Here is a 57671-nt window from a genome sequence, read left to right as displayed (position 1 = left end):
GCTTTTTCGCAAAGGCGATGGTGTCATCCATATAGGCGCGGATACCGGGGAAGCGCTCGAAATAGCGGTCGATGAAGCCCTGCGCCTCGCCGCGCGGGATGCGCAGGTTGCGCGCCAGCCCGAAGCCCGAAATCCCGTAGATCACCCCGAAATTGATCGCCTTGGCCTGACGGCGGATTTCCGGGGTCATCTGATCGAGCGGCACGTTGAACATCTCGGACGCGGTCATGGCGTGGATGTCATGGCCCTCGCGGAAGGCCGCCTTGAGCGCGTCAATCCCGGCCACATGCGCCAGGATGCGCAACTCGATCTGGCTGTAATCGAGGCTGACCAGCCGCTTGCCGGGTTCGGCCACGAAAGCGGTGCGGATGCGCCGGCCTTCCTCGCTGCGCACGGGAATGTTTTGCAGGTTCGGGTCGGTCGAGGCCAGCCGCCCGGTATTGGCCCCCGCGATCACATAGGATGTATGCACGCGGCCAGTCTCGGGGTTGATATGTTCCTGCAACGCGTCGGTGTAGGTGGATTTCAGCTTGGCAAGCTGGCGCCAGTCCAACACCCGTGCGGGCAGGTCATGGCCTTCGGCGGCCAGATCCTCCAGCACGTCGGCGCCAGTGGCATAGGCGCCGGTCTTGCCCTTCTTGCCGCCCGCGAGACTCATCTTGTCGAACAGGATCTCGCCCAGCTGCTTGGGGCTGCCCACGTTGAACTTTTCGCCCGCAAGCTCGTGAATCTCGGCCTCAAGGCCCGCCATCTTCTGGGCGAAGGCGTTCGACATGCGCGAAAGCGTATCGCGATCGACACGGATGCCCGCCATTTCCATCGCGGACAGCACCGGCACCAGCGGGCGCTCCATCGTCTCGTATACGGTGGTCACGCGCGCCGTGTGCAGCCGCGGCTTGAGCACCTGCCAAAGCCGCAGGGTTATGTCGGCATCCTCGGCGGCGTAGGGCGTGGCCTCGTCTATGGGCACCATGTCGAAGGTCCGTGCCGATTTGCCCGACCCCAGCAGCGGCTTGATCGGGATCGGCTCGTGGCCCAGATAACGTTCTGAAAGAGCGTCCATTCCGTGCCCGTGCAGCCCGGCATGGAGCGCGTAGGAGATCAGCATCGTGTCATCGAAGGGTGCTACGGTGATGCCATCCTCAAACCCCTTGCCGCGCTGGCGGGCGAAGATCTTGGCGTCATATTTCATGTTCTGCCCGATCTTCAGAACCGCAGGGTCTTCCAGCAGCGGTTTCAGCGCGGCGAGCACCTTTTCGCGGTCAAGCTGCCCTTCGGCCAGCGCTGCATCATCAAACAGCCCGCCCTGCTGCCCGTCGCCTTTGCGATGCGCCAGCGGAATGTAACAGGCCCGCCCCGGCGCCACTGCCAGCGAGATGCCGACAAGATCGGCGCGCATCTCGTCCAGGCCGGTGGTTTCGGTATCCACCGCGACAAGGCCGATGGCGTCGATTTCGTCGATCCAGCGCTCCAGCGCTGCCCAGTCGCGGATGCACTCATAGGCGGCTGTGTCGAAGGGCACTGCCTCGGGCGCGGCGGGTTGTGCGGCGGTGCCGCTACCACCGGCAGCCTTTGCAGCGACTTCGGGAATGACGGGCGCCTCGACCCCCATCTTGTCGGCGATGCGGCGCGAGAGGGTGCGAAACTCCATCTCGGCGAGAAACGCCATGAGCTTGTCGGGCTCGGGTTCCTTCACCTCCAGATCGTCCAGCCCGAAATCGAGCGGCGTTTCGCAATCAAGCGTTACCAGCCGCCTGGAGATGCGCACCTGTTCGGCATAATCGAGCAACGTCTGACGGCGCTTGGGTTGCTTGATCTCTCCGGCGCGCTCCAGCAGGGTTTCCAGATCGCCGTATTCGTTGATCAGGAGTGCCGCCGTCTTCACCCCGATCCCCGGCGCGCCGGGGATGTTGTCAACGCTGTCCCCGGCCAGCGCCTGCACATCGACCACCCGCTCGGGGCCGACGCCGAACTTGGCCTCCACTTCCTCGGGGCCGATGCGCTTGTCCTTCATGGCGTCGAGCATCTCGACCCCGTTGCCCACAAGCTGCATCAGATCCTTGTCGGAGGAAATGATCGTCACCGTGCCGCCGGCCTCGCGCGCCTGGCAGGCCAGCGTGGCGATGATGTCGTCGGCCTCGTAGTCCTCGACCTCGATGCAGGCGATGTTGAAGGCGCGCGTGGCGTCGCGGGTCAGCGGAAACTGCGGGCGCAGATCCTCGGGCGGCTCGGGGCGGTTGGCCTTGTACTCGGGGTAGATCTCGTTGCGGAAGGTCTTGGAGGAATAGTCGAAGATCACCGCCGCATGGGTGGGCGCCTCGGCGCCATTGTTGCCCTCGACATACTTGAACAGCATGTTGCAAAACCCCGCCACCGCCCCGATGGGCAGCCCGTCGGACTTGCGGGTCAGCGGCGGCAGGGCGTGGTAGGCCCGGAAGATGAAGCTGGACCCGTCGATCAGGTGCAGGTGGTGGCCTTTGCCGAATGTCATTTCGCGCGCCTCCGGGGCTGCCACATGTCAAGCCGACTCGATGCGCGCCCGGGCTGGGCGCTTGTGTGCCGTGTTCGGCGCTGCGTCCTGAAATGCCCGACCGGAACTTCGGCGGCAAGGCGGATTGGTATCAAGCCGCGCGCCCGGTGTCGCCGGCATGGTCCTCGTGGATGAATCGCTTGTCGCAATAGCCGCATTCCACCCAGCCCGTGTCATGCGGGATCGACAGCCAGACGCGCGGATGGCCAAGCGCGCCCTCGCCCCCGTCGCAGCACACGCGGTATCTGGAGACCACCTCGAATTCAGGGGCGTCATGGGCAGGGGTGCGGGTCATCGGCAGGGGCCTTCCTTGTCGCGGATCGAGAAACGGCTTAAGTGCTGCGCATGATACCGAAAGCGCAGGCATGGACAAGGGCCGGACGCGGCCCTGTTCGCCGCTCCGTTTCAGACAGGTGATACACGCATGACCGATTACGCGATCGAGATCGAGGGCCTGCGCAAGGTCTATGCCTCCGAAGGCGGGCAGCCGGCGAAGACTGCGCTGAATGATATCGACCTGCAGATCCCGGCAGGGTCGATCTTCGGGCTTTTGGGGCCGAACGGCGCGGGGAAGTCGACGCTCATCAACATTCTGGCCGGGTTGGTCATCAAGACCGCGGGCAAGGTGCGCATCTGGGGCTTTGACCAGGATGTGAATGCCCGCCAGAGCCGCGCCGCCATCGGTGTGATGCCGCAGGAGCCGAATATCGACCCGTTCCTGACGCCGCGCACCGCGCTTGAGGTGCAGGCGGGGCTTTACGGTGTGCCGCGCCGTGCCCGGCGCACCGACGAGATCCTGGAACTCATCGGCCTGACCGACAAGGCCGACGCCTATATGCGCAACCTCTCGGGCGGGATGCGGCGGCGGCTGCTCTTGGGCAAGGCGCTGGTGCACATGCCGCAGATCCTCGTTCTCGACGAGCCCACGGCGGGCGTGGATATCGAGTTGCGGCAGACCCTGTGGCAGAATGTGCGCCGCCTGAACCAGGGCGGCATGACGATCATCCTGACAACCCACTACCTGGAAGAGGCCGAAGAGATGTGCGACGAGATCGCCATCATCAACCACGGTGCGGTGGTCGCGCGCGACCGTACCTCGGCGCTGCTGGGGCGGCTGGATGCCAAAACGCTGGTGGTGCAGCCAGAGGGGGCGGTGCCGGCGGCGCTGTCGCTGCCCCAAGGCGTCAGCGTCGAGCGCCGTGCCGATGGTGCCCTGGTGCTGGGCTATTCGCGCAGCCGCATCACCGCGGGCAAGCTGCTCGAGGCGCTGGCCGACGCGGGCGTGCGGATCGCCGACCTGGCCACCGAGGAGCCGGATCTGGAAGATGTCTTCCTCGATCTGACCTCGGCGCGCGCGAGCGCGATCTGACGGCGCGCGCATCCTGCGCCGGTCTGTCCTTGCGCGGCGCGGCGCTGATTGCCGCCGCCGGATGCCTGTCAGTGAGGATATTTTCGCCACAGTGAAGGGTATTGTGCGCAGGGGCAACTTCTGTTCTGCCTGCAGGGGCAGGCGTGAGAACCTGCAAGCACGAAAGGGAACGCGGGGGGCGAACAGATGCAGGAGGCGCTGGAATTTCACACGCTCGACGTGTTCACCGACGAGCCGTATTCAGGTAATCCGCTGGCCGTGGTGCTGGGGGCGGATGCCCTGACGGATGCGCAGATGCAGGCGATCGCGCGCGAGTTCAATCTTTCCGAAACCGTGTTCGTGATGGCGCCGGCCCGGCCCGAGCATACGGCGCGGCTGCGCATTTTCCTGCCGCGCGCTGAAATCCCCTTTGCGGGGCACCCCACTATCGGCGCGGCGGTGCTGCTGTCGGGCCTGCTTGACGGGGCCGGGGAGGCGCACAGGCAGCTTGTGCTGGAGTTGGAGGCCGGGCTGGTGCCGGTGCGCGTGAGCCGGCAGGCCGGGCGCGTGCGCGCCGAGCTTACGGCGCCTGTATTGCCCCATGCCGTGCCGGTGCCTGCACCTTCGGCCGCGGCGGTGGCGCCGGCACTGGGGCTGGGTGAAGGGGACATGGGCTGCGGGCCGCATTTGGCGCCGGCGCTCTGGCAGGGTGGGCCGCGCTTTCTGTTCGTGCCGCTGCGCGACACTGCCGCGCTGGGCCGCGCCCGCCCGAGCGAGCCGCGCTGGTCGAGCATCATGGCCCAGGCCGGGACCGACAGCGCCTGGCTTTACACCCGGGTCGGGGCAGGGGCCTATCGGGCGCGGATGTTCTCGCCCGGCTCGGGCGTGGCCGAAGATCCGGGCACAGGTTCGGCCTGCGCGATCCTTGCGGTCGAATTGCAAGCCGCCGGGCTGCTGGAGAACGGCATCACCCGGCTGACCGTCACGCAGGGGGTCGAGATGGGCCGCCCCTCGCAGATAGCGGTTTCGATCAAGTGCGATGACGGGGCCTTGCGCTCGGTGCGGATTGCCGGCGGTGCAGCCCCGGTGAGCGAGGGCCGGATCATGCAGCCCTGAGCCTGGCCGCGCCGGCCCCGCAGGCGGACGCCTGGGATCAGTCGCTGACCAGTTTTGCGACGATCCGCCGGGTCAGCGGGGCCACGAACAGCACGGAGGGGAACGCCACAGCCCATGAAGACATCCAGCTCCAGAACCATATGGTGAAGAAGCCGGGCACGATGCCGAGCGCCATGAAATTGACGATGCCGGCGATCAGAAATGTCATCATGAATGTCAGGAAGAATCCGAAAACGACATGCTCGAAGCGCTTGGGAATCATGTGTGAGGGCCTCCGGTTGTTTGGTGGCGCGGCGACGGGCGCGCACGCGGCTTTTCCGCGGGCATCCTAGCGGCACATGGAGCGATGGAAAGGCCCCCTGGCGCCGATTTTCACGGCATGGTTCGTTCAGGGGTTCAGGGGTTCAGGGGTTCAGCGGCTCAGGGCGCCGCGGCACCTGCCGCCTGCCGGTGTGCCGCGCTGGCGTCCAGCGGAAACACCTTTGCCGGGTTGAGCAGCCACTCGGGGTCGAACACATCCTTGACGCGCATCTGCGCGCGCAGGTCGTCGGGGGTGAACTGCACCGCCATCAGATCACGCTTTTCGACGCCCACGCCATGCTCGCCGGTCAGGCAGCCGCCCATTTCGACGCAGAGTGTCAGGATGGCTGCGCCCAGGGCCTCGGCCCGCTCCAGCGCGCCGGGGGTGTTGGCGTCGTAGATGATGAGCGGGTGCAGGTTGCCATCGCCGGCGTGAAAGACATTGGCGACAGGCAGATCGAATTCCGCGCTCAACGCGGCGATCCGGTCGAGCACCTGCGGCAGGGCCGAGACCGGGATGGTGCCATCGAGGCAAATGTAATCGCCCAGTTGCCCCATCGCCCCGAAGGCCGATTTCCGGCCCAGCCAGATCAGCGCGCTTTCCGCCTCGCTGCGGCTTTCGCGCCAGGCCACAGGGTTGTGCTGGGCGGCAATCTCGCGGATCAGGGCAAGCTGATGGTCGATTTCCACGGGCGCGCCCTCGACCTCGATAATCAGCAGCGCCTCGCAGTCGGGGTAGTCGGCATGCGCGAAATCCTCGCAGGCGCGGATGCAGGGGCGGTCCATGAACTCGATCGCGACGGGCAGAAGCCCCGCACGAATGATATCGGCCACGCAGGCCCCGGCGGCTGCGTTGGTATCAAACCCCATCAGCACCGGCCGCGCGCCCTCGGGTCGGGGCAGGATGCGCAGACAGGCCTCGGTCACGACGCCAAGTTGCCCCTCCGAGCCGCAAAGCACCCCAAGCAGGTCAAGCCCCGGCGCGTCCAGGTGCGGGCCGCCCAGATCGATCACCGTGCCATCCATCAGCACCACCTTCGCCCCCAGCAGGTTATTGGTGGTGACGCCGTATTTCAGGCAATGCGCGCCGCCCGAGTTCATCGCGATATTGCCGGCAATGGCGCAGGCCAGCTGGCTTGACGGGTCGGGCGCATAGAAGAAACCATGTTCCGACACGGCCTCGCTGACCGACAGGTTGGTGCGCCCGGCCTCGACTCGGATGAAGCGGTTGGCGGTGTCGATTTCCAGAACGCGATCCATGCGCGACAGCCCCAGCACCACGGCATCGGCGGTGGGCAGCGCGCCGCCGGCCAGCCCGGTGCCTGCCCCGCGCGGCACGACCGGCACGCGCGCGGCATGGCACAGGCGCAGCACGGCGGCGACTTCGTCGGTGCTGCGGGGCAGGGTCACCGCAAGCGGCGGGCAGGCATAGGCCGAGAGCGCGTCGCATTCATAGGTGCGCAATCCGGCGGGGGAGTCGATCACGCCATCCGGGCCAAGCGCGCCGCGCAACTGCGCAAGGATGTCGTCGCGGCGTTCGAGGATGGCGGGGTTGGCGTGGGGCATCTGCATTGGCGTGGCTCGCAAAGGGGGAGTTGGAGTAGCGTGACGCGGATTGCGGGGGCTGGCAAGGGATCACTTGTTCTGTCCCGGGCGATTGCCGGGGAATATCTTGGCGCGTGCCCGCGTTGAACTGGACGCGTCCGTTTCCGACCAGAGGGCATGCGCCCGCCGTCGTGCCGCAGACACACCCATGGCATGAGGGGGGCGCCGGGCTGCGGCCTCGCTCACCCGCCGCCTACTGCCGCCCCTCGCGTAGCCAGGCCCCCAGCGCCAGCGCGGCGGCCAGCATCAGCCACAGCCAGGCCGGCAACAGCGGGGCAATGGACAGGTCGGTCGTAAGGTAGGCCTCGCGCGGGGTGAGGCCGATCCAGCCGCGCCCGCTGGCCGCGCGGCCCTCGCGCACCTGGCGCAGGTCGGGCAGGCCATCCTCGATGCGCAGCGCCGCGCCGCGGGTGGCCGAAATGTAAGGTTGCACAAGCCCGGTGGTGGCAATCGTGTTCTCGAATTCGCGCGGGGCCGAGGGGCCAAGCGCGACAACCGTGTCGAGATCGCCATCGCTCAGCCTGTAAAGCCCGATATCGGGGGCGTCCCACCGCGCGGTGAAGCGGCCTGGCTCAGACTCGGTCAGTTCCAGCGTCACGGACTCGCCCTCGGGGGTGGTGAGGGTGACCTCGCCGGCGCTGTCCTCCAGCGTTCGCCGGGTGACGGTGATGCGCTGTCCCTCGGCGGTGGCGGTCAGGGCCTCTTCCTCAAGCTCGGGTTCGCGCATCATCCAGTGCGCCAGCCGCCGCAGCAACTCAAGCTGCGGCCCGCCGCCTTCATAGCCGCGATCCCACAGCCAGGCGTGATCCGAGGCCAGCAGCGCAAGCCGTCCTTCTCCCACCCGGTCGAGCATCAGCAGCGGGCGGTCGCCGGGGCCGCTCATGACGGTCTGGCCCTGGCGGGCCTCCATCTCGATCAGGCGAAACCAGCGGCCCCAGCCAGGGCCGTCCATGTCGCCCTCGCCACCGGGTTGCAGGGCCGGAGCATGGGCCTCTAGCCCGGCGGTGACGGGGTGGCGGTTGCCCAGGTCGGTGATGCGGGGCGTGAACCCCTCTTCGAGGACGCGCGATGTCGGCCGCCCGGGAAAGATATCGCCCAGGGGCGAGCGCCAGATACTGTCAACGCTCGCCAGTTCCGGCCCGGCCGCCACCAGGATCGCGCCGCCCTGTTCGACATAGCGGCGCAGGTTCTCGAAATAGGCCATTGGCAGGATGCCGCGGCGGCGGTAGCGGTCAAAGATGATCAGATCGAATTCGTCGATCTTCTCGACGAAAAGCTCGTGCGTGGGAAAGGCGATCAGCGATAGCTCGGAAACCGGCGCGGCGTCCTGCTTGTCGGGCGGGCGCAGGATGGTGAAATGCACCAGATCGACGCCCGAGTCGGATTTCAGCAGGTTGCGCCAGGTGCGCTGCCCGGGGTGCGATTCGCCCGAGACCAGCAGCACCGAAAGCCGGTCGCGCACACCGTTGATCTGCACCACGGCGCTGTTGTTGCGGTCGGTCAACTCGCCCTCGCTATGGGCGATCTCGAATTGCAGCACGTTCATGCCGCCCCGTTCCAGCGTAACGGGCAGTTCGAGCGGTTGATCGGTGGGGACCGAGACCGTGCGCGCAGGCTCGCCGTTTAGCGAAAAGGAAAGCCGCGCCTGCCCGGCAAACTCGGGCGGCACCGGCCCCTGATCCTCGATCATCAGGGTCAGCGTGACCGGCTCGCCCAGGATCGCGAAGGCCGGCGCGTTGCGCACGATCAGGCGGCGGTCCCAGTCGCCGTCAACGCCCGTCACCAGTGCGTGCAGCGGCGCGGGCAGGTCGGGCGCAAGCTCAAGGTCATGGATCTGCCCGTCGGTGACCAGGATGGCGCCGGCGATGCGGTCGCGCGGCTCTTCCGACAGCGCGGCCTGCAACGCCCCCATCATCAGGGTGCCGCGATTGTCGGCGCCATCACCGAGCCGCACCACGCGCAATTCGGTGTTGGCCAGCGTCTCGACCCGTTCGCTGACATGCGCCACCGCGGCCTCGGTCTGTGCCGGGCGGTCGGAAATGCGGTTCGACGCGCTTTCATCGACCACCAGCAGCACGATGTCGGGCAGGCTGCTGCGCTCTTCGCTTTGCAGCGAGGGGTTCGCCAGTGCGGCCAGCAACACCAGCGCCGTCAGCCCGCGCAGCCACCAGCCGCCCAGCCGCCGCCACACCGCCACCATGAGCGCGCCCAGCGCCAGCGCCGAGGCCAGGTAGAGCACCGGCCAGGGCAGCAGCGGATCGAGTATGAGGCTTTCGCCCAGTATCATCGGCGCGTGTTCCTTGCGTTCATTGGCCCAGCCGCTCGAGCAGGGCAGGCACATGCACCTGATCGGATTTGTAGTTGCCGGTCAGTACATGCATGATCAGGTTCACCCCGAAACGGTTGGCGATTTCGCGCTGTCGCTCGCCCGCCTGACCGCGCCCGATGCTTATCATCGGCTGGCCGCGTTCGTTGGTCGCCCAGGCCGCGGCCCAGTCGTTGCCGCCGATCACCACCGGCGTCACCCCGTCATTGAGGCTGCGAAACGGCATCCCCTCGGCCTGTTCGGTGTCGGGCGGCGCAGCCTCGACCCAGACCTCGCCATCATGGCGGCCGGGGAACCGTTGGATCAGGTAGAAGGTGCGAGTCAGTACGTGATCCTCGGGCACGGTCTCAAGCGGCGGAATGTCGAGCGGCCGCGCCAGTTCCTGCAACCGCCGCCCAGTGGGCGAGGAAAAACCGAAACCCGCCATGTCGGCATCGCGGGTGTCGAACAGGATCATCCCGCCGGTGCGCAGATAGCGGTTGAGCCGGGCATAGGCCGCGTCCGAGGGCGTGGGCATCTCGGCGGTCACCGGCCAGTAGAGGAAGGGGAAGAAGGCCAGCTCGTCGTTTTCCAGGTTGATGCCGATGGGGTTGGCCGGCTCGACCGAGGTGCGCAGTGTCAGCGTGCGCGACAGCCCGCGAAGCCCAGCCTCGGCCACCTCATCGACGCGCGGATCGCCCGTCAGCACATGGGCCAGCACGACCTCGGATGTGGCGCGCAGGGCCAGCCGGTCGTCGGCGGGCGCGCCGTTGCCCGAGTTTTGCGCCAGCGCGGGCCCCGAGATCGGTGCCACCAACGCCAGCGCCAGTGCCAGCCCCGGCACCAGCAGCCAGCCCGACAGCGCCGCGCCGGCCCCCCTCCCGCTGCCGCCTTTTCGACTGGCGCGCCCCTGTCCGGGCAATTGCCCGGACAACCAGAGCGTGGCGAAAACGTCGATCAGCAGTGCGAGTAACCCGACCGAGAGGAAAGCCCCCTTGAGCGGGGTTTCCCGAACAAGCTGCACCCCTTCAACCCGGACATTCGCGGGCCAGGCAGTGCGGACAAGCGCGCGCTCGGGCGCGATGGCATTCAGCGCCAGCCGCCGCTCGCCCTCGGCATAGATGCCCGGGGGCAGATCGGCCGACACGGCGCCGTCGGCCAGGCGCGGCCCGTCGATCCCGGCCATGCTGCCCGCATCCCACACCGCGCCGAAGGCATCGAGCACCTGCCGTGGCACCCAGGTCGAGCCGGCAAGCTCGTCGGCGCCGGGCCGGCTGGGGCGGGTGGAGACGGCCAGACGTTCAAGCATCTGCACGAACAGCCCCGAGATCGGCAGCGTGGACCATTCGGCATTGGCGGTGACATGAAACAGCACCACCTGCCCCTGGCCCACATGGCGGCGTGTCACCAGCGGTGTGCCGTCGGCCAGCGTGGCGATGGCGCGCTCGGTCAAAGCAGGGTCGGGCTGGGCCAGAACCTGGGCGCTGACGGTGACATCCTCGGGCACTTCCAGCCCATGGAAGGGCGATTCCTCGTTGAACGGCCGCAGCGCGCGCGGCTCGCCCCAGCTCATCGCGCCGCCCACGGTGCGTCCGCCCGCGCGCAGCCGAACGGGCATCAGCGGGTCGATCTCGCCACGGCTGATGTCGCTTCCGGCGACGCGGGGGCCGGCAAAGCGCAGCAGGAGCCCGCCTGCCTCCATCCATTCCACCAGCATGTCGGCCTCGATGTCCGTGACGCGGGCGACATCGGCAAAGACGACCACATCGGGGTTGGCCAGCAGGATATCGTCAATCCCGCCGGTGATCAGGTCTGCCACCGGATCGAGCGCTTGGCGCAGGTAATAGAGCGGCGAAAGCAGTTCCAGCGCCTCGCGCCCTTCGCTGGGGGCCAGCAAGGCCACCTTGCGGCGTTGCAGCGCGTCATCGGTCAGGCTGGTCGCGCCGGCGCTGGGCTGGCTGGTGATCTGAAACCGGGTGATGCGGTTGCGCAACTCGGGCTGGAGCGACAAGGCAAGCTCCCCCTCGGTGGCGCCTGCGTCAAACGGAACCGTGCCGCGGGCCAACTCGCGCATGTTGCCCGCCGGATCGGGGCCGTGGGCGGTGATCTCGATCTCGGTTTCCGGGGCGGCGCCCTCGATAGCGGCGCGAAGGGCGGTGATCTTTATCAGCCCTTCCTCGAAACGGGCCGGTTGCAGCGCGTAGATCGGACGCGGACTTTCGAAAACGGTGACGGGGCCGCGCTGCTCCAGCGTGGCAAGCAGCGCCTCGCGCCCTTCGCGGGCCAGCCCGTCGGAAAGCCAGAAGGTTTCAAACCCGCCCTCGGGCAGGGCGGCGGCCAGGGCCTCGGCGGCGTCCGGCTCCCAGGGGTTGGGCTCCAGCCCGGCAAGGCGGCCGCGCCAGTGCTCGGCCGGACGTAGGGGCAGGGTGGTGTCGGCAGGCGGGTCGCTCAGCATGGCCAGCGCCACGGGGCGGGCATTGCGCGCGGCATCGGCCAGCAGGTCGTCAAGCCGCCGGGTGCTGCGCTGCCAGTCGGGGGCATTGGCCCAGCTGCCATCGACAATCACCAGCAGCGGGCCGCTGCCCGCTTCCTCGGCGCGCGGGTTCAGTACCGGGCCGGAAAAGGCGATGATGACCGCGGCAATCGCCACCAGCCTGAGCAGCAGAAGCCACCAGGGCGTGCGGTCGGCCTGCGTTTCCTCGTCGCGCAGGCCCAGCAAAAGCGCCACGCCGGGAAAGCGCCGCACCACCGGCGCGGGCGGCACCGCGCGCAAGAGCCACCACAGAAGCGGCAGCGCCAGCAGCCCCAGCAGCAGCGCCGGCGCCGTGAACCCCAGCGGCCCCAGCGTCAGCATCGCCGCCCCCTGCGTTCAAGCGCGTGATAAAGCGCCACCAGCGCACCCAGCGGCGGCTGGTCGGTATGGTGGCCCTGAAACAGCCAGCCGGTGCTGCGCGCCAGCGCCGCCAGCCGGTCTTTGCGTTCGGCCAGCCGCGCCAGATAGCGCGCACGCAGATCGCCCGCCTTGCGGGTCTCGTGGCGCAGGCTGCCGCCCATGCTCTCGAAGATGGTGCGCCCGTCGAAGGGAAAGCTTTCCTCGACCGGGTCTAGCACCTGCACCATGACGCCGCGCACACCGCGCTCGGCGGCGGCGGTGACGGCGCGCTCGATCGGGGCAGGATCGCCGAAGAAATCCGAAACCAGCACCGCACGCCCATGCGCGGGCAGGCCGCGCAGATCGGGCTGGCGGTATTCATTGCTGCTGCCCGCTGCGGCGGAGGCAGCCCCGGCCATCTCGACCAGCGCCAGCGCCAGGCGGTCACGCTGCACGGAGCCGCTGCGCGGCGGCAGGCCGGGGCCGCCGGAGGCGTCACAACTGCCGGCGGCCCCGGCCCCTTCTTCGGCAACCGAAAGCGCCCGCCCCCCGGCCAGCCCGACCCGTTCGCCCCCGCGCAAAAGCAAGATGGCCGCGGCCAGTGCCAGCAGCCGTGCCCGCGCGCCTTTCTCGGGGCGACTGGCCGCGCCGGCAAAACGCATCGAGGCCGCATCATCGACCCAGAACACCACCGACTGCGCCGCCTGCCATTCATGTTCGCGCACGAAATGGGCGTCCGACCGGGCCGAGCGGCGCCAGTCGATGCTGCGGGCGGCATCGAGGGCATGGGCCGGGCGGTATTGCCAGAATTCGTCGCCCGTGCCGGCGCGGCGGCGGCCGTGCTCGCCCAGCAGGATATTGGCCGCAAGATGCTCGGCCTCGGCCAGCAGGGGCGGCAGCCCGGCCGCCGCCGACTCGGCGCGGTGGCGCAGGGTGGCCGCAGCCTGACGCGGCAGCGTGGTATCTCGCGGCGCGCTCAAGCGGCGGCCTCGGCGCGGGTGACACGGTGCGCGACCTGTTCGATCAGCGCAGACAACGTGTCGCCCCGCGCCCGCGCGGCAAAGCTCAGTGCCATGCGGTGACTCAGCACCGGGCGGGCCAGTGCCATCACGTCCTCGGGCGCGGGGGCCAGCCGGCCGCCGATCAGCGCCCGCGCCCGCACCGCCAGCATCAGCGCCTGCGCCGCCCGCGGCCCCGGCCCCCAGCTTACGGATTCGTTCACGGCATCGTTGGCTTCGGCCTCGCCGGGGCGACAGGCGCGCACCAGGTCGAGAATCATCTCCATTACTGCCTCGCCCACCGGCATCCGGCGCAAAGTGGTCTGCGCGGCAAGCAACTCGACCGCGGTGAAGACGGCGCTGGCCTCCTCCTCCTCGGTGCCGGTGGTGGCCAGCAGGATGGCGCGTTCGGTGTCGCGGTCGGGGTATTCCACGTCGATCTGGAACAGGAAGCGGTCGAGCTGCGCCTCGGGCAGGGGATAGGTGCCTTCCTGTTCGATGGGGTTTTGCGTGGCCAGCACATGAAACGGCATGCCCAGCTTGCGATGCTGCCCGGCGATGGTCACCTCGCGCTCCTGCATCGCCTGCAGCAGCGCCGACTGCGTGCGTGGGCTGGCGCGGTTGATCTCGTCGGCCATCAGAAGCTGGCAGAAGATCGGCCCCTCGATGAAGCGAAAGGCGCGGCTGCCGTCAGTGGCGGTTTCCAGCACTTCGGAGCCGAGGATGTCGGCGGGCATCAGGTCGGGGGTGAACTGGATTCGGTTGCCGTTCAGCCCCATCACGGTGGACAGCGTATCGACCAGCCGCGTCTTGCCCAGCCCCGGAAGCCCGATCAGCAGCGCGTGCCCGCCGCACAGCATGGCCGAAAGGGTCAATTCCACAACCCGTTCCTGTCCGATGAAGCGGCGGTTGATGCTGTCGCGCGCGGTTTCCAGCCGCTCGCCGAGCTGTTCGATTTCCGCGACAAGGCGCGTCTGATCGTCCATTCTGTTTTCCCTCTCTGCGCGTGACGCCGGGGGGCGCTATGCTGTATGACGTTTGTAGCCGAACTATGCCACCGGGAGCGCCAGGCAAAAAGGATGAGCACACAAAAGATCGTGAAAGCCACGGCGGAAAGCGTGATGTCGGCGGCCAGCAGGGCGGCCAGCGGCGGGCGTGGCCTGCCGCCGGTGCACAAGTGGAACCCGCCGTTCTGCGGCGATCTCGACATGCGCATCGCCCGCGATGGCACCTGGTTCTACCAGGGCACCCCCATCGGGCGGCCTGCGATGGTGCGGCTGTTTTCCTCGATCCTGAAACGCGAGGGTGACAGGTATTTTCTTGTCACACCCGTCGAAAAGGTGGGAATCACCGTTGATGATGCGCCTTTCGTGGCGGTCGATTTCACCGCAGAAGGGCAGGGGCGCGATCAACGGCTGACCTTCACCACCCAGGTGGGCGACAGTGTGACTGCAGGCCCGGATCACCCGATCCGCGTCACCCGCGATCCGGAGAGCGGCGAGCCATCGCCCTATGTGATGGTGCGCGCGGGGCTCGAGGCGCTGATCGATCGCAAGAGCTTTTACCGCCTTGTCGATCTGGGCGCAGATGAGATGCACGAGGGTGCGCGCTGGTTTGGGCTTTGGTCAGGCGGGCGGTTCTTTCCGCTGATTCCCTCGGATGAACTGCCATGAGTGGAGGGGTAGCGGTGCACACACCTGCCGATGAGGCCGAGCTTGCCGAAATGTTGCGCGCGGCTTCCGGCCCGCTGGACATCATTGGCGGCGGCACCCGGATCGCCGTTGGGGGCGGGGCGGCGCTATCCACTGCCGCGCTGACGGGCATCACCGAGTACGATCCCGGTGCGTTGACAATGACCGCGCGTGCCGGCACCCCACTGGACGAGATCGAGGCGCGCCTTGCCACCGAGGGCCAGCGCCTCGCCTTCGAGCCGATGGACGCGCGCGCGCTGCTGGGCACCGGCGCGGCACCGCGCCCGGGCGGCACGGGCGCGCCCACGGTTGGCGGCATGGTGGCGGCCAATGCCTCGGGGCCGCGCCGCATTCAGGCTGGCGCGTGCCGCGATGCCCTGCTTGGCGTGCGGTTCATTGACGGGCAGGGCACGATCATTCGCAATGGCGGCCGGGTGATGAAGAACGTCACCGGCTATGACCTGGTGCGCCTGCTTGCGGGCAGCATGGGCACATTGGGCGCGCTGAGCGAGGTGACGCTGAAACTCGCGCCAAGGCCCGAGGCGCAGACAACACTTGCGCTGCGTGGGCTGGAGGATGTGCGCGCGGTGGCGGCGCTTGCCGCCGGGCTGAGCAGCCCCTGGGAGGTTTCGGGTGCCGCGCATTGGCCGGGGCAGGGCACCTTCCTGCGGATCGAGGGGTTCGCGCAGGCTGTCGAGCGCCGCGCCGGGCTGCTGGCTGATTGGCTGGCGCCTTTCGGCACGGCCGAGGTCATCGATGATGCCACCGAATCGGCCGCGCTGTGGTGCGATATCCGCGATGTCGCACCCTTTGCCGGGCGCGGCGGCGATGTCTGGCGCGTTTCGGTCAAGCCCTCGGACGGGCCTGAGGCCGCGTCCCGCGCCAGGGTTTCGCCAGAGGATGTGCTTTACGATTGGGGCGGTGGGCTGGTCTGGATGCTGTTTCCCGAAGGCACCGATCTGCGCGCCCGGTTGGGCGATCTTCCGGGCCATGCCACGCTGATGCGCGCCGCGCCCGATACCATCGCGCGGCTGGGCCGCCAGCAGCCCGAACCGCCCGCCATTGCGGCGCTTTCGGCCGGGTTGCGCCAACAGTTCGACCCGCGCGGGATCTTCGCCGCGCCGGGCGCAAGCGGCAGGGGATAGACGCCATGCAGACCCATTTCACCCCTGAACAGCTGGCTGATCCCGACACCGCGCGGTCGAACGAGGTGCTGCGCGCCTGCGTTCATTGCGGCTTTTGCACCGCGACCTGCCCGACCTATCGCCTGCTGGGGGATGAGCGCGACAGCCCGCGCGGGCGCATCTACATGATCAAGGAGATGCTGGAGAGCGGGCGCGCCGCCGATGCCGACACCGTGCGCCATGTGGATCGTTGCCTGTCGTGCCTCGGCTGCATGACAACCTGCCCATCGGGCGTGCATTACATGCACCTGGTCGATCATGCCCGCGCCCATATCGAGGCCACCTATCGCCGCCCCCCGGCCGAGCGTGCATTGCGCTGGCTGCTGGCGCGGGTGCTCCCGCGCCCCGGGCGGTTCCGGCTGGCGCTGGCGGGAGCCAAGCTGGCGCGGCCCTTTCGCCGGCTGATGCCCGATGCGCGCCTGCGCGCGATGCTCGACATGGCCGCTGCGCCGATCCCGCCGGTCAGCCGCAATGATGATCCCCAGGTCTTCGCGCCGCAGGGCGCACGGCGGATGCGCGTGGCGCTGATGACCGGATGCGCGCAACGCGCGCTCAACACCGATATCAACGATGCCACCATCCGGCTGCTCACGCGGCTGGGCTGCGAGGTGGTGATCGCGCGCGATGCGGGCTGTTGCGGGGCGCTGGCGCATCACATGGGCCGGCGCGACGATGCCCATACCGCAGCGGGCCGGCTGATCCGGGCATTGCACGCCGAACAGGGCGCCGGCGGGCTGGACGCAGTGGTGATCAACACTTCGGGCTGCGGCACAGTGATCAAGGATTACGGGCACATGTTCCGCAACGATCCGCTTGCCGCGCAGGCGGCGGATGTGGCTGCGCGGGCGCTCGACGTCACCGAACTTGTCGCCCGGCTGGGGCTGCCGGAGGGGGCGGGCACGGGCCTGCCGGCGCTGCGCGTGGCCTATCATTCGGCCTGTTCGCTGCGCCATGGCCAGAGGGTGACGGCCCTTCCCAAGGACTTGCTGGAAACGGCCGGCTTCACCGTGACCGAGCCGGCCGAGGCGCATATCTGCTGCGGCTCGGCGGGCACATACAACCTGTTGCAACCTGCCATCGCCGGACAGCTTGGCGCTCAGAAAGCCCGGCACCTGCGCGCAACCGGCGCCGATATGGTGGCGGCGGGCAATCTGGGCTGCATGATGCAGATCACCCATCACGGCGGTGGGCCGGTGGTGCATACGGTCGAACTTCTCGACTGGGCCACCGGCGGGCCGCGCCCCCGCGCGCTTGCCGCCGATATGCCCTGAATTTGCCGCATCCCTGCGTTACTGCCGGATCCTGCCGCCACCAACGGAGTGTCCATGCCCCGCCTGTTTCGCCGGATCGTTGCCGCCTTGGGCGCGGCGCTGCTGCCCGCCGCCGCAGCGATGGCGCAGGTGGGAGCGGATGGTGCGCGGATTCTGTCCACCACGGATGCGGGGCGCGGGTTCGAGGCGGTCGGACGGCTCGATCTGGGGCAGGGGAGCTTCTGCACCGGTGCGCTGATCGCCCCCGATCAGGTGCTGACAGCCGCGCATTGCCTGTTCGACCCCGCCAGTGGCGCGCGCATCGCGCCCGGCGACATCACCTTTCTGGCGGGGTGGCGCAACGGGCGCGCGGCGGCCTATCGCGGCGCGCGTCGGGTGGCGGTGCATCCCGCCTATGTGCCCGCGTCCGAGGATGCGCTGGCGCATGTGCCGCATGATCTGGCGGTGATCGAGCTTGACCGCCCGATCCGCCTGCCACAGATGCAGCCATTCGCGATTGCCCATGCCGCGCGGCCGGGCGAACGGGTGAGCATCGTTTCTTACGCGCGGGCGCAAGCCGAGGCCCCCGCCCTGCAAGAAATGTGCGACGTGCTCGACAATGATCGCCGGGTGCTGGTGTTGTCCTGCCCGGTGGATTTCGGGGCTTCCGGCGCGCCGGTTTTCGCAGCCGGCGCGGGCGGTGCGCCGCAGATTGTCTCGGTCGTGTCAGCCAAGGCCGAGCTGGAGCAGCGCGAAGTGGCCCTGGGCACCGCCCTGCGCGATGAGATTGCCACCCTGCACCAGGCGCTTGCGAATGGCCGCGTGCCGTCCTCCGGTCCGTCAGCCGCGGCCGGCGATACCCGCCCCGAAATTGGCGCACGATTCATCCGCCCCTGAACGCGCGGGCGTATTGCTCTCTCAAGGCCTGTGCATGTCACAGCCCCTTGCCAGACGGCCCGCCCGGCGGCATCGCCGGGCAGCGCCTCAACATACTGTAACGTAGATCCTTTGCTGAGCGCCGCGCCGGTGGTGCCGTCAGGCACAAGCGCCTGCCTGGGCAGGCGCTGCCCTCGGGTCTCCTCTCAAGTCGGGTTATTCAAGGCTCTTCCCTCTTGAATCGCTGCTGGCCGCTTCCCAGATTCCCCGATGTCCAGGCGCCGAAGCCGGGCCTGGGTGTACTGGCCCGTCCCATAAGGGAGGGCCGCGGTTCAAGACATCGCTCAAGCAAGGAGGATGACTGCCATGCGTCGTTTCGACCCTGATGCCCTTTACCGTGCGACCGTCGGGTTTGACCGGATCACCGATCTTCTGGATCGCGTCATGTCCAGCGAGGTCACGACCCCGACCTATCCGCCCTACAATATCGAAAAGACCGACGAGAACGCCTATCGCATCTCGATCGCGGTGGCCGGGTTTGCTGCCGACGAACTCAATGTCGAGGTGAAGGAGAGCGCGCTGATCGTTTCCGCCCGCAAGGCCGAGGACGAGGAAGATCGCACCTATCTGCACCGCGGCATCGCCACCCGCGCCTTCGAGCGGCGTTTTCACCTGGCCGATCATGTGCGCGTCGATGCGGCAACCCATGCCGACGGGATGCTGCATATCGACCTGGTGCGCGAGCTGCCCGAGGCGCTCAAGCCCCGCAGGATCGAGATCACCCAGGGCGGGGCCGCGCCGCAGCGCCGTGCGATCGGCCAGACGGTCGAGGCCGGGAAAGCCCAGGCGCGCGCGCCGGAAGCCGCCTGAGCACCGCGCGACCGGGATGGTCGCGCGCACCTGGTTGCAAGATGACGGGGGCAGGCCGCGTTGGCCTGCCTTCTTGCTTTTCGGCAAACCCGCCGGCCGCGTCCGCAAACCCTGCCAGAGAGGCGTTTTTCGCCTTGGCAACGGTTGACCGCCAGACCAGAGTTGGTATCGCGCGCAACCGCATTCACCGCGCCGGGGCCGGCCCGGCGCATTGATGGAGGCCACTGTGAAAGACGGAAGTAATACCGGCCTGGCCGCGCGCCGCTTCTTGCTTCGCGTGGCTGAAGGCCCTCTTACTGAAATACCGGTCTGACGGCTGACGCGCGCCTGCTGGGCAGGGGCGGCAGGGCTGTCAGGCCCTGCAGTCGGAGGATGACCGATGAACACCACGACCCTGACCCGGGCCGATCTGGCCCTGATGCTGCGCGAAGGCCGCAAGGCCGAACTGGCCCGTAGCTTGCGCCATGCCCACCCCGCCGATGTTGTCGCGATGGCGGGCGATTTCACGCGGCAGGAAATGGCAACCTTGTTGAGCTGCCTGCCCGAAGACCGCCAGGCGGTCCTGTTTGGGTATTTCGACCATGAAACCCAGGCCGGCATTGCCCGCGCCCTGTCGCGCAAGGACATGGCGCGCATCTTCGATGCCATGGCCCATGACGAACGCGCCGACCTTTTCGCCCAACTCGACGAGGACCAGAAGCAGGCCCTCCTGCCCGGTCTGGCCCAGGCCGAGCGCGATGACCTGCTGAAGCTGGCCTCTTACGAGGAAGGTACGGTTGGCGCGATCATGACATCGGATTACGCGACGCTGCCGGCCGACCTGACCACGGTAGAGGCGCTGGCACATCTGCGTCGCGCTGCACCCGATTCCGAAACCATCTACCACTCCTACGTCATGGATGAGGCCGGCCGCCTGGTCGGCACCGCCAGCCTGCGCGAGCTGCTGGTCGCGCCTGACAGCGCGCTTGTCTCAGAGGTCATGCGCCGCGCGCCGCCGCACCTGCGCGCCGAAGACGACCGCGCCGTCGCGGTGCGCATGATCGAGAAATACGACCTGCTGGCCGTGCCGGTGATCAATGGCGGCGATCGGCTGGTGGGTATCGTGACCCACGATGACGCGTTCGATGTCGCGCGCGCAGTAGATGATGTCAGCTTCGCCAGGGTGGGCGCGGTGCGTGACGTGGGCACCTCGATGATGCGCGCCTCGGCGGGGCTGCTCTATCGCAAGCGGCTGCCGTGGCTGGTGATCTTGGTGTTCGGTAACATCTTTTCCGGCGCCGGCATCGCCTATTTCGAGGAAATCATCGCGGCCTATATCGCGCTGGTCTTCTTCCTGCCGCTCTTGATCGACTCGGGCGGCAATGCGGGCAGCCAGTCGGCCACGCTGATGGTGCGCGCGCTGGCCACGGGCGATGTGCGTCTGCGCGACTGGAGCCGGATGCTGGGCCGCGAAGTCGTTGTGGCCGGGGCGCTGGGGCTGACCATGGCGCTGGCGGTATCGGCCATCGGCGTATTCCGCGCGGGGCCCGAGATTGCATTCGTGGTCGCGCTGACCATGGTGTTGATCGTGCTCGTGGGCAGCCTGATCGGGATGTCGATGCCGTTTCTGCTCAGCCGTTTCGGCATGGACCCGGCGACGGCCTCGGCGCCGCTGATCACCTCGCTTGCCGATGCTATCGGTGTGGTAATCTATTTCGCCATGGCGACCTGGCTTCTGGGGCTGCCTGCTGCAGGGTGAGCAGGCCTTTCGGGCCGCGCCTTCGGTGCGGTCCGAATCCCTTCAGGCGCGCCGGACGCCAAAGCACCGGCGGCCTGTCAGATGTCGATTTCCTCGTCCGGCTGCGTGCCCCCCTCGCCCTGCGGCGGCTCGTCGGGCTCAAGCGGTACGCGGCGGCGCAGGATGATGTCGCCATTGGGCAGTATCTCGGGCCGGTGATAGAGCGTAAGGTCGTCGATCATCTTTTCCAGCTCGTCGAAAAGCGGGTCCATCTCGTCCATCAGGCCGCGCAGGATAAGCCGCGCGCCTTCCTCGATCAGGCCCAGCCCTTCGTTCATGCCGGATGTGTCGCCTTCCTCTGAAGCCCATGCCGCACCCTCGCCGGCCCCCGAAAGGGAAAGCGTCGGCGAGACTGCCAGCGCCAGGCCCGTCATCAGGCCCAACAGGCGGCGGTGGAGGGGGCGCATAATCTTCATGCGCGCATGATAGCGCAAATGCGCCGCACGAAGAAGCGTGCTCAGAGATCGATGTCCAGCGTCACCGGAAAGTGATCCGACGCCAAAAGCAGCGCCTCGCGCAATTCGGGAATTTCGAAACAGCCCTTGTCATCGAACGGGTGCCAGATCCGCCATTTGGGGTTGCGCGTGCGCAACTCGGGCGAGATCATGATGTAGTCCAGCAATGCCGAGACATACTGCCCGTGCGGCAGCAGGAACCGCGCCGACGAGGGCGCCGCCGCCAGGTGCTTGCTCAGCGCCTTGCGCGCGTTGCGATCATAAAGCTGCAGGTCGCGCGGCCCGTCCCAGCCTAGCACCACCTCGACGCCCGAGCGGGGAAACAGCAATTCATACTCGTCGATCTCGGGGCCGTCGTTGAAATCGCCCATCACGATCAGCGGATCGCCCGCGCAGAGATGTTCCTCGATCCGGCGCCGCAGCCAGACGCATTGCGCGAACTGCTTGCGCCGGTTCTCGACGGCAAGGCGTATCGCATCCTCGGCATCGCGCGCGCCATGGGGCACCTTGGCCTTGGTATGCACCCCGATCAGCCGAAAGACATTGCCCGCGCGGCTTTCCACAAGCAATTCCAGCGGCGGGCGCGAGAACACGACCTTTTGTTCCGTGCCATTCTCGTCCGGGCCCAACCGAAGCACCCCGTCGAAACGCGGCGCCCCTTCGCGGCCGTGCTTGCCCGTGGGCTCTCCCAGGGGTTCGTGCACGACGCTCAGCGCGTCGGGATCGTAGAGCAGTGCGATCTCCTGCTGGCTTTCGCTGGCAAATCCGATCAGCGCCTTGCGCGTGCGCAGCCCGAAATGGCGCGCGAAATTCTCCAGCGCCGTGACGGATGAGCGCCCGTTGCCCTCGTCGGGGGCTTCGATCACCATCACCGCATCGGCATCCAGCGCGGTAAAGGCAATCCCCAGCCCGTAAAGCTGCTGCGCCCGGCTGATCCCGTAGCGCCCCGAGGGGCCGTCATCCTCGATGGGCATGTGATCGTCACCGAAAAGCGCGTTGAACCATTCGACGTTATAGGTTGCCAGCCTCACGCGGCGCGGTCCCGGGTGATTTCCTCCCAGGCCTTGTTCACCGCGACCAGCCGCCCTTCGGCCAGTTTCACGGCCTCTTCGGGCACACCGCGCGCGATCAGCCTGTCGGGGTGGCTTTCGCGCACGGCGCGACGCCAGGCTGCGCGCAGTTCTTCCATCGGGGCATCGGGCGAGACATCCAGCACTTCATACGGGTCGGCCGGGGCGTCGGGCACGAACCGCGCCTTGATGCAGCGAAAGCAGCGCTCGCTTAACCCGAAGATCCGCGCGACATCATGCAGGAAGGCATCCTCAGCGGGGTCATATTCGCCGTCGGCCACCGCGATGTGAAACAGCCCCTCGACCAGGTCGATCAGCACCGGATCGCCGGGGCCGAACATCGAGGCAATGCGCCGCGCATACAGGTCATATCCCGCCACGTCCTGCCGTGCCAGATCGAACACCCGCGCGGCGTTGCGCTCCTCGCCCGGCGGGATCGAGAACACCTCGCGAAAGGCCGTCACCTCGGATCGGCGCACCTGCCCGTCGGCCTTGGCCATCTTGGCCCCCAGCGCGATCACCGCGATGGTGAAGGCCACGCTGCGTTCAGGCGGGGTGCGCAAATGCTCGAATACCCGGGCGAGACTTTCGCCCCGGGCCAGCGCGGCAACGGCCTCGGCGATGCGTTTCCAGATATTCATGGGTTCAACTTATCCGGTCCTCGCGGTGCTGTCAGCGGGCTGCGGCGATTTTTCAAGGCCCTGCCCATGGTTCAGCCCGCGCCTGTGCCGCGGGAACGAATGAGCGCCAGGATATCGCGCGCCGCCGCCGGAATGTTGGTGCCGGGGCCGAAGATCGCCTTCACGCCGGCATCTTTCAGAAACTGATAATCCTGCTGCGGAATGACTCCGCCGCAGATCACCAGGATATCCCCCGCACCCTGTGCCTTGAGCGCCTCGATCAGCCTGGGCGCCAGTGTCCGGTGCCCGGCAGCCTGGCTCGAGATGCCCACCACATGCACATCGTTGTCCACCGCATCCTGCGCGGCCTCATCGGGGGTCTGAAAAAGCGGGCCGACATCCACATCAAAGCCGATATCGGCAAAGGCCGTGGCGATCACCTTGGCGCCCCGGTCATGCCCGTCCTGCCCCATCTTGACCACCAGCATTCGCGGGCGCCGGCCCTCGGCCTCGGCAAAGGCCTCGACCTCGGCCTGAATTGCCGTGAAATCATCGTCGCCCTCATAGGCCGCGCCATAGACACCGGCGAGGGTTTTCACCTCGGCCCGATGGCGCCCGAAAACCTTCTCCATCGCCATGCTGATCTCTCCCACCGTGGCCCGCGCACGCGCCGCCTCGACCGCCGCCTCAAGCAGGTTGCCACCCTCGGCCGCGCGGCGGCTCAACTCGGCAAGCGTGGCCTCGCAACCGGCATCGTCGCGTTCCGCGCGCACCCGCGCCAGCCGCGCGATCTGACCCGCGCGCACCTTGTCGTTGTCGATATCCAGAATGTCGATCGGGTCTTCGCTCTCCTTTCGATACTTGTTGACGCCAACGATCACCTGCGCGCCCCGGTCGATCATCGCCTGACGCCGCGCGGCGGTCTCCTCGATGCGCAGCTTGGGCATTCCGCTGGCCACGGCCTTGGTCATGCCGCCCATGCCCTCGACCTCCTCGATCAGCGCCCAGGCCTTTTCCGCCAGCTCGGCCGTGAGGCTTTCGACGTAATAGCTGCCCGCCAGCGGATCGACGACATTCGTGACCCCGGTTTCCTCCTGCAGGATCAACTGCGTGTTGCGCGCGATACGGGCGCTGAACTCGGTGGGCAGGGCGATGGCTTCATCCAGCGCGTTGGTATGCAGCGACTGGGTGCCCCCCAACACGGCTGACAGAGCCTCATAGGCGGTGCGGATGACGTTGTTGTAGGGGTCCTGCTCGGTCAGGCTCACACCGCTGGTCTGGCAATGAGTGCGCAGCATGGAGGATCTTGGATCCTGCGGCGCGAACTCTTCCATGATACGCGCCCACAAAAGCCGCGCCGCGCGCAACTTGGCGGCTTCCATGAAGAAATTCATGCCGATGGCGAAGAAAAACGACAGCCGCGGCGCGAAACGGTCCACATCCATGCCCCGCGCAATGGCTGCGCGCACATACTCGCGCCCGTCCGCAAGGGTGAAGGCCAGCTCCTGCACCAGGTTCGCGCCTGCCTCCTGCATGTGATAGCCGGAAATCGAGATCGAGTTGAATTTCGGCATTTCGCCGGCCGTGTATTCGATGATGTCGGCCACGATCCGCATGCTCGGCTCGGGCGGATAGACATAGGTGTTGCGAACCATGAACTCCTTGAGGACATCGTTCTGTATCGTGCCCGAGAGCTTGGCGCGGTCCACGCCCTGTTCCTCGCCGGTGACGATGAAATTCGCCAGCACCGGAATGACCGCGCCATTCATCGTCATCGACACGCTGACCTGATCCAGCGGGATGCCATCGAACAGGATCTTCATGTCCTCCACGCTGTCGATCGCCACGCCGGCCTTGCCCACATCGCCCTCGACGCGCGGATGATCGCTGTCATAGCCACGATGCGTTGCCAGATCGAAGGCCACGCTCACCCCCTGCTGCCCGGCCGCCAGCGCCTTGCGGTAGAAGGCGTTCGATTCCTCGGCGGTGGAAAACCCCGCATATTGCCGGATCGTCCAGGGCCGCCCGGCATACATGGTCGCGCGCGGCCCGCGGGTATAGGGCGCCACCCCCGGCAGCCCCCCCAGATGCGCCAGCCCCTCCAGGTCGGCCTCGGTGTAAAGCGGGCGCACCTTGATGCCTTCCAGCGTGTTCCAGACCAGGCTGTCGGGGTCGCGGCCGCGCAACTCCTTGCGGGCCAGGTCTTGCCAGGCGCGGCGGTCCTCGGTCATCGCGTCAACTCCTGTTGCTGTGGCTGCGCCCCTGCCGGGCAGCAATCTTGTGAAATTCCGGCTGTGTAATCCTGCGCAAAGCTCCTATATCCTGATGAACAGGAGGCCCCATGAAACCATTCCGGATCACGATACTCGCTGCATGTCTTCCGCTGGCCGCCCTGGCCCAGGAGCCGATCACACTGGCCACCGATGGCGCCGCCCCGGCAGCCGAGGCACAAGGCCCTGAGGCCGCCACGGGCACCATCGCCGAAGATGCCCTCATGGAGGACGAAATCATCGAGGGGCTGCAGGTCCATGACGCGGCCGAAGTCGATCTCGAAGATTTCCTCTGGACCATGCGGCCCATCGTGATCTTCGCTGACATTCCCAACGACCCGTCCTTCGAACGGCAGGTCCGCTATCTTGAGGAACGCGCCGATGAAATGATCGCGCGCGATGTCGTCGTGGTGCTCGATACCGACCCTTCGGCCAACAGCCAGGCGCGCGAGCGGCTGCGCCCGCGTGGCTTCATGCTGGCCATCCTCGACAAGGACGGCGAAGTCAAACTGCGCCGCCCCAACCCGCGCCCGGGCCGTGAGATTGTCCAGACCATCGACAAGTTCCCCTCGCGCAGGCAGGAAATCCTCGATCGGCTGCCCTCGGGCCGCGATTGAGCGCCGCGCCCCCGCGCGCGCGCCCTGCCTCTTCACTGTGAAAGAAATATCCCCGCCGGAGGCATGGCCACGCCCGCAACCGGGCATGGCGCTGGCCCAAGGGGCACGCAGGGGCTGGCCGGACGCCATCACGCGAACTCCATGATCACATCATCCACGGCAAGGCTCGCGCCCGGCTGCGCGCGGATGGCGCTGACGGTGCCCTTGCGCTCGGCGCGCAGGATGTTCTCCATTTTCATCGCCTCGACCGTGGCCAGCGCCTGGCCTTCATGGACCTCGGCGCCTTCCTCCACATGCAGCGCCACCACCAGCCCCGGCATCGGGCAGAGCAGCAGTTTCGACGTATCAGGCGGGGCCTTTTCGGGCATCAATGCCGCCAGTTCCGCCTGGCGGGGCGAGCGCACCACCGCCTTGAACCCGGCGCCGCGATGGCGCAGGCGCGCGCCGCCGCGGATGAACTCCACCTTGACGATCATCTCGCTTTCGCCAACCGTGCCGCGAAACAGCCGCTCGCCCAGCGTCCAGGCCGAGCGCACTTCGAGCACCTCGCCATCTTCCATCTCGACCTGGGTGCCCTCGCCGGTTTCGCTTATCCGCACGGGGAAACTCTCGCGCCCCAGGAAAACCACCCATTCGGGGCTGATGCGGCGGCGGTGGTTGGGCATCGCGCCGGAAATCTGCGCCGCGCGCGCCTCCTTGCGCATCTTCAAATGGGCGGCCACGGCAGCCAGCCGGCGCATGGTGGCCGCATCGGGCGTGACGCCGGCAAAGCCCTCGGGGTATTCCTCGGCGATGAAGGCGGTGGTGATCTCACCGCTGGCAAAGCGTGGGTGATCCATCACCGCGCTGAGGAACGGCAGGTTGTGGCCAATCCCCTCCAGTTCGAACGCATCGAGCGCGCGGCGCATTTCCTCGATCGCTGCGGCGCGGTCGGGCGCCCAGGTGCAAAGCTTGGCGATCATCGGATCGTAGAACATGCTGATCTCGCCGCCCTCATAGACGCCGGTGTCGTTGCGCACCGCGCGCGCGGGTTCGGCCCGCTCGGCGGGTGGGCGATAGCGTGAAAGCCGCCCTGTCGAGGGCAGGAAGTTGCGATAGGGGTCTTCGGCGTAAAGCCGGCTCTCGATGGCCCAGCCGTTGATCTTCAGATCGTCTTGCGCGAAGGGCAGTGCCTCGCCGGCGGCCACGCGGATCATCTGCTCGACCAGATCGACGCCGGTGATCAACTCGGTCACCGGATGTTCCACCTGCAGGCGGGTGTTCATCTCCAGAAAGTAGAAATTGCGCGCGCCATCGACGATGAACTCGACAGTGCCGGCGCTGGTATAGCCCACCGCTGCCGCCAGCGCGCAGGCCTGTTCGCCCATCGCCTTGCGGGTGGCCGCATCCAGAAACGGCGAGGGCGCCTCTTCGATGACCTTCTGGTTGCGCCGTTGGATGGAGCATTCGCGCTCGTGTAGATAGACAGTGTTGCCGTGCTGGTCGGCCAGCACCTGGATCTCGATATGACGCGGTTGGGTGACGAATTTTTCGATGAAGATGCGGTCGTCGCCAAAACTGCTGGCGGCCTCGTTCTTCGACGATTGGAACCCCTCGCGCGCCTCTTCGTCGGTCCAGGCGATGCGCATCCCCTTGCCGCCGCCGCCCGCGCTTGCCTTGATCATCACCGGATAGCCGATCTCGCCCGAGATCTTCACCGCTTCATTGGCGTCGGCGATCAGGCCCATATAGCCCGGCACCGTGCTGACACCGGCCTCGGCGGCCAGCTTCTTGGAGGTGATCTTGTCGCCCATCGCCTCGATCGCGCCGGCGGGCGGGCCGATGAAGGCCACGCCCTCGGCCGCCAGCGCCTCGGCGAACTTGCGGTTCTCTGACAGAAAGCCATAGCCCGGATGCACCGCCTGCGCCCCGGTCTGGCGGATCGCCGCGAGGATGTTGTCGATCACCAGGTAGGACTGGCTCGCGGGTGCCGGGCCGATATGCACGGCCTCGTCGGCCATCTCCACATGCAGCGCGTTGCGGTCGGCATCTGAATAGACCGCGACGGTCGCGATGCCCATCTTGCGCGCCGTCTTGATGACCCGGCAGGCGATCTCGCCACGGTTGGCGATCAGGATCTTGTCGAACATGCTGCGCATTCCTCCTTGCCAGCGCGCCACGCAACAGAAACGGGCACCGCGCTTCTGCGCGATGCCCGAAAATCCGTGCAATCCGCCCGCAGGCGGAGCGATGTCAGCGTCGCGCTGAGCGGCGCCTGCGCCGCCTCAGCGGCAGCGTTCCGGGTAGAGCTGGCAAAACGCCACGTTGCCCGCCGCGCCGACGGCTGCGCCGGTGATCGGGTCGCCGCCGACAACTGCCCCGGCCACTGCGCCGGTGCCACCGCCCAGAATCGCCTGCTGGCCGATGTTCTCGCCGCAGGCCGCAAGGCCAAGCAGACCGACCACACCCAAAATTCCTGCCATTTTCCGCATTGTTCCTGTCCTTTCCTTTTCGCTGTTGGGCCGAAACGTTCACTGCCAACACAGATGAAACGCCCCCAAGGTTGCCCCGGTTCCCCGCCCACCTGCCCGACGTGCAAAAGGCACGGTCCGGCCGTTTCAGGCCGGGACCGCGCAGGAGGGAAGGGAACGACGCAGTCGCCCCGGTGAAAGCGACGGGGCATTGCCCGGCCAGATCGCCTCACGCGGGCAGATTCGCTGCCCCTGCGCGCCGGCGCAATGCTTGCTGTGCGTCGTCGCAAGGCATCGGCAGAACCTTGCCGGATCGGCCTGTTGATGCGCGGATTCGTGCCATCCGTTTTCATGACGGCCAGTCCGGGCCGAACGACTCGGGGAAGGCGGCCCGCGCCCGTGCCACGTCGATGCGCAGCAGGGCCTCATAGCTTTCGGGGTCGAAAGGCTCTTCTGCGGGCACGACTTCGCGCCCGAACAGCCAGGAAAGCCGCCCGGCATCTAGATTGCCGCGCTCAAAGGGCTCTTCGCCGAAATGCCGCCACAGCGCGGCCATGAACCAGGCATCCGCGCGCCGGTCGGCCGGTCGGCGGTCGGCGTGGCGCTCGCGCGCAATCAATCGCGTCGCCCCCGCCTTGTGCGCGCGGCGAATGGTGAACTGGTGATCGGTTCCCGGCAACCGCCCGGGAAAGCCACGGTGCTTCAGCATGGCCGCGCCTCCTGGTTGTAAGAAGGCGCGGCGGAAACTGGCTGTCTACCTGGGGCAGGATTACCCGGCCCTGGGATCGTTCGGCGACCGCTCGCGGCCGTTGCCGTTTCCGCTACCTTCGTCACGGAAGGTCTGCGGTGGCACACACCAGGGCAAGCCGGCCACGGAGGTCTGCCCGCGCCAGAACGAATCATCACAATCGGAAGGGACGCAGACCTCGCGCTGCGGCGCGGCCGTGGTGCGTGATATGACATAGCCTTCGGGGCATGATCCGGTTCCGCCGCCGGTCTTGGTGTAAACCGGCTCGATAAGGACATGTTGAACTGGCTGGGACTTGGGCGCGCAGGCCCCCAAGATAGTAAGTGCTGCCAGCCCGGCGGTAATGAGTTTGAGGTCAGGCATTCTTCGCTCCCGTAATGGCGCGAATTCACGCGCAAGTGATTGAGCGTGAAAATATACTCCAGATTTCTTGAATTTCCTAGCGTTTCGGGCGGCGCCGCGCCGTTTCGGGCGCGGCCCCTTCGTGCAACGGTATCCGGGCTGCTTGCCGAAACCTTGAGCACCGGGGCGGCAAGCGACCGCTCCGGTGCGGGAAGCATGTGATGGTGCTTACTTGGCGTATTTGCCGCCGGCCCGGTCGTCGGTGACGGGTGCGGGGATCGGTTCGTAGACGGGCTGCTGGGCGCGGGGCGCGCAGGCCGTGACAACTGCGAGTGCGAACACCGCAAGAATTGTCCTGCTGCTCTTGGACATGAATGACTCCTGCTCACTTTTTGGGGCAGTGCGGCCATTCTGCGGGCCGCCTGCCCGTTGTCTGCTCTGACGACCGCCGGATGACGGTCAGCCGGAATCATACGCCAAAGCGGGGCGTCGGAATATCCGGCGCGATGCAAGTTGGCGCGCTGTGGCGTGGCTGCATCAGGATGCCGGGCGCTGGGCGCAATTGGCGCAAGATATTGCGGGTGCATCAGAATTCTTCCCATATGCAGTCGTCCATGGCGGGCAGATAAGCCTCAAAATACTGGGTGACGCCGGGGGCTGCGACCCCGAAATCCACCTCTTCGCGCGAGAGTGAAATCACCACGCGCGACACCTCGCGCCCGCTGCGCTCGGCGACCGGCAGGCCGACCGTGCGACACAGGTAATCCATGTCGTCCTGCGCGGCCTCGGGGCCGATCTGGCTCGCGTCTTCGCCCAGGCGCGGGGCAATGAATCGCAGGCGCAGCCAGTGGGTGCCGTCGGGCTGCGGCTCGAGGATTGCTTCATGCAGGCCCACCGGCTGGCCCGAAGGGACAGACTGACCGGCAGCGGGCAGGGCGCTGCCCCCCACGAGGCCGGCGCATACCGCCACCAGCACATATCGCATGATCTGCCATCGCTGCATCGCCATCCCCTAGAGCGGCATGTTGTCGTGCTTCTTCCACGGGTTGCTCAGCTTCTTGCCGCGCAGCGCGGCGAAGGCCCGGCAGACCCGGCGGCGGGTGGACTGGGGCATGATTACCTCGTCGATGAAGCCCTTTTCCGCCGCCACGAAGGGGTTGGCGAAACGGTCTTCGTAATCCCTCGTGCGCGCGGCAATCTTCTCGGCATCGCCCAGCTCGCTGCGATACAGGATCTCGACCGCGCCCTTGGCCCCCATCACCGCGATCTCGGCCGTGGGCCAGGCATAGTTCACATCGCCCCGCAGATGTTTCGACGCCATGACATCGTAAGCCCCGCCATAGGCCTTGCGGGTAATCACCGTGACCTTCGGCACCGTCGCCTCGCCATAGGCAAAGAGCAACTTGGCGCCGTGCTTGATCACGCCGCCATGTTCCTGTCCGGTTCCCGGCAGGAAGCCGGGCACATCGACCAGCGTGAGGATCGGGATCTCGAACGCGTCGCAGAACCGCACGAATCGCGCGGCCTTGCGGCTGGAGTCGATATCCAGGCAGCCGGCCAGCACCATGGGCTGATTGGCGACCACGGCGACGGTGGACCCTTCGAGCCGGATGAAGCCGGTGATGATGTTGCGCGCAAAAGCTTCCTGAATTTCAAAGAAATCCCCCTCGTCAGCCAGCTTCGTGATCAGCTCCTTCATGTCGTAGGGCTGATTGGGGTTGGCGGGCACCAGTGTGTCGAGGCTGGGCTCAAGGCGCGCGGGATCATCGAAAAAGGGGCGCTGGGGCGGCTTCTCGCGGTTTGACAGCGGCAGGAAATCAATCAGCCGGCGCACCTCCATCAGCGCCTCCATGTCGTCCTCGAAGGCGCCATCGGCGACCGACGACTTGCTCGTGTGGGTATGCGCGCCGCCCAGTTCCTCGGCAGTGACGACCTCGTTGGTGACGGTCTTCACCACATCGGGGCCGGTGACGAACATGTAGCTTGAGTCGCGCACCATGAAGATGAAATCGGTCATCGCCGGGCTGTAGACGGCGCCGCCCGCACAGGGCCCCATGATCAGGCTGATCTGCGGCACCACGCCCGAGGCCATGATGTTGCGCTGAAACACCTCGGCATAGCCGGCAAGGCTGGCCACGCCCTCCTGGATGCGCGCCCCGCCCGAATCGTTGATGCCGACCACCGGCGCGCCGTTCTGCACCGCCATGTCCATGATCTTGGCGATCTTGAGCGCGTGCGTCTCTGACAGCGAGCCGCCGAAGACGGTGAAATCCTGGCTGAACACATAGATCATCCGGCCATTGACGGTGCCCCAGCCGGTCACGACCCCGTCGCCGTAAGGGCGACTCTGCTCCATGTCGAACTCGGTGCAGCGATGGGTGACGAACATGTCGAACTCTTCGAAGGAGTCTTCGTCGAGCAGCAGCTCGATGCGCTCGCGCGCGGTCAGCTTTCCCTTGGCGTGCTGCGCGTCGATGCGCTTTTGCCCGCCGCCCAGGCGGGCAGCGGTGCGTCGCCGTTCAAGTTCGGCAAGAATGTCGCGCATGGCATGTCCCCTTGATCCTCCCTGTCAGGGTACAGGTTGCAGCAGGGGTGACAAAGCGGTTTCCGGAAAATTTGCAAATATAATGCACCTGCAGAATAGCAAAATGAATAAAAGCAAATTCTGCGCCACTACTCCGTGCAGATAGACATCCCGCAGGGTGCGTCCTAAACCGATGGGATGACAGATTCAGCGCCGGTCCGATTCCTCGACCGCACCACCCCGCCACATATCGCCACGCTGGTCCTGCTGACCGGCACGGCCTCGATGTCGATGACGATGTTCCTGCCGTCGCTGCCCAACATGGCCAGCTGGTTCCAGGCAGAATACTGGATCGTGCAGCTTTCGGTGTCGCTGTACCTGGCGGTGAACGGCCTGCTTCAGATCGTGGTCGGACCAATCTCCGACAGGTACGGCCGGCGGCCGGTCATCCTTGCATCTCTGGTGCTCTTCGTTCTGGCGACGCTGGGCACGCTGGCGGCGCCGACGATTGAGCTGTTCCTGTTCTTCCGGATGTGCCAGTCCGTGGTGGTGGCCGCACTCGTCCTCAGCCGTGCCGCGGTGCGCGACATGCACGGGCCGGAACGAGCCGCTTCGATGATCGGCTATGTGACGATGGGCATGGCGCTGGTGCCGATGATCGCGCCGATGGTCGGCGGTGCGCTGGATGCGATGTTCGGCTGGCAGGCGAGTTTCGTCTTCATGCTGGTCTTCGCGCTGGCCGTGCTTGCGCTAAGCTGGTCCGACCTGGGTGAAACCGCCACCAACCGCCCGGCCAGCTTTCGCGCGCAATTCGCGCAATACCCGGAACTGCTCAGCTCGCGCCGGTTCTGGGGATATTGCGCGGCGGCGGCCTTTGCCTCGGGGGTGTTCTTTGCGTTCCTGGGTGGGGCGCCTTTCGTGGGGGCGCAGGTATATGGGTTGTCGGCCGCCGCCCTTGGCGTCTATTTCGGCTTTCCTGCGGTTGGCTATGCCTTGGGCAATTTCCTGTCGGGGCGGTATTCGGTGCGGCTGGGGATCAACCGCATGGTGTTTTACGGTGCCGCGATATGCCTCGGCGGGCTGCTTGCGATGGGCGCCAGCATCCTGTCGGGCCTGAACCACCCGGCGGTCTTTTTCGGCTTCTTCTTCTTTACCGGCATCGGCAACGGGATGCTCCTGCCCAACGCCACCTCGGGGATGCTTTCGGTGCGGCCGCGGCTGGCAGGGTCGGCCTCGGGTCTGGGCGGGGCGATCACGATCGGCGGCGGGGCGGCGCTTTCGGCGCTTGCCGGGGCGCTTCTGGTGCCGGGCAGCGGGCCGTGGCCGCTTCTGGTGATCATGATCGCGACGGCTTTTGCCTCACTCCTGTCGATCCTCTACGTGATGTGGCGCGAACGCACACTGGGGCTGTAGGGTGTTTTGGCGAAAACTCTTGCGCGCCCGGCTTTGCAAAGCCTAATCAGGAATTCGCAAACCCTGAGAGGCACGCCATGGCCACGCAAAAGCTTTATGCCGGTGTCAAACTTCGCGAAACCCGCACACGGCTGGGTCTGACCCAGAAGGCCTTTGCCGCCAAGCTGGGTGTGTCGCTGCCCTACCTGAACCAGATGGAAAACAACCACCGCCCTGTCTCGGCGCAGGTGGTGCTGGCGCTGGCCCAGGAGTTCGGCCTTGACGTGACTGAGCTTTCCACCGGCGATGCCGAGCGCATCGTCACCGATATGCGCGAGGCCCTGGCCGATCCGGTCTTTGCCGAACTGGCCCCGCCGCTGGCCGATCTGCGGCTGGCGGCCTCGAACGCGCCGGCGCTGGCACGGGCCTTCCTGCACCTGCACCGCGCCTATCGCCACAGCCATGAACGCCTCGCCTCGCTCGACGAGGCGCTGGACCGCGACGAGGCGACGCTGCGCCCCTCGGCCTGGGAGGAAGTGCGCGACTTCTTCCATTATTGCGACAACTACCTCGACGCGGTGGACCGCGCCGCCGAACATTTCGCCGGTCCGCCCGGCAGCGACGTGATCGAACGCGCCCGCGATGCGCTGGCCGGACACAGCATCCTTCTGGAATTCGCCGACCGCGAACGCCTGCGTGCGTTCGATCCGGCGGCAAAGATCCTGACCATCTCGACGCGGGCCGAACGGCCGACCCAGCGCTTCCAGATCCTGCACCAGGTGGCGCTGCTCGCGCACGGCCGGCTGATCGACGCCACGCTTGATCTCGCGCGCTTCCAGTCGAACGAGGCGCGCGCCATCGCCCGTATCGGCATCGCCAATTATTTCGCCGGGGCTGCACTCTTGCCCTATGGCCGGTTTCTGCAGGCCGCGCGCGAAACCGGTCACGATCTGGAACGGCTGGCCGATCTGTTCGGCGCCTCGATCGAGCAGGTCGCCCACCGCCTGTCAACGATGCAACGCTCCGGTAACAAGGGCATCCCGTTCTTTTTCGTCCGCGTCGACCAGGCCGGTACCATCACCAAACGCCATTCGGCCACCCGGTTGCAATTCGCCCGCTATGGCGGCGCCTGCCCCTTGTGGAACGTGCATCGCGCCTTTGAAACACCCGGGCGCTTCCTGCGGCAACTGGCCGAAACCCCCGATGGCGTGCGCTATTTCTGCCTTGCGCGGGATGTGTCGAAACCCGGCGGCTCATTCCTGGCGCCAGTGCGGCGCTATGCTATCGGGCTGGGTTGCGAAATCGCCCATGCCGGCGCGCTGGTCTATACCGACGACATGGATCTCGGACGCCCGCAAGCCTTCGAGCCGATCGGAATATCCTGCCGGATCTGCGAACGGCGTGACTGCCACCAACGTTCGGTGCCGCCGCTCGAAAGCGGGCTGCGAGTCGACCCCGACAACCGCGGCCTGCTGCCCTATGTGATCGAAGATTGAGAGGCGCCGATTCGCCGTCGGCGCCACACCCTGCCTCTTCACTGTGAAGGAAATATCCTCGGGGGTCCGGGGGCAGACAGCCCCCGGTTCTGCCTCGGGCCGATCAGAGCCCGGCCACCGGCCCCGGCGCGCCTCAAAACCTTGGCGCGTGGTGCAGGATGACCGGGATCACCAGCTCTTCCTCGTCGATCAGGTGGCGGTCGAGAAACTGCGCGAATCTCTCCAATCGTGCCTCGACGCGCCCTGCCTCGTCATGCCCGTCGCCCTGTGTGATCGCCTGCAGCATGGCGTTGGTATCGTCGGCCATGGCCTGCAAATGCCCGTCCAGCGCGTGGTGATCGGCATCGAGCAGCTCGAACCCGGGCTCAAGCCGCTTCTCCAGTCCGGCGAGCGTGGGGAAATAGTGCATGTCCTCGACCTGGTGGTGCCCGTGCAACTCGTTCAGCAGCCCGCCGGTCAGCCGGACCGTGTCGCGGGCAAAACCCCGGGCGTCGCGATTGCCGTCGAGGAATTGCTGCGTCTCGCCGGTGACGCGCTCGAGGATGCGCCGGAACATCATGTGCCGTTCCAGCCAGAACCGGGTGAGCGCGTCGAAGTTGCGGTGGCTTTCCCAGATGTCGCGCGGATACTGCCTGACCAGCACGCGCAGGGCCTCGGGCAGGCCGCTGCGGGTTTCCAGCTTGTCCAAGGGTGCCTCCCTATCGCCGGGCCGGGCGCCAGCCTGCGGCGCGGGCTTCCTCCTCGCTGCAGAACCAGCGTTTTCCCGGCGCATTCATGTTTACGCGGTCATAATCACGCTGTCCGGGCACATGGTAGATCCGTCCGCCCGCCGAGACATTGCCTTTTATCACACAGTCGCCTTCGCGTGGCTGCACAGAAGTGGCGGGAAGGAATGGCGCGGGCGAGGGCGCGGCGCGCTCCGCGCAAAAGCCCGCGCGCGGGTTGACGGGGCCGGCGAAGATGCCTGCGGCGGCAAAGGCCGCCTCCTTTTCGGCGTCGATATAGCTCAGCGAATGCGGATGTTCGAGCGCGTAGCGCGGGCAGGCTTGCACCACTCCCGCCGCGATCAGATCGAGCGCGATGTCGCGCCCCTGGTGAAAGCATTGCGCCACGACGCGGCCATGGGTGCGCTCGCCCAGGTCGCGGCATTCCAGCACCTCGCCCTGGTAGCGCCGCTCGGTTTCATACTGTGCCCAGAGCCCGCAGGCCCAGTCGGCGCCATTCGCCTTTGCGCAGCGCTCGGCCCGCTCGGGTGCGTCGATTCCGTGGATGCGGATGCGGGTGGCGCCCAGGTCGATCGTGTCACCGTCAATCACATGGGCAGGGCCGCGCAGAATTTCGGCCCCGGCCGGATGGGCCCCGGGCACCACAACCAAAAGTATGGCAGTAAGTATGAACCGCAACATGCAGTGGATATAGCAGGGGGCGCCGGGGCCGGCCAAGTGCTATTCTTCACGAATTGTTAATCTGCAAACTGCCGGTGGCGCGCGCCTTGTCGGTGGGGGCCTTCGGCGAGGATATTTTTGTCACAGTGAAGGAACCTTGCGGCAGGCGCGGGCTGGCGGGCTGAGCGCTCAGCGTTGGCGGGCCTGCCAGTTTGGGTTGATCCACGGCGCGCGGTCAATCGGCGCAAGCGGCGCGCGGCCCAGGATGTGATCGGCCATCTTTTCGGCGGTCATGATGGTGGGGGCGTTGAGATTGCCATTGGTGATACGTGGAAAGACCGAGCTGTCGACGACGCGCAGGTGCTCGACACCGATCACGCGGCCTTCGGGATCGACCACGGCCTCGCGGTCGTCGGGGCGGCCCATCCGCGCCGTGCCGCAGGGGTGATAGGCGCTTTCGGCGTGGTCGCGGATGAAGGCGTCGAGCTGGTCGTCTGATTGCAGGGCGGGGCCGGGTTGCAGCTCGGCGCGCAGCCAGGGGGCGAAGGCGGGCCGGGACATGATCTCGCGGGTGAGGCGGATGCAGGCGCGGAACTCTGCCCGGTCGTCGGGGTGGCTCATATAGTTGAAGCGGATGCGCGGCGGCGCCAGCGGGTCGGGCGAGGCCAGGCGCACATGGCCGCGGCTTTTCGAGCGCATCGGCCCGACATGGGCCTGGAACCCGTGCCCCTCGGCCACGGCGCGCCCGTCATAGCGCACCGCGATGGGCAGGAAGTGATACTGGATATCGGGGTATTCGATGCCGGCGCGCGAGCGGATGAAGGCGCAGGCTTCGAACTGGTTCGAGGCGCCGGGGCCGCTGCGGGTAAGCAGCCAGCGCGCGCCGACATAGGCCTTTCCCAGCAGGTTCCAGTAACGGTAGAGCGTGATCGGCTTGCGCGCGGCGTATTGCAGGTAAAGTTCAAGGTGGTCTTGCAGATTGGCGCCGACGCCGGGGCGGTCGGCCAGCACCGTGATCCCGTGTGCGGCCAGCTGCGCGCCGGGGCCGATCCCCGAGAGCATAAGCAGCTTGGGCGTGTTGATGGGCGAGGCGGCCAGCACCACCTCGCGGCGCGCGCGCAGGATGCGAGGTTGCGCGCCGGGGCGGCGGGACATCTCAATGCCGGTGGCGCGGCCTTGGTCGAAGAGAACGCGCAGCACCTGGCCGCGGATAAGTTGGCAATTGCCGCTGCGCAGGGCCGGTTTCAGATAGGCCGAGGCCGCCGACCAGCGCCGCCCGCGCCAGATCGTGGCCTCCATCGCGCCGAAGCCTTCCTGCTGGTGGCCGTTATAGTCGCGCGTGACCGGGTAGCCGGCTTGCCGCCCGGCCTTGATGAAGGCGTCGAAGAGCGGGTTCTCGCGCCTGCCCCGCGTGACGTGCAGCGGGCCGCCCCGCCCGCGCCAGGCGGCATCCTCTGGGCATGGGTGCGCGCCCTCGATCCCGGTGGGGCTGCTCGCGGCATCGCCGTGCCAGTTTTCCAGCCGCTGGAAATAGGGCAGCACATCGGCGTGGCTCCAGCCGGTGGCGCCGGTCTCGGCCCAATGATCGAAATCGCGGGCATGGCCACGCACATAGACCATCCCGTTGATCGAGGACGAGCCACCCACAACCCGCCCGCGCGGGCAGGCCAGCACCCGGTTGCCCAGGCCTGGCTCCGGTTCGGTGGCAAAGCCCCAGTCATAACGGCCCATGCGCATCGGGTAGGACAGCGCGCCGGGCATCTGGATGAACGGCCCGGCATCGCTGCCGCCGGCCTCGACCACCAGCACGCTGGCCCCGGCCTCGGCCAGGCGGCAGGCCACCACCGACCCGGCAGAGCCCGCCCCGACGATGATGAAATCGGCCTCCATCACAGCGCCTTGTGAATTGGCGTCGGGCGACCCGCGCCGACACGAAACCGCGCGCCGCGCAGGCGGCGCGCCCGGCCCAACGGGATGTGCCCCGCCGGGGCGGGGCAAAGACGGGCGGGAGCGCCCTGCAGCTCAATACGGTGCATCGACAGGCCCCATGCCGACATAGACGCTTTTGATGCGGGTGTAGTGCTCTAGCGCCGCGTGCCCGTTCTCGCGCCCCACGCCGGACATCTTGACGCCGCCGAAGGGCATCTCGAGCGGTGTCAGGTTGTAGGCGTTGATCCAGCAGGTGCCCGCTTGCAGGCCGGCGGCCATGCGATGGGCGCGCGTCAGGTCCCGGGTGAACACGCCGGCCGACAGCCCGTAGGGCGTGGCGTTGGCGCGGGCGAGCACTTCATCCTCGCTATCGAAATCGAGGACCGCCATCACCGGACCGAAGACTTCCTCGCGGGCGATTTCCATGTCATCGGTCACATCGGCAAAGATCGTGGGTTCGACAAAGCACCCCGTGGTGCCGTGGCGCGCGCCGCCGGTGACAAGCCGCGCGCCCTCGGCGCGGGCAGCCTCAATGTGGCGCAGCACTTTCTCCATCTGTGCGGCACTCGCCAGCGGGCCCATCTGGGTTTCGGGATCGAGCGGATCGCCCAGCCGGATGGCGCGGGTGCGCTCGGCCAGCCGGGCAAGGAACGCGTCGCGCAGGGGGCGTTGCACGAACACCCGCGTGCCGTTCGAGCAGACCTGCCCCGCCGAGTAGAAATTGCCCAGGATCGCCCCGCTTACCGCGTCTTCCAGATCGGCATCGTCAAAGACAATCAGGGGTGACTTGCCGCCCAGTTCCATCGTCACGGCGCGGATGCCTTGCGCGGCGGCGGCATAAACCTTCTGCCCCGTCGGCACCGATCCGGTCAGCGAGAGTTTTGCCACGCGGGCATCGGTTGCCAGGGCAGCCCCCACCGTGCCTGCACCTTGCAGCACGTTGAACAGCCCCGCCGGCAGCCCGGCCTCGGTCAGGATCCCGGCCAGTTTCAGCGCCGAAAGCGGCGTGAGGTCGGAGGGTTTGAACACCATGGCATTGCCGAAGGCCAGCGCAGGCGCGGCCTTCCAGCAGGCGATCTGCATCGGGTAGTTCCAGGCGCCGATGCCTGCGCAGACGCCGTGCGGCTCGCGCAATGTATAGGCAAAATCGCGCCCTTGCGGGATCGTCTGGCCCGCCACCGTCGGCGCGAAGCCCGCGAAATATTCCAGCGCGTCGGCGCCGCTTGCGGCATCGGCCACCAGGGTTTCCTGGATCGGCTTGCCGGTATCGAGCGTTTCCAGCACCGAAAGTTCGTGATTGCGTTCGCGGATCAGCGCGGCGGCACGCGCCAGAATCCGCCCGCGTTCAACCGGGCGCAGCGCGGCCCAGTCGGCCTGCGCGCGACTTGCGGCATCGAGCGCGCGGTCGATCAGCGCCGGGGTGGCGGCATGGACAACGGCGATCACCTCGCCATTGGCGGGGTGGATCACCTCAATCCGCTCGCCTGCGGTGTCTTCGGCGGGGGCGCCGTCGATATAGTGGCTGGCTTCGGGTTGTGCCTGCATCGGTGTGGTATCCCTGATGTGTCAGTTACCGCTTGTTTCGGCTACCATGCCGTGGCGGGCGAGCATCGCGTCGAGATGCGCCTCGACCATGGCGGCGGCGGTCGCACCGTCAGGCTCGCCCGCGCTGAGGGCTTCACGGATATAGGCGCCGTCGATCAGCGCGGCGATGCCGCGCGCGATCTCGGGCACGGCGGCCGGCCGGGCCAGCGGGCGCAGCGCGTGGCAGAGGTTGGAATGCAGCCTGCGCTGATAGATTCCCAGCAGCCGCCTTGCCTCGGGTACCGTCTGGGCCAGCACGTAGAAGTTCAGCCAGGCGCTGATCGCCTCGCGCCGGAAGCTCGCCGTGCCGAAGCTGGCGCGTATGATTGCCAGCACCCGCCCGCGCGGCCCTTCGGCGGCGGATAGCGCACCGCGCACCTCGGCGGCGTAAAGCGCCAGAATGTGGCGCATTGCTGCAAGAAAGATCGCCTCTTTCCCGCCGAAATAGTGATGCGCCAGCGCCGATGACATGCCCGCCCGGCGCGCGATCTGCGCCACCGTGACGTCAAGCGAGCCTGCCGCGCCGATCTCGTCTATGGTCGCTTTTACCAGTGCGGCCCTTCGTATAGGCTGCATTCCGAGCTTGGGCATGCGCGTTCCCGCGAAAAAACCTCTTGAATGCCACAGCTAACCGGATGTTTATTGACTCGTCAATCAAGAAAACAGGGAGACGGAAATGACCCTCAAGACCACGCTACTTGCCGCCACTGCCGCCACGGCCCTTGCCGGGCAGGCGGCCGCCGATTGCGGCACCGTGACATTCTCGGATGTCGGCTGGACCGACATCACCGCCACCACCGCCGTGGCGACCACGATTCTGGATGCGCTGGGCTATGACACGCGCACATTGGTGCTTTCGGTGCCTGTGACCTACACTTCGCTGGCCTCGGGCGATGTGGACGTGTTTCTGGGCAACTGGATGCCCACCATGGAGGCCGACATCGCCCCCTACCGCGAGGCCGGCACCGTGGACACGGTGCGCACCAACCTGACGGGCGCGAAATACACCCTGGCCACCAATGCCGCCGGCGCCGGGCTGGGGATCGGTAACTTTGCCGATATCGCCGGTCAAGCCGAGGCGCTGGACAGCCGCATCTACGGCATCGAGCCGGGCAATGACGGCAATCGGCTGATCCTCGACATGATCGAGGCCGATGCCTTCGGGCTGGGCGGGTTCGACCTGATGGAAAGCTCGGAACAGGGGATGCTGGCGCAGGTCCAGCGCGCCAGCGACCGGGACGAGGCGATCATCTTCCTGGGGTGGGAGCCGCACCCGATGAACGCCAATTTCGACCTGACCTATCTGGAAGGCGGCGATGACTGGTTCGGCCCCGACCTGGGCGGCGCCACGGTGCACACCAACACCCGCGCCGGATATGTCGAGGAATGCCCCAATGTCGGGCAATTCCTGCAAAACCTCGCCTTCACGCTGGAGCTGGAGAACGAGATCATGGGCATGATCCTCAACGAGGAAATGGCCCCCGAGGACGCTGCGCGCGCCTGGCTGGCCGACAACCCCGAGGTTCTGGCCCCCTGGCTTGACGGCGTGACCACGATCGACGGCGCCGACGCGCTCGATGCGGTCAGTGCTGCGCTGAACTGAGCGGCGAGTCGAGGACAGGGGCGCGTTGCCTGATCTGCCGACCGGCCGCACGTGGGGGGCGGGGCCGCTTGGCCCCGCCCCTGACACGGCAGCCACAGCCATAGCCGCCCCGGCAACTTGGGCGCTGTCGCCTGCCCCGCCACCCGGCATCATCGGCGTAGAGCATTCCCGAGCGCCATCAGCCCTGCCCCGACGGAGGCCCCACCAGCACAGGACACCGGCATGCTTGACTGGATAACCGCAAACAAGATCCCCGTGGGCGCCACGGCGCGCGATGTCTTCAGTTGGCTGCAGGCGAATGGCCGCTGGTTCTTTGACGGGCTGGAAGGCGCCATGCGGGGGCTGGTCGATGCCATCCTCTGGGCCTTGCAGACCCCGCACCCGATGGCTGTGGTCGGCGCTTTCGTGGCGCTGACATGGGTGATCCAGCGATCATGGAAACCCTGCCTCGTGGTGGCGCTGGCCTTTCTCTTCATCCTCAACCAGGGGTACTGGCGCGCCACCACCGAAAGCCTGACACTGGTGCTTTCGGCCTGCGTGGTCTGCATGGGCATTGGCGTGCCCATCGGCATCGCGGCCGCGCACCGGCCCCGACTTTATGCGTGGATGAGGCCGGTGCTCGACCTGATGCAGACGCTGCCGGCCTTCGTCTACCTGATCCCGGCCATCGTGTTCTTCGGGATCGGGATGGTGCCGGGGCTGATCGCGACGGTGATCTTCGTTCTGCCCGCCCCGATCCGGCTGACGCATCTGGGGATATCCTCGACGCCGCAGCCGTTGCTGGAGGCGGCGCGGGCCTTCGGGGCCACCAATCGCCAGACCCTGTGGAAGGTGGAGCTTCCTTATGCGCTGCCGCAGATCATGGCGGGGCTCAACCAGACGATCATGCTGTCGTTGTCGATGGTGGTGATTGCTGCGCTGGTGGGGGCTGCGGGGCTTGGCGTGCCGGTGGTGCGCGCGCTCAACTCGGTCAATACTTCGCTGGGGTTCGAATCCGGCGTCGTGATCGTGGTGGTGGCCATCCTGCTTGACCGGATGCTGCGCGTGGAGGGCAAGCGATGACAACGGCCGTCGAGTTCGACCGCGTCTCGATCGTATTCGGCGACCGCCCGCAAAAGGCGCTGCCCCTGATGGACGCGGGGCAAAGCCGTGCCGAGATACAGAAAACCACCGGCCAGGTGCTGGGCGTGCATGATTGCAGCCTGACCGTGGACGCAGGCGAGATCGTGGTGTTGATGGGGCTGTCGGGCTCGGGCAAATCGACGCTGCTGCGCGCGGTCAACGGGCTGAATCCGGTGACGCGCGGCGATGTGCGCGTGCATGATGGCGACTGGTCCTGCACCTTGAGCAGTGCCAGCGCCGCCGAGCTGCTGCACCTGCGGCGGGAATGTATCGCCATGGTGTTCCAGCAATTCGCCCTGCTGCCCTGGCGCACCGTGCGCGAAAACGTGGGGCTGGGGCTGGAACTGTCCGGAATGCGCGCCCGCGCCCGGCGCGAACGCGTCGATGCCCAGCTTGAGATGGTGGGCCTTGCCGATTGGGCCGAACGCCGCGTGGGCGAGCTTTCGGGCGGGATGCAGCAGCGCGTGGGGCTGGCGCGCGCCTTCGCGACCGACGCCCCCATTCTGCTGATGGACGAGCCCTTCTCCGCGCTCGACCCGCTGATCCGAACCCGGCTGCAGGATGAGTTGCTGGAGTTGCAGGAGCGGTTGCGGCGCACGATCATCTTTGTCAGCCACGATCTGGACGAGGCCTTCAAGATCGGCAATCGCATCGCCATCATGGAGGGCGGGCGGATCATCCAGTGCGGCACCCCGCGCGAGATATTCTCGGCCCCCGCGAATGATTACGTCGCGGATTTCGTAGGCAATATGAACCCGCTGGGCGTGCTGACCGCGCGGGACGCGATGATCCCGCCGGGTGACGGCCCTTCGCAGGAGGGGGCCGCGGCGCCCGTCAGCGCGGCAACCCCGGTGCGCGAGATCATCGCCCGCATGGCCCATGACGACACGCCCGTGCCGGTGGCCGATGGTGGGCAACTCATTGGCGTGATCACCCGTGACAGCCTGCTTTCCCGCCTGACCGACCCACGCGGCTGAACGCGGCGGCGAACCGGTCCGCCGCCGCGGGACAGGGCAGGGCACCCTCTGCGAAGGGGCCACATCTAGTATGCGGCCTTGAAAAATCAACCATCAGATGTATTCTTTTCCTTGCCTGCCTAAAAAACAGGCGTAAGCTGGCCCTGCGCCGGATCGGACGGCGTGGCCTGGCGAGATCGCCGGGAAATCGAGGGAGGGTGCTCAATGTTACGCGCTTTGTCACGGCCTGCCGTGAAACTGATGGATCGCTACCTGCCCGATCCTTTCGTCTTCGTTCTCGTGCTCACGCTGATCGCCGCCGCGGCGGCCATCCTGTTCGAGGGCAACAGCCCGCAACAGGTCATGCGGCAATGGGGCGATGGCTTCTGGGGGCTGCTGACCTTTTCGATGCAGATGTTGCTCGTGCTGGTGACGGGCTTCATCCTGGCCAGTTCGCCACCGGTCAAGAAATTCCTGCAAAATCTTGCCGGATTTGCCAAATCGCCCGGCGGCGCGATTGTGCTCGTGACGGTTGTCTCGCTGGCGGCAAGCTGGATCAACTGGGGCTTCGGGCTGGTTGTCGGGGCGCTTTTTGCCAAGGAACTAGCGCGGCAGATCCGGGTTGATTATCGGCTGCTGATCGCCTCGGCCTATTCGGGCTTTGTCGTCTGGCACGGCGGGCTTGCCGGGTCGATCCCGCTGGTGATTGCGACCGAGGGGCATTTCGCCGAAGCCACCATCGGCGTGATCGGCACAGGGCAGACGATCTTCTCGGGTTTCAACCTGCTGCTTGTCGCCATACTGTTCGTGGTGGTCCCGCTGACCAACCGCTATATGGTGCCGCCCGAGGAAGACAGCGTCTATGTCGATCCCGCGCAGCTTGGCCCCGAGGAAACCGATCGCAAGCTGGTCGCCACGCGCCCGGCCGAACATCTGGAAAACAGCCGTATCCTGATGTGGCTGGTGGGGGTGCCCGGCCTGCTCTATCTGGCCGATTACTTCCTGTTGCAGGGTGGGTCGCTCAACCTCAACATCGTCAACTTCATCTTCCTGATGGTGGCGGTGGTGCTACATGGTACGGCGCGACATCTCCTCGATGCGCTGCAGGAAGGGATCAAGGGCGGCGCCGGCATCGTCATCCAGTTTCCCTTCTATGCGGGGATCATGGCGATCATGGTTCAGTCGGGCCTGGCACAGAGCATGTCGGAATGGTTCGTGTCCATCTCGACGGCGGCGACCTTGCCTTTCTGGACCTTCATCGCGGCCGGGATCGTCAACATCTTCGTGCCTTCGGGCGGCGGGCAATGGGCGGTGCAGGCCCCCGTCATGCTGCCCGCGGCCGAGGCGCTGGGCGCCGATGTCGCGCGGGTGGCGATGGCGGTGGCCTGGGGTGACGCCTGGACCAACCTGCTTCAGCCCTTCTGGGCGCTGCCGATGCTGGGTATCGCCGGGCTGAAGGCCAAGGACATCATGGGCTATTGCCTGATCCACCTCGTCATCACCGGCGTCATCATCGGCACGCTGCTGACGGTGATGTAGCGCGAGGAAGACCAGGATTCGAAAAGCGAAAGGGGCGCCGGGGAAATCCGGCGCCCCTTGTTTTCGGCTTCGGCAGCCCATGTCGCAGGGCGATGCGGCCCAGGCGAGGTCAGGTCAACCGGGGCCCTGGCAGGGCCTTTGCCCGTCAGAACGCGCGCCGAATCCGCAATGACAGGCTGTCGGCGCCGGGGTTGATACGGCCACGGCTGGCGTTGGACACATGCGACAGGGCCAGCGAAACCCGCGTGTCAGGCGTGAGCCTGTAGCCCACGCCGATCAGGCTGCGGAACTCCAAGGCCTTGCCCAGATCAAAGCGTTCGTTGCTGGCGCGGTAATAGCCCGGCATCAGACTGGCCTCGAAAAACCAGGGCGAAGCCCCTTCGCCCAGGGCCGAAAGCCCGACGCCCACCCAGGCATTTCCCTTGGTGTCGATCGTGCCCGCGGCAGCAAACCCGAGCGCAAGCGGGCCGAGGTGCCAATAGGGCCGCCCGTGCACTTCGAGATTCAGCCCCGCTGTCGTGCTGGCGCGGGAACTGCCGAAATCGGTCACCTTGACCCCCAGCACCCAATCCGCGGCAGCCGCGGGCAGGGCTGTTGTCGCAGCAAGGGCAAGCCCCGCAACGATCGAATTGCGGGCCCGTGCCCAAATGTCGGTTTTCATGAAGTCCCAAACCTCCGGAAAAGCGGCGGGGAGTGTCCCCGTTGCCGGCAAGAATACGCAACTTTGACCAGTTGAACCGGATTTGTCAAAACCCCGTGAGCAGCCGCGATCCACAAGACATGTCCGAAACCGGAAATTCCGAAGCGGCAGGCGACGCAGCCAACTTCAGAGTTCGGCCATCACCTCGTCGGAGATTTCGAAATTCGCCGTGACCTTCTGCACGTCGTCGTCATCTTCCAGCGCCTCGATCAGGCGCATGAGCTTTTGCGCCCCTTCCAGGTCAAGCTCTGTCGTGGTGCCAGGTTTCCAGACCAGCCGGGTGGCCTCCGACTCGCCCAATTCGGCCTCGAGCGCGTTGCTGACCGCGGCCAGATCAGTATCGGCGCACCAGACGACGTGCTCCTCCTCGCCGCTTTCCACGTCTTCGGCGCCGGCCTCGATGGCGGCCATCATGATCGTGTCGGCATCGCCTGCTGTTGCAGGGTAGATCACCTGCCCCTTGCGCTCGAACATGAAGGCGACCGAGCCGGTCTCGCCCAGGTTGCCGCCATGCTTGGTGAAGGTCGAGCGCACGTTCGATGCCGTGCGGTTGCGGTTGTCGGTCATCGCCTCGACGATCACCGCGACCCCGCCGGGGCCGTAGCCCTCATAGCGGATTTCCTCATAGGTGTCGGCATCGCCGCCCTGGCTTTTCTTGATCGCGCGTTCAATCACGTCCTTGGGGACGGAGTTCGACTTGGCCTCTTTCACCGCCAGGCGCAGGCGCGGGTTCTTGTCGGGGTCAGGGTCGCCCATCTTGGCGGCGACGGTGATTTCCTTGGACAGCTTGGAAAAGAGTTTGGACCGGGCAGCATCCTGACGGCCCTTGCGATGCTGGATGTTCGCCCATTTGGAATGGCCTGCCATGACCTCGCTCCAGTGATTGCGGTTGCGAAAGCCTATATGTCAGGCCGCGCCCGGCCTGCAAGCCCGTGCGGCGTGGGGGCTGTGCCGTTCAATCGTCGATGGTGGCGAAATAGCTGGCAAGTGCGGCGATCTGCTCGTCATCGAGCCGGCGCGCCACCGATTGCATCACGTCATGCGGGCGCAGGCCCTGCCGATAGGCGTGCATGGCGACCACGAAACGTTCCTCGGGCCAGTTGGTGATCGAGGGGATGCCCTGCGCCGCGCCGCCGCGCTGGTGGCAGGTGGTGCATTCGCTGGCAAGGAACTGGCCATATTCGCGGTCGCCCTCGATGGCGAGTACCTCCTCGGGCAGGTCCGGCTCGACCCGGCGGGCGGTCGGGGGCGCCCCGGGAATATCCGAGGGCGCATCCGAATAGACCCGCAGGAAGGCGATCAGGTCGGCGCGATCCTCGGCACCGGGCAGGCCCGGATAGGCCATTCGGGTGCCCGAAACCAGCGAATAGGGGTTCTCGATATAGGCGTCGAGCGTGCGGATATCCCAGCGCAGCCCGTCTCGCCCCATCCGCGCGATCGAGTCCGAATAGGCAAAGCCTTCAAGGCTGCCGGCACGCCGCCCGAAGACGCGGTTCAGATGCGGGCCTATGTCGTGCTCGGCTCCCGCGCCGATCTGGTGGCAGGCGGCGCATTCGGCCTGCCAAAGGGCGGCGCCATGGTCTTCATCGCCAAGCGGGACAGCTGTTTGCGCCGCGGCCTGCCCCGTCAGGGCGGTCAGTGATACTGCCGCGGCAATTGCCGTCTGTGCGATCCAGCCATGCGCCATGCGTCCCTCCTTTCCGGTTGCAAGCCCGGGTGCAAGCCCGGCCCGTTGCTTGTGCAAAACATATATTCACGCCGGATCATTTGCCATGCCTCAACGGTAAAACACCGCGTGGCGGCGCGCTTTCAGAAATCGACGCTGCCGATCAGCAGATCGACCAGTGCGCTGCCGGGTTGGGCCAGCGCATCGATCACGTCGAAATGGTGCCGCGCCTGCGCCACCGTCACCGGCACGCCCCAGGCCGCGCCCAGCCACCGTGCCTGATCGAGAAAGGCGGGCCGCTCGTCGCCGCCGACCCACACATGCGCGGCGACATGGCCGAGGGGGCGGCAGTTGACCGGGCTTTCGGCTTCGGCCTCGGCCGCATCGAGGCGCAGATCGTCGTTCATCGCGGTTTGCATCAGCGGGCGCAGGTCGGCCAACGGCGAGATCGGCACAACCCGGTGCAACCGGGCCGCCAGCGGCTCGGTCAGCACGCCCTGGCAGGCCAGTCGGGCGCAAAGATGCCCGCCCGCCGAGTGGCCCGTGCCCACGATCGGCAGACCGGGCCATTCGCCTGCGAGAGCCTCCAGCGCGACCACCATCTCAGAAGTGATTTCACTTATCCGGGCCTGCGGCGCCAGCGTGTAGGAGGGCATCGCCACCGCCCAGCCCTGCGCCACCGGGCCAGCCGCCAGATGCGACCAGTCCTCGCGCCCGAAGGCGCGCCAGAAGCCGCCGTGAATGAACAGCACCAGCCCCTCCGGGCGGGTTTCGGGCAGAAAGAGGTCGAGCTTCTGCCGCGGGCCGGGGCCATAGGGCAGATCCAGCCGCGCCCGCGCGCCCAGCGCCGCGCGAAACGCGGCGGCGTCGGCCTTCCAGCGCGGGGGGAAGTGTTCCGCCCCCGCGATGAAGGGCGCGTTGGCATAGGCGGTATCCATATCCATGGGCAATGTCCGCTGTGCTGGAAGGCATCGAGGCGCAGCCAAGAAAACCTGATCCCGCCGCGGCCGGCAACCCTGCCGCGCCGGGTGTAACCTTCTGTCTTGTCGCAATTTCGAACCGAAAAAGTCTATCAACTCTTTCTGAAATTGCTTTATCCGCCGCGCTGCCCCGAAAACTGCGCCTGCCAGGCTTCGCGCTGCTCGTCGGTGATCTTGGCAAACAGCACATCGGGCACGGTGAAGGCATGGCCGGGGGGCAGCGCCTGAAGGGCGTCGCCGGCCGCACCCGGCCAGGCCCAGTCATCGCAGCCAAGCGCCTGCATCATGCGCGCGCTGGCATCGGGGATGAACGGCTGCGAGATGATCGCGTAAAGCCGGATCAGGTTGAGCGCGAGGCGGATCTGCATGGCCGCTGTCTCGGGCGCGGTCTTGAAGCTGGCCCAGGGCGCGGCCTCCTGCAGGTATTCGTTGCCCAGCACCCAGAGCGCGCGCAAGTCCTGTGCCGAACGGCGCACCATCATCCCGTCCATGACCGTCTGGTAACTGTCCAGGCCCTGTGTGAGATCCTCGATCAACTGCGTTTCACGCGCGCCCCATTCCCCGCCTTCAGGCACGACCTCGCCGAATTTGGAGCGGCAGAACTTGGTCACGCGGCTGACGAAATTGCCCAGCACATCGGCCAGATCCTTGTTCACGCTGGTCTGGAAATTCTCCCAGGTGAATTCGCTGTCGGAGTTCTCGGGGGCGTGGCTCAGCAGCCACCAGCGCCAGTAATCGGCGGGCAGGATCTCCAGCGCCTGATCCATGAAGACGCCGCGGCCCTGACTGGTCGAGAACTGCCCGCCATCGTAGTTGAGGTAGTTGAAGCTCTTGATGTAATCCACCAGTTTCCACGGCTCGGCCGAGCCCATCAGCGTGGCGGGGAAGGACAGCGTGTGGAAGGGGACGTTGTCCTTGCCCATGAACTGGACATAGCGCACGTCATCGGCGCCCTCGTCGGTGCGCCACCAGCGCCGCCAGGCGGCCTCGTCATGGCCCAGGGCGTCGGCCCATTCGGCGGTGGCGGCGATGTATTCGATGGGCGCGTCGAACCAGACGTAGAAGACCTTGCCCTCCATGCCGCTCCACGGGGCGCCGTCGAACTGCACCGGCACGCCCCAGTCCAGGTCGCGGGTGATGCCGCGATCTTGCAGCCCATCTCCGTCATGCAGCCATTTCTTCGCGATCGAGGTGGTCAGCACCGGCCAGCCTTTCTGCGAGTCGATCCAGCGGTCGAGCCGGTCGCGCAGTTTCGACTGGCGCAGGTAAAGGTGGCGGGTTTCGCGCACTTCCAGGTCGGTCGCGCCGGAAATGGCGCTGCGCGGATTTATCAGATCGGTCGGGTCGAGCTGCTTGGTGCATTCCTCGCACTGGTCGCCGCGCGCGCGTTCATAGCCGCAATTGGGGCAGGTGCCTTCGATGTAGCGGTCGGGCAGGAAACGGCCGTCGCCGGGGGAATAGACCTGCTTTTCACGCACCTCCTCGATCAGCCCGGCGTCATACAGTTTAACGGCCAGATGCTGGGTCAGGGCCTGGTTGCGCATACTGGACGAGCGCCCGAAATGATCGAAGCTCAGCCCGAATCCGCGCGCCAGCGCGGCCTGGGTTTCATGCATCTCGGCGCAGTATTCGGCGACCGGCCGGTCGGCCTTGGCGGCGGCAAGTTCGGCGGGGGTGCCGTGTTCGTCGGTGGCGCAGATGAACATCACCTCATGGCCCCGTGCGCGGCAGTAGCGTGCATAAAGATCGGCGGGCAACTGGCTGCCCACGAGATTGCCCAGATGCTTGATCCCGTTGATATAGGGCAGCGCCGAGGTGATCAGAATTCTTGCCATGCTGCTTTCTTGCTCTTCGCTGGGTGCAGGTCTTGCGCCCGTTTAACGCAGGCGGCGGGCGAGGGCCAGCAGCGATGCGGGGGTGGCCTGCGCTCACATCGGCGTGGGACGTGGTGGTGCGGCCTTGCCCGTGCGGCGCGGTCACGCGACAAGGCGCGGCAGGCAAAAGAACAGGGGCAAGGCAATGGACGCAGTGGCGCTGGGACCTTTGGTTTTTCCGATCGACCGCTTTGCGGTGATCGCCGGGGCGGCAGCGTTCCTGACCGCGGTCTGGTGGGCGGGGCGGCGCGGGGCGGATGCGCGGCTGCAGCTCTGGTCGGGGCAGGTGCTGCTTTGGGGGTTCATCGCGGCGCGGCTGGGCCATGTCGGGCGGCATTGGGACAGTTTCGCCGCCGAACCCTGGCGCGCGGCCTTCTTCTGGCAGGGCGGTTTCTGGGCGCCGGCGGGGGTCGCGGCAGCGGGGGCGATCACCGCGTTTGCGCTGTGGCGCGTGCCGGGGATGACGCGGGCGGCGCTGGTGACGGCGGCGCTTGGGCTGGTGGTCTGGCAAGGCGTCTGGGGGCTGCGCACGCCACTTCCCGAGGTCGGCCCGCCCGTGCAGGCGCTGGCCACGCTTGATGGTGGCGAGATCGACCTGTCACTGCGCGAGGGGCGGCCGATGGTGATCAACCTGTGGGCGACATGGTGTGCGCCCTGCCGCCGCGAAATGCCGATGATGGCTGAGGTGGCGGCAGGGCATCCGGGGGTGGATTTCGTCTTTGCCAATCAGCGCGAGGGGGCCGGCCCGGTGCGTCGCTTCCTGGCTGATGAGGCGCTGGATCTGCCCATCGTGGTGCTTGACACAGGCGGGGCGCTGGCGCGGCATTATTCGGTGCTGGGGCTGCCTGCGACCTTGTTCGTCGATGCGGGCGGGCGGGTGCAGGCCCGCCATATCGGCGAGATATCGCGTGAGGCCTTCGAGGCCGGGATCGCAGGGCTTGCGCCGCCGCGCTGAGCCGGGGCTCATGTGGCGCGGTCGAGCTTGGTGGACAGGTGGATCAGGCTTTCTGAGGAGCGCACCCCGGGGATCGCACCGATTTCATCAAGCAACGCATCCAGCGCAGTAGTGGTTTCGCTGGCAACCTGCAGCAGCAGGTCGAAGCGCCCGCTGGTGGTGTGGATGCGTTCGACATCGGTGCGCGCGCGCAGCCGGCCCAGCACGCCGGGCTGTGCGCGGGGTTCGATGGTCAGCAGCACCGTGGCCCTGATACGGCGGCGCTGCGCATCCTCCCCGCGGCGGATGGTGTAGCCGGTGATCTGGCCAGTGTTTTCAAGCCGTTCGATGCGCGCCTGCACGGTCGAGCGCGCGACCTTGAGCCGCCGCGCCAATGTTGCGACCGAGGTGCGCGCGTCGACCGAAAGCTGCGAAAGCAGGGCATTATCGAGTTCATCCATGGCTGACCTTTCATAATGACGAAAGTTTCGTCATTATGACGTAAAGGATTGCAGAAACAACGGTTTTGATCGGTGAAATCGTGCACCATATCCCGCATCCTTGACCCTGAGGCAATCACACCGCGAAACCGGGTCACGCAGAAGGAGCGACGTGCATGAGTTTGAGCAAGACAATCTGGGCTGATCCGCACAGCTATCTGCGGCGGACCGATTGCGATACGCCCGTGCTCTTTTTCGCACCGAACTGGCTGCAAGACAGCGCGCGGCGTTTTCTTGCCGGTTTTCCGGGCCTTGTGACCTATGCGGTCAAGGCCAACCCGGATGAAGAGGTGATCCAGAACATCGCCGCCGCCGGGGTGGCGGGGTTCGATGTGGCCTCGCCCGAGGAGATTGCACTGATCCGGCGGCTCGTGCCCGGCGCGGCGCTGCATTACAACAACCCGGTGCGCAGTGTGGCCGAGATTGCGGCTGGGGTTGCGGCGGGCGTCGCCTCGTGGTCGGTGGATTCGCAAAGCGAGCTGGACAAGCTGCTCGCGCATCTGCCTGCGGGGCCGGGCGAGATCGCCGTGCGCTTCAAGTTGCCGGTCAAGGGCGCGAGCTATGATTTCGGAGCCAAGTTCGGCACCACGCCCGAACAGGCGGCAGGGCTGCTGGCACAGGTGGCCGCGCGGGGGCTCACCCCGGCGCTGACCTTCCACCCCGGCACCCAATGCACCGACCCGCAGGCCTGGAGCGCCTATATCCGCGAGGCCGCCGCGATTGCGCGCAGTGCTGGTGTTTCGATTGCCCGGCTCAATGTCGGTGGCGGGTTTCCGGCCGATCGCGGCGATGGTGCGACCCCGGCGCTCGAGGCGATCTTTGCCTGCATCGCGGCCGAGACGCAGGCGGCCTTCGGCGCGGATGCGCCCGCGCTGATCTGCGAGCCGGGGCGCGCCATGGTGGCCGAAAGCTTCACGCTGGCGGCCCGCGTGCGCGCGGTGCGCGACGGGGCGCATGTGTTTCTCAACGATGGTGTCTATGGCGCGCTGGCCGAGACGCCGCTGGTGGGTATCCCCGGCCCGGTTTCAGTGCTTGCCTCCGATGGCACGCCACGGCGCGGGCAGATCTTGCCGCGCGTAGTGTTCGGCCCGACCTGCGACAGCGTGGATCGCCTGCCAGGAGAGGTCGGGCTGCCCGCCGATATCGCCGAGGGCGATTACGTGCTGTTTCGCGGCACCGGCGCCTACAGCACGGTGACGAACACGCGCTTCAACGGCTTCGGCGCGCTCAAGCTGGTCACCGTGATGTCGCTGGAGGCGGCGGTGGGTTGAAGCAACGCCGGAAAACGAGCCGATAGACCTTTCCGGTTCTGACTGGTGCAGTTTGAACCCTCCCGTCGCGCAAGCGACGGGAACGCGCCCGCCCGCCCCCACGGCGGGCGCGTTTCGCGCCCACCTCGGTCGGGCGCGCTCCCGTCGCACGCAAGGCTGTAGCGCCGCTGCAAGAGATTCTTCTGAAGGGGCGTTCGCGGTCGGCATAAATGCGCTGCGAACAAATCGTGCCCCCTCAGGCGACCTTTTCCAGCGTGGCCTCGGGCTGGATGCCCAGCGCGTGGCAGACATCGCGGGTCAGATGCGCCTTGTTGAGCGTGTAGAAATGCAGGTCTTCCACACCCTCGCGCAGAAGCGTATCGCACATCTCGGTTGCCAGCGCGGTGGCCAGCAGGGCACTGCGCCCGTCGCGCTCGGCCTTGGCGAAGGCATCGTCCATCCAGCCGGGAATCGAGGTGCCGCAGGCCTTGGCGAACTTGCGCACGCCGGTCCAGTTCTCGATCGGCAAGATGCCGGGGATGACGGGGCGGTCGATCCCGGCGGCGGCGCAGGCGTCGCGGAAACGCAGGAAGGTCTCGGCCTCGAAGAAGAACTGCGTGATCGCCGAATCGGCCCCGGCCTGAAACTTGCGCTTGAGCCAGGCAACATCGGCGGCGCTGTCGGCGGCCTCGGGGTGCGGCTCCGGGTAGGCGCCCACGCGCAGCTTGAAATTGCCGGTGGCGGCGAGCGCCTCGATCAGTTCGATCGAGTTTGCAAAGCCCTCCGCGTGTGGCGTGAAGCGGCCCGCGCCCTTGGGCGGATCGCCCCTGAGCGCGACAATCTCGCTGACCCCGGCTTTGGCGTAAGAGTCGGCGATTTCAAGCGTTTCCGCGCGGGAGGCATTCACGCAAGTCAGATGCGCGGCCACGTTCAGCCCGTATTGCGCGCCGATGGTGGTGACGGCCTCATGGGTCAGTTGCCGCGTCGTGCCGCCTGCACCATAGGTGACAGAGACAAAGCGCGGCTTGAGCGGGGCGAGCATACGCACCGTATCCCAAAGCCGGAAGCTTGCCTCCAGCGATTTGGGCGGGAAGAATTCGAAAGACACGCGCGGGGTGGGCATAAGGGACTCCAATCTGGGTTGCCCTCTTGTCGCATGGCGCGAATAGTGAGACAAATTCATAATATTCATCTTCAATATGAGGTGCGTTGAAGTTGTACATCGAGTTTCGCCATCTGCGCAGCATCCGCGCGATCCATCAGGCCGGCGGTCTGGCCCGCGCTGCGGAGATGCTGCACCTGACGCAATCGGCCCTGAGCCACCAGATCAAGGGGCTGGAAGAACAGGCCGGGGTTGAGTTGTTCGTGCGCCGCTCGCGCCCGTTGAAACTGTCGGCGGCGGGGATGAAACTGCTCAGGCTGGCCGAGCGCATCCTGCCCGAGGTCGAGGCGCTGGAGGAGGAATTCCGCGGGCTTATCTCGGGCAAGTCGGGGCGATTGCATATCGCCATTGAATGCCACGCCTGTTTCGAATGGCTGTTCCCGGTGCTGGAAGAATTCCGTCGCAAATGGCCCGAGGTCGATGTCGATATCCGCCCCGGTCTGGCCTTCGGCGCGCTACCTGCGCTGATGCGCGAAGAGGTGGATCTGGTGATCTCGTCCGATCCGGAACCGCTGGAGGGCGCCGATTTTACCCCGCTTTTCGACTATGAGCCGCTTTTCGTGGCCGCCGCCCAGCACCCGCTGGCGGAGAAACCCCATATTGAGGCCGAGGATTTTCGCGACGAGATGCTGATCACCTACCCGGTGGAGCGAAGCCGGCTCGATGTGTTCTCGCAGCTGCTCACCCCCGCCAAGGTCGAGCCGCGCGGGGTGCGGCAGGTGGAGCTGACCGCGGTTATCCTGCTTCTGGTGGCGTCAAATCGCGGCGTTTCGGTGCTGCCCGACTGGGTCTTGCGCGAAGTGCGCTACCATTCGGATTACGTCACCCGGCGACTGACGGCCAAGGGCCTGACCCGGCGCCTTTATGCCGCCACCCGGTCGGAAGACACAGCCAAGCCCTTCATGGCGCATGTGCTGGGGCTGGCGCGCACGGTGCCGGTGCGTCTGCAGCGGGGGCTCGAGGCGCGCGGGGCATCCTGAAAGGCGAGGCGATGCGCGGGGCGATGATTTGAAACCCCCGGGTGTGCGCGCTAGGGATTAGGAAAACGCGCGAATAGGATGGAAGCCTACATGAAGTGCTTGTTTCGTTGTCTGCTGATCAGTCTTGGCCTGCTGGCGCTGCCGGTTCAGGCGCAATCGCAGTCGCTGTTCGATCCGACGGCGCCCGCCAACGGTGCGGGCGGGCAGGAGGCTGTTGATGCCCTGGTCGAGATATTGCGCGACGATGCCGCGCGCGAGGTGCTGATCGAGCGGCTTCTGACCGAGAGCGAGGAAGTCGCCGCCCCGGAGAACGGCGATGTGGTGACATTGACCGAAGGGGGCTCGCTCGCCCGCCAGATCGCCGAATATACCCGTGGCCTTGCCGAGGGGACGACCGCCTTTCTGTTTGAACTGTTAGGCAGCCTGCAGGGGCTGGCGGGGCTGTTCGCGGCCGGGCAGGATGTGAATGGGGCCGAGTTTCGCGCGGCGGCCATAGCACTGGTGCTGGTGGCCGCGGTGACATTGGGGCTGTTTTTCGGGCTGCGCGCCGTAGGGGTGCGGATTTTCCGCGCCATGTCGGCGCGCGCGGAAAGGCGCGGCTGGATCTATGCGCTGACACTTATCCTTTCATCGAGCGTGGTCGATGCGGCAATCATCCTGCTGGCCTGGGGCGGCGGCTATGCCTTTGCGCTGGTCTATGGTGTCGCCGGCGAGATGGATGTGCGCCAGAGCCTGTTTCTCAACGCCTTTCTGCTGATAGAATTGACCAAGGTGGTGCTGCGCGCGATCTTTTCGCCGCAGTTCCCGCGCCTGCGCTTCGCGACCATGAGCGACGAAACCGCCGCGTACTGGTATTTCTGGAGTTCGCGCCTGGTCAGCCTGCTGGGCTATGGCCTGCTGCTGGTGGTGCCGCTGGTCAATGCCTCGGTCTCGCCGGTGGTGGGGCGCAGCCTGGCGGTGATGATCGCGCTTGCCGCGCTGTTCGTGGCGGTTCTGATCGTGTTGCAGAACCGCGCGCCGATCCGCCGGGCACTGAGCGCGCGCAGCGAACGCGATCCTCAGGACCTGATCGGCCGGATCGAGGCGATCCTGGGCGCGTTCTGGCACTGGCTGGCGATCGCCTACCTGGTCGCGCTGTTCGCGATCTGGATGGCGCGACCGGGCGAGGCGCTGCAGTTCATGCTGGTGGCGACGGTCAATTCAGCTGTTGCGGTCGTCGTGGGGGTCGGGGTCATGGCACTGATCTCGCGCGCGATCCGCGGCGGGCTGCGGTTGCCGGCCGATTTGCAGCGCAACCTGCCGCTGCTCGAGGCGCGACTCAACGCCTTCGTGCCCTCGGTGCTCAAGGTGGTGCGCGCACTGGTGATCCTGACGGTGCTGATCGCCATCGGGCAGACTTGGCAGGTAATGGATTTCGTGGGCTGGCTGGCCTCGGAAGTCGGGCGCGACCTGTTGGGGCGGCTGGTTTCGGCGGCGCTGGTGGTTCTGATCACCGCGCTGATCTGGCTGGCGGTGTCGTCCTTCATCGAATACCGGCTCAACCCTGTGGTTGGCACGGTGCCCACCGCCCGCGAACGCACTCTGCTGGCGCTGTTTCGCAATGCCTTCATGATCGCGCTGGTGATCATCGCGGCGATGCTGACACTGTCGGAGCTGGGGGTGAACATCGCGCCGCTGCTGGCCGGTGCCGGCGTGCTGGGCCTGGCCATCGGTTTTGGCGCGCAAAAGCTGGTGCAGGACATCATCACCGGCGCGTTCATCCAGTTCGAGAACGCCATGAACGAGGGCGATGTGGTCACCGCCGGCGGCACCACCGGCGTGGTGGAAAAGCTGACGATCCGCTCGGTGGGGCTGCGCGATGTGTCCGGCACCTATCACCTGATCCCGTTCAGTTCGGTCGATATGGTGTCGAACTTCATGAAGGGCTTTGCCTTCCATGTGGCCGAAATCGGCGTCGCCTATCGCGAGAACGTGAGCGAGGTGAAGGCGCTGATGCACAAGGCCTTCGACATCCTGCAGGCGGGTGATCTGGGCGATCAGATACTTGAGCCGCTGGATATCCAGGGCGTGTCGGCGCTGGGCGATTCGGCGGTGGTGGTGCGCGGGCGCATCAAGGTCAAGCCGGGGATGCAATGGGCCGTGGGCCGCGCCTATAACGAGATCATCAAGGAGGTTCTCGACGAGGCCGGCGTGGAAATCCCGTTCCCGCACATGACCGTCTACATGGGCCAGGACAAGGACGGCAGCGCGCCGCCCCTGAACCTGCGCCGTTACAAGACGCTGCCGCCGGCAGCCGAGGCGTCAGAGCCATCTGTGGAAGAAGGCGGGGCAGAAAACGCTTCGGACGAGGCTGCCGCCAGCGTGCCGGACGAGGAAAGCGGCAAGCCCCGGCGCGGCAGTGCCTCCGATACGGCGCAGGAAACCGGAGCCGGCAAGGAGCTATCCGAACGCGAAAAGATCGAGCGCAACCAGCCCGACAGCGGCGAGGCGGATCGCTAGTGTTCGCCGCCTGACACGAGATACCCGTTGACGGTATTGAGCCCGGAGCGGATGAGCGGGGCAATTCCCTGCGCGGGATCAAGGGCGTCAGCCCGCCGCGCATCGCCGGGCCGCCCCCGGGCACGGCGATTTGGCTGCCACCAGCGCAAAGCCGTGATCTTTTTCGGATCTGGCTGGCATAAAGCACAATATCTCCAATCGGGGATCGCCGCACCGCGGCCCGACGCTGCGCGGCTTCGCGCGCGACTGGTCAACCTCTCCTTCGCCTCGCAAAGCGGGTCTCGCAATGTCATCCATGCGGG

The 57671-nt window shown here is 66.7% G+C and carries 49 protein-coding genes (1 of these 49 running past the window's edge); 19 read left to right on the top strand and 30 right to left on the bottom strand.

The genetic code is table 11. The annotated features are described in order from the left end of the window. Both polA and DQ229_RS13230 read right to left on the bottom strand, forming a co-directional pair. Positions 1-2491 carry the 5' portion of a DNA polymerase I gene (gene polA, locus DQ229_RS13235; RefSeq protein ID WP_114966734.1) on the bottom strand. Its footprint begins 356 nt before the window's first position, so 2491 of the gene's 2847 nt are visible here — the first part of the coding sequence; the start codon lies at positions 2489-2491; the stop codon falls past the left edge of the window. A gap of 130 nt (positions 2492-2621) precedes the next feature. Then, a complete protein-coding gene (locus DQ229_RS13230; RefSeq protein WP_114966733.1) occupies positions 2622-2825 on the bottom strand; it encodes a zinc-finger domain-containing protein in 204 nt (67 codons plus the stop codon). A 129-nt stretch (positions 2826-2954) separates the two neighbouring features. On the opposite strand from DQ229_RS13230, the gene DQ229_RS13225 reads away from it, so the two are divergent. Further along, a complete protein-coding gene (locus DQ229_RS13225; RefSeq protein WP_114966732.1) occupies positions 2955-3899 on the top strand; it encodes an ABC transporter ATP-binding protein in 945 nt (314 codons plus the stop codon). 186 nt (positions 3900-4085) lie between these two features. Further along, complete coding sequence (locus DQ229_RS13220) at positions 4086-4994, top strand: PhzF family phenazine biosynthesis protein (RefSeq protein WP_114966731.1); 909 nt, start codon at positions 4086-4088, stop codon at positions 4992-4994. Between the two features lie 37 nt (positions 4995-5031). On the opposite strand, the gene DQ229_RS13215 is transcribed toward DQ229_RS13220, so the two are convergent. The 6 genes from DQ229_RS13215 to DQ229_RS13190 all read right to left on the bottom strand — a co-directional run bounded on the left by DQ229_RS13215 (position 5032) and on the right by DQ229_RS13190 (position 14060). Then, positions 5032-5256 (bottom strand): DUF2798 domain-containing protein, encoded by a 225-nt coding sequence (locus tag DQ229_RS13215; protein WP_114966730.1) that lies wholly within the window; start codon positions 5254-5256, stop codon positions 5032-5034. A 158-nt stretch (positions 5257-5414) separates the two neighbouring features. Beyond that, on the bottom strand, positions 5415-6866 hold the full coding sequence (locus tag DQ229_RS13210) for an FAD-linked oxidase C-terminal domain-containing protein (RefSeq protein WP_114966729.1): 1452 nt from the start codon (positions 6864-6866) through the stop codon (positions 5415-5417). 226 nt (positions 6867-7092) lie between these two features. Further along, positions 7093-9186, bottom strand: coding sequence for a hypothetical protein (locus DQ229_RS13205; protein WP_114966751.1), 2094 nt, complete (start codon positions 9184-9186; stop codon positions 7093-7095). 19 nt (positions 9187-9205) lie between these two features. Next, a complete protein-coding gene (locus tag DQ229_RS13200) occupies positions 9206-12058 on the bottom strand; it encodes a DUF4159 domain-containing protein (RefSeq protein ID WP_114966728.1) in 2853 nt (950 codons plus the stop codon). Continuing rightward, a complete protein-coding gene (locus DQ229_RS13195; protein ID WP_238381080.1) occupies positions 12052-13056 on the bottom strand; it encodes a DUF58 domain-containing protein in 1005 nt (334 codons plus the stop codon). Before DQ229_RS13195 ends, DQ229_RS13200 begins: the two co-directional genes overlap by 7 nt. Further along, entirely contained in the window at positions 13053-14060 is a 1008-nt protein-coding gene (locus DQ229_RS13190; protein ID WP_114966727.1) for an AAA family ATPase, read from the bottom strand. The genes DQ229_RS13195 and DQ229_RS13190 overlap by 4 nt, the downstream gene beginning before the upstream one ends. A gap of 93 nt (positions 14061-14153) precedes the next feature. Here DQ229_RS13190 and DQ229_RS13185 point away from each other — a divergent pair, with 93 nt between their 5' ends. From DQ229_RS13185 to mgtE, 6 genes are all read left to right on the top strand, one after another. Continuing rightward, positions 14154-14747 (top strand): DUF1285 domain-containing protein, encoded by a 594-nt coding sequence (locus DQ229_RS13185; RefSeq protein ID WP_114966726.1) that lies wholly within the window; start codon positions 14154-14156, stop codon positions 14745-14747. Continuing rightward, positions 14744-15910 carry an FAD-binding protein gene (locus DQ229_RS13180; protein WP_114966725.1) on the top strand — a complete coding sequence of 389 codons (1167 nt, stop codon included), beginning with the start codon at positions 14744-14746 and terminating at the stop codon, positions 15908-15910. Before DQ229_RS13185 ends, DQ229_RS13180 begins: the two co-directional genes overlap by 4 nt. Positions 15911-15915: 5 nt before the next feature. Continuing rightward, positions 15916-17220: a glycolate oxidase subunit GlcF gene (gene glcF / locus DQ229_RS13175; RefSeq protein WP_114966724.1), complete on the top strand. Its 1305-nt coding sequence runs from the start codon at positions 15916-15918 to the stop codon at positions 17218-17220. Positions 17221-17274: 54 nt separating this feature from the next. Next, a complete protein-coding gene (locus DQ229_RS13170) occupies positions 17275-18096 on the top strand; it encodes a trypsin-like serine peptidase (protein WP_114966723.1) in 822 nt (273 codons plus the stop codon). A 345-nt stretch (positions 18097-18441) separates the two neighbouring features. Continuing rightward, positions 18442-18945, top strand: a complete 504-nt coding sequence (locus tag DQ229_RS13165; RefSeq protein ID WP_114966722.1) for an Hsp20 family protein — start codon at positions 18442-18444, stop codon at positions 18943-18945. A 379-nt stretch (positions 18946-19324) separates the two neighbouring features. Beyond that, positions 19325-20683: a magnesium transporter gene (gene mgtE, locus DQ229_RS13160; RefSeq protein WP_114966721.1), complete on the top strand. Its 1359-nt coding sequence runs from the start codon at positions 19325-19327 to the stop codon at positions 20681-20683. Positions 20684-20760: 77 nt separating this feature from the next. On the opposite strand, the gene DQ229_RS16855 is transcribed toward mgtE, so the two are convergent. The 4 genes from DQ229_RS16855 to scpA form a co-directional block, all read right to left on the bottom strand. Then, positions 20761-21138, bottom strand: coding sequence for a hypothetical protein (locus tag DQ229_RS16855; protein WP_238381079.1), 378 nt, complete (start codon positions 21136-21138; stop codon positions 20761-20763). A 41-nt stretch (positions 21139-21179) separates the two neighbouring features. Continuing rightward, a complete protein-coding gene (locus DQ229_RS13150; protein WP_114966720.1) occupies positions 21180-22208 on the bottom strand; it encodes an endonuclease/exonuclease/phosphatase family protein in 1029 nt (342 codons plus the stop codon). Continuing rightward, complete coding sequence (locus tag DQ229_RS13145; protein WP_114966719.1) at positions 22205-22888, bottom strand: molecular chaperone DjiA; 684 nt, start codon at positions 22886-22888, stop codon at positions 22205-22207. The genes DQ229_RS13150 and DQ229_RS13145 overlap by 4 nt, the downstream gene beginning before the upstream one ends. Positions 22889-22959: 71 nt before the next feature. Next, positions 22960-25098, bottom strand: a complete 2139-nt coding sequence (gene scpA, locus DQ229_RS13140) for a methylmalonyl-CoA mutase (protein ID WP_114966718.1) — start codon at positions 25096-25098, stop codon at positions 22960-22962. 110 nt (positions 25099-25208) lie between these two features. Here scpA and DQ229_RS13135 point away from each other — a divergent pair, with 110 nt between their 5' ends. Beyond that, on the top strand, positions 25209-25754 hold the full coding sequence (locus DQ229_RS13135; protein WP_114966717.1) for a DUF4174 domain-containing protein: 546 nt from the start codon (positions 25209-25211) through the stop codon (positions 25752-25754). 128 nt (positions 25755-25882) lie between these two features. Here DQ229_RS13135 and DQ229_RS13130 read toward each other — a convergent pair whose 3' ends face one another. The 6 genes from DQ229_RS13130 to DQ229_RS13110 form a co-directional block, all read right to left on the bottom strand. After that, a complete protein-coding gene (locus DQ229_RS13130; RefSeq protein WP_114966748.1) occupies positions 25883-27883 on the bottom strand; it encodes an acetyl-CoA carboxylase biotin carboxylase subunit in 2001 nt (666 codons plus the stop codon). Between the two features lie 135 nt (positions 27884-28018). Then, positions 28019-28216 carry a hypothetical protein gene (locus tag DQ229_RS13125; protein WP_420796872.1) on the bottom strand — a complete coding sequence of 66 codons (198 nt, stop codon included), beginning with the start codon at positions 28214-28216 and terminating at the stop codon, positions 28019-28021. Positions 28217-28553: 337 nt separating this feature from the next. Then, complete coding sequence (locus tag DQ229_RS13120; protein WP_114966715.1) at positions 28554-28913, bottom strand: hypothetical protein; 360 nt, start codon at positions 28911-28913, stop codon at positions 28554-28556. Positions 28914-29522: 609 nt separating this feature from the next. Beyond that, positions 29523-29666, bottom strand: a complete 144-nt coding sequence (locus DQ229_RS16390; protein ID WP_155326527.1) for a hypothetical protein — start codon at positions 29664-29666, stop codon at positions 29523-29525. Between the two features lie 214 nt (positions 29667-29880). Then, complete coding sequence (locus tag DQ229_RS13115; protein WP_155326526.1) at positions 29881-30297, bottom strand: DUF6497 family protein; 417 nt, start codon at positions 30295-30297, stop codon at positions 29881-29883. Positions 30298-30306: 9 nt separating this feature from the next. Beyond that, positions 30307-31839, bottom strand: a complete 1533-nt coding sequence (locus DQ229_RS13110) for an acyl-CoA carboxylase subunit beta (RefSeq protein WP_114966713.1) — start codon at positions 31837-31839, stop codon at positions 30307-30309. Between the two features lie 177 nt (positions 31840-32016). On the opposite strand from DQ229_RS13110, the gene DQ229_RS13105 reads away from it, so the two are divergent. After that, entirely contained in the window at positions 32017-33231 is a 1215-nt protein-coding gene (locus tag DQ229_RS13105) for a multidrug effflux MFS transporter (RefSeq protein WP_114966712.1), read from the top strand. A 77-nt stretch (positions 33232-33308) separates the two neighbouring features. Then, complete coding sequence (locus tag DQ229_RS13100) at positions 33309-34706, top strand: helix-turn-helix domain-containing protein (RefSeq protein WP_114966711.1); 1398 nt, start codon at positions 33309-33311, stop codon at positions 34704-34706. A 133-nt stretch (positions 34707-34839) separates the two neighbouring features. On the opposite strand, the gene DQ229_RS13095 is transcribed toward DQ229_RS13100, so the two are convergent. The 5 genes from DQ229_RS13095 to betI all read right to left on the bottom strand — a co-directional run bounded on the left by DQ229_RS13095 (position 34840) and on the right by betI (position 40195). Continuing rightward, a complete protein-coding gene (locus tag DQ229_RS13095; protein ID WP_238381078.1) occupies positions 34840-35394 on the bottom strand; it encodes a hemerythrin domain-containing protein in 555 nt (184 codons plus the stop codon). A 10-nt stretch (positions 35395-35404) separates the two neighbouring features. Next, positions 35405-36073: a thermonuclease family protein gene (locus DQ229_RS13090; protein ID WP_162300868.1), complete on the bottom strand. Its 669-nt coding sequence runs from the start codon at positions 36071-36073 to the stop codon at positions 35405-35407. Between the two features lie 207 nt (positions 36074-36280). Then, positions 36281-37981, bottom strand: a complete 1701-nt coding sequence (betA, locus tag DQ229_RS13085) for a choline dehydrogenase (RefSeq protein WP_114966708.1) — start codon at positions 37979-37981, stop codon at positions 36281-36283. Positions 37982-38113: 132 nt separating this feature from the next. Further along, positions 38114-39565 (bottom strand): betaine-aldehyde dehydrogenase, encoded by a 1452-nt coding sequence (betB, locus tag DQ229_RS13080; RefSeq protein WP_114966707.1) that lies wholly within the window; start codon positions 39563-39565, stop codon positions 38114-38116. Between the two features lie 21 nt (positions 39566-39586). Continuing rightward, complete coding sequence (gene betI, locus DQ229_RS13075; protein ID WP_114966706.1) at positions 39587-40195, bottom strand: choline-binding transcriptional repressor BetI; 609 nt, start codon at positions 40193-40195, stop codon at positions 39587-39589. Between the two features lie 85 nt (positions 40196-40280). Between betI and choX the strand changes: the two genes are divergently transcribed. The 4 genes from choX to DQ229_RS13055 all read left to right on the top strand — a co-directional run bounded on the left by choX (position 40281) and on the right by DQ229_RS13055 (position 44824). Then, complete coding sequence (choX, locus tag DQ229_RS13070; RefSeq protein ID WP_114966705.1) at positions 40281-41207, top strand: choline ABC transporter substrate-binding protein; 927 nt, start codon at positions 40281-40283, stop codon at positions 41205-41207. 222 nt (positions 41208-41429) lie between these two features. Continuing rightward, a complete protein-coding gene (gene choW, locus DQ229_RS13065; RefSeq protein WP_114966704.1) occupies positions 41430-42269 on the top strand; it encodes a choline ABC transporter permease subunit in 840 nt (279 codons plus the stop codon). Then, positions 42266-43306: a choline ABC transporter ATP-binding protein gene (gene choV / locus DQ229_RS13060; RefSeq protein ID WP_114966703.1), complete on the top strand. Its 1041-nt coding sequence runs from the start codon at positions 42266-42268 to the stop codon at positions 43304-43306. Before choW ends, choV begins: the two co-directional genes overlap by 4 nt. Before the next feature lie 204 nt (positions 43307-43510). Continuing rightward, positions 43511-44824 (top strand): short-chain fatty acid transporter, encoded by a 1314-nt coding sequence (locus DQ229_RS13055; RefSeq protein WP_114966702.1) that lies wholly within the window; start codon positions 43511-43513, stop codon positions 44822-44824. Positions 44825-44969: 145 nt separating this feature from the next. Here the strand turns inward: DQ229_RS13055 and DQ229_RS13050 are convergent, their stop codons facing one another. The 5 genes from DQ229_RS13050 to metG all read right to left on the bottom strand — a co-directional run bounded on the left by DQ229_RS13050 (position 44970) and on the right by metG (position 50005). Further along, on the bottom strand, positions 44970-45485 hold the full coding sequence (locus DQ229_RS13050; protein WP_114966701.1) for an acyloxyacyl hydrolase: 516 nt from the start codon (positions 45483-45485) through the stop codon (positions 44970-44972). Between the two features lie 165 nt (positions 45486-45650). Continuing rightward, positions 45651-46391 carry a YebC/PmpR family DNA-binding transcriptional regulator gene (locus DQ229_RS13045; RefSeq protein WP_114966700.1) on the bottom strand — a complete coding sequence of 247 codons (741 nt, stop codon included), beginning with the start codon at positions 46389-46391 and terminating at the stop codon, positions 45651-45653. Between the two features lie 88 nt (positions 46392-46479). Continuing rightward, entirely contained in the window at positions 46480-47211 is a 732-nt protein-coding gene (locus DQ229_RS13040) for a c-type cytochrome (RefSeq protein ID WP_114966699.1), read from the bottom strand. A gap of 122 nt (positions 47212-47333) precedes the next feature. Beyond that, a complete protein-coding gene (locus tag DQ229_RS13035) occupies positions 47334-48134 on the bottom strand; it encodes an alpha/beta hydrolase (protein WP_114966698.1) in 801 nt (266 codons plus the stop codon). Positions 48135-48283: 149 nt separating this feature from the next. Continuing rightward, a complete protein-coding gene (metG, locus tag DQ229_RS13030; protein WP_114966697.1) occupies positions 48284-50005 on the bottom strand; it encodes a methionine--tRNA ligase in 1722 nt (573 codons plus the stop codon). A gap of 184 nt (positions 50006-50189) precedes the next feature. Between metG and DQ229_RS13025 the strand changes: the two genes are divergently transcribed. Next, on the top strand, positions 50190-50999 hold the full coding sequence (locus tag DQ229_RS13025; RefSeq protein WP_114966696.1) for a TlpA disulfide reductase family protein: 810 nt from the start codon (positions 50190-50192) through the stop codon (positions 50997-50999). 8 nt (positions 51000-51007) lie between these two features. Here DQ229_RS13025 and DQ229_RS13020 read toward each other — a convergent pair whose 3' ends face one another. Then, positions 51008-51439, bottom strand: a complete 432-nt coding sequence (locus tag DQ229_RS13020; protein WP_114966695.1) for an Lrp/AsnC family transcriptional regulator — start codon at positions 51437-51439, stop codon at positions 51008-51010. Positions 51440-51594: 155 nt separating this feature from the next. Between DQ229_RS13020 and DQ229_RS13015 the strand changes: the two genes are divergently transcribed. Then, positions 51595-52749 (top strand): type III PLP-dependent enzyme, encoded by a 1155-nt coding sequence (locus DQ229_RS13015; protein WP_114966694.1) that lies wholly within the window; start codon positions 51595-51597, stop codon positions 52747-52749. 235 nt (positions 52750-52984) lie between these two features. On the opposite strand, the gene metF is transcribed toward DQ229_RS13015, so the two are convergent. After that, entirely contained in the window at positions 52985-53851 is an 867-nt protein-coding gene (gene metF / locus DQ229_RS13010) for a methylenetetrahydrofolate reductase [NAD(P)H] (protein WP_114966693.1), read from the bottom strand. 92 nt (positions 53852-53943) lie between these two features. On the opposite strand from metF, the gene DQ229_RS13005 reads away from it, so the two are divergent. Further along, entirely contained in the window at positions 53944-54870 is a 927-nt protein-coding gene (locus tag DQ229_RS13005) for a LysR family transcriptional regulator (RefSeq protein ID WP_114966692.1), read from the top strand. A gap of 90 nt (positions 54871-54960) precedes the next feature. Continuing rightward, on the top strand, positions 54961-57369 hold the full coding sequence (locus DQ229_RS13000) for a mechanosensitive ion channel domain-containing protein (protein WP_162300867.1): 2409 nt from the start codon (positions 54961-54963) through the stop codon (positions 57367-57369). Positions 57370-57671: the final 302 nt, after the last annotated feature.

Source organism: Alkalilacustris brevis (genome assembly GCF_003350345.1).
Lineage (GTDB): Bacteria > Pseudomonadota > Alphaproteobacteria > Rhodobacterales > Rhodobacteraceae > Alkalilacustris > Alkalilacustris brevis.
Note: the sequence above shows the minus strand (reverse complement) of the source record. Positions and strands in the feature narration are given on the sequence as shown.

What these genes read in the sequence shown, in the direction of transcription:
- DQ229_RS13115 (WP_155326526.1), bottom strand. Translation starts at nt 30,297, where the DNA reads ATGCAGCGATGGCAGATCATGCGATATGTGCTGGTGGCGGTATGCGCC.
- DQ229_RS13205 (WP_114966751.1), bottom strand. Translation starts at nt 9,186, where the DNA reads ATGATACTGGGCGAAAGCCTCATACTCGATCCGCTGCTGCCCTGGCCG.
- DQ229_RS13225 (WP_114966732.1), top strand. Translation starts at nt 2,955, where the DNA reads ATGACCGATTACGCGATCGAGATCGAGGGCCTGCGCAAGGTCTATGCC.
- DQ229_RS16390 (WP_155326527.1), bottom strand. Translation starts at nt 29,666, where the DNA reads ATGTCCAAGAGCAGCAGGACAATTCTTGCGGTGTTCGCACTCGCAGTT.
- DQ229_RS13025 (WP_114966696.1), top strand. Translation starts at nt 50,190, where the DNA reads ATGGACGCAGTGGCGCTGGGACCTTTGGTTTTTCCGATCGACCGCTTT.
- DQ229_RS13220 (WP_114966731.1), top strand. Translation starts at nt 4,086, where the DNA reads ATGCAGGAGGCGCTGGAATTTCACACGCTCGACGTGTTCACCGACGAG.
- DQ229_RS13000 (WP_162300867.1), top strand. Translation starts at nt 54,961, where the DNA reads ATGAAGTGCTTGTTTCGTTGTCTGCTGATCAGTCTTGGCCTGCTGGCG.
- scpA (WP_114966718.1), bottom strand. Translation starts at nt 25,098, where the DNA reads ATGACCGAGGACCGCCGCGCCTGGCAAGACCTGGCCCGCAAGGAGTTG.
- DQ229_RS13210 (WP_114966729.1), bottom strand. Translation starts at nt 6,866, where the DNA reads ATGCAGATGCCCCACGCCAACCCCGCCATCCTCGAACGCCGCGACGAC.
- metF (WP_114966693.1), bottom strand. Translation starts at nt 53,851, where the DNA reads ATGCCCACCCCGCGCGTGTCTTTCGAATTCTTCCCGCCCAAATCGCTG.
- betI (WP_114966706.1), bottom strand. Translation starts at nt 40,195, where the DNA reads ATGCCCAAGCTCGGAATGCAGCCTATACGAAGGGCCGCACTGGTAAAA.
- DQ229_RS13035 (WP_114966698.1), bottom strand. Translation starts at nt 48,134, where the DNA reads ATGGATATGGATACCGCCTATGCCAACGCGCCCTTCATCGCGGGGGCG.
- metG (WP_114966697.1), bottom strand. Translation starts at nt 50,005, where the DNA reads ATGGCAAGAATTCTGATCACCTCGGCGCTGCCCTATATCAACGGGATC.
- choX (WP_114966705.1), top strand. Translation starts at nt 40,281, where the DNA reads ATGACCCTCAAGACCACGCTACTTGCCGCCACTGCCGCCACGGCCCTT.
- DQ229_RS13230 (WP_114966733.1), bottom strand. Translation starts at nt 2,825, where the DNA reads ATGACCCGCACCCCTGCCCATGACGCCCCTGAATTCGAGGTGGTCTCC.
- DQ229_RS13020 (WP_114966695.1), bottom strand. Translation starts at nt 51,439, where the DNA reads ATGGATGAACTCGATAATGCCCTGCTTTCGCAGCTTTCGGTCGACGCG.
- DQ229_RS13185 (WP_114966726.1), top strand. Translation starts at nt 14,154, where the DNA reads ATGAGCACACAAAAGATCGTGAAAGCCACGGCGGAAAGCGTGATGTCG.
- DQ229_RS13120 (WP_114966715.1), bottom strand. Translation starts at nt 28,913, where the DNA reads ATGCTGAAGCACCGTGGCTTTCCCGGGCGGTTGCCGGGAACCGATCAC.
- DQ229_RS13050 (WP_114966701.1), bottom strand. Translation starts at nt 45,485, where the DNA reads ATGAAAACCGACATTTGGGCACGGGCCCGCAATTCGATCGTTGCGGGG.
- DQ229_RS13180 (WP_114966725.1), top strand. Translation starts at nt 14,744, where the DNA reads ATGAGTGGAGGGGTAGCGGTGCACACACCTGCCGATGAGGCCGAGCTT.
- DQ229_RS13055 (WP_114966702.1), top strand. Translation starts at nt 43,511, where the DNA reads ATGTTACGCGCTTTGTCACGGCCTGCCGTGAAACTGATGGATCGCTAC.
- DQ229_RS13170 (WP_114966723.1), top strand. Translation starts at nt 17,275, where the DNA reads ATGCCCCGCCTGTTTCGCCGGATCGTTGCCGCCTTGGGCGCGGCGCTG.
- mgtE (WP_114966721.1), top strand. Translation starts at nt 19,325, where the DNA reads ATGAACACCACGACCCTGACCCGGGCCGATCTGGCCCTGATGCTGCGC.
- choW (WP_114966704.1), top strand. Translation starts at nt 41,430, where the DNA reads ATGCTTGACTGGATAACCGCAAACAAGATCCCCGTGGGCGCCACGGCG.
- DQ229_RS13100 (WP_114966711.1), top strand. Translation starts at nt 33,309, where the DNA reads ATGGCCACGCAAAAGCTTTATGCCGGTGTCAAACTTCGCGAAACCCGC.
- DQ229_RS13110 (WP_114966713.1), bottom strand. Translation starts at nt 31,839, where the DNA reads ATGCGCGACATTCTTGCCGAACTTGAACGGCGACGCACCGCTGCCCGC.
- betA (WP_114966708.1), bottom strand. Translation starts at nt 37,981, where the DNA reads ATGGAGGCCGATTTCATCATCGTCGGGGCGGGCTCTGCCGGGTCGGTG.
- DQ229_RS13045 (WP_114966700.1), bottom strand. Translation starts at nt 46,391, where the DNA reads ATGGCAGGCCATTCCAAATGGGCGAACATCCAGCATCGCAAGGGCCGT.
- glcF (WP_114966724.1), top strand. Translation starts at nt 15,916, where the DNA reads ATGCAGACCCATTTCACCCCTGAACAGCTGGCTGATCCCGACACCGCG.
- DQ229_RS13200 (WP_114966728.1), bottom strand. Translation starts at nt 12,058, where the DNA reads ATGCTGACGCTGGGGCCGCTGGGGTTCACGGCGCCGGCGCTGCTGCTG.
- DQ229_RS13135 (WP_114966717.1), top strand. Translation starts at nt 25,209, where the DNA reads ATGAAACCATTCCGGATCACGATACTCGCTGCATGTCTTCCGCTGGCC.
- DQ229_RS16855 (WP_238381079.1), bottom strand. Translation starts at nt 21,138, where the DNA reads ATGAAGATTATGCGCCCCCTCCACCGCCGCCTGTTGGGCCTGATGACG.
- DQ229_RS13015 (WP_114966694.1), top strand. Translation starts at nt 51,595, where the DNA reads ATGAGTTTGAGCAAGACAATCTGGGCTGATCCGCACAGCTATCTGCGG.
- DQ229_RS13040 (WP_114966699.1), bottom strand. Translation starts at nt 47,211, where the DNA reads ATGGCGCATGGCTGGATCGCACAGACGGCAATTGCCGCGGCAGTATCA.
- DQ229_RS13165 (WP_114966722.1), top strand. Translation starts at nt 18,442, where the DNA reads ATGCGTCGTTTCGACCCTGATGCCCTTTACCGTGCGACCGTCGGGTTT.
- DQ229_RS13105 (WP_114966712.1), top strand. Translation starts at nt 32,017, where the DNA reads ATGACAGATTCAGCGCCGGTCCGATTCCTCGACCGCACCACCCCGCCA.
- DQ229_RS13190 (WP_114966727.1), bottom strand. Translation starts at nt 14,060, where the DNA reads ATGGACGATCAGACGCGCCTTGTCGCGGAAATCGAACAGCTCGGCGAG.
- DQ229_RS13215 (WP_114966730.1), bottom strand. Translation starts at nt 5,256, where the DNA reads ATGATTCCCAAGCGCTTCGAGCATGTCGTTTTCGGATTCTTCCTGACA.
- DQ229_RS13130 (WP_114966748.1), bottom strand. Translation starts at nt 27,883, where the DNA reads ATGTTCGACAAGATCCTGATCGCCAACCGTGGCGAGATCGCCTGCCGG.
- DQ229_RS13125 (WP_420796872.1), bottom strand. Translation starts at nt 28,216, where the DNA reads ATGGCAGGAATTTTGGGTGTGGTCGGTCTGCTTGGCCTTGCGGCCTGC.
- choV (WP_114966703.1), top strand. Translation starts at nt 42,266, where the DNA reads ATGACAACGGCCGTCGAGTTCGACCGCGTCTCGATCGTATTCGGCGAC.
- betB (WP_114966707.1), bottom strand. Translation starts at nt 39,565, where the DNA reads ATGCAGGCACAACCCGAAGCCAGCCACTATATCGACGGCGCCCCCGCC.
- DQ229_RS13145 (WP_114966719.1), bottom strand. Translation starts at nt 22,888, where the DNA reads ATGAATATCTGGAAACGCATCGCCGAGGCCGTTGCCGCGCTGGCCCGG.